A 57,671-nucleotide genomic window follows, 5' to 3' on the forward strand; every position below is an offset into this window, starting at 1 on the left:
GATGAAGCAGGAACGTATAGTGTAATAGCTACGAATTGGTTAACAGGATGTTCATCAGATCCATTATTGGCAAGTGCTACAGCAACTGTAACAGAAACTCTTCCAGCAACCTCAATGACAGTTGTTCAAAGTGAATATTTTAGTGACAACGCTACTATTACAGTAAATGTAACTGGAGGTTCAGGAACATTGATGTATTCGTTAGACGAAGGTCCACTACAGTCTTCTAATGTGTTTACAGGAGTAAGTGCAGGCGAACATTTAGTAACTGTTATTGATACAGAAGGTTGTACATTTATGACACAAATAGTTACCATAATCGACTATCCAAATTATTTCACACCGAATGGAGATGGAATCAACGATACTTGGAACATTAGTGGCTTGAATCAAGCAGATGCTAAGTTATACATTTTTGACCGCTATGGTAAATTAATAAAACAACTAAGCGCTACAGAAGATAGCGAGGGTTGGGATGGAACATACAATCAAGAATTACTTCCGTCAACAGATTACTGGTTCTCATTAGATTACACAGAAAATGGAGTCGCTAAACAGTTTAAAGCGCACTTTACGATGAAACGTTAATAAAAAAAGAGTTAGTTTAATACTAGCTCTTTTTTTATCTTTTTTAAATCTTACAAATAATATTTTGTAGTAATTTTGCCATATCTCGATACAGCTATAAAAAATGGAAAAATCAAAGAAAACAATTCTCTCTAAAATTTTAAAAATAACAGGAATAACTTTTGCAATCTCTTTGTTGACTTTTGTGATATTACCTATAATTTTTGCCGATACTATTACTGAAAAAGTAAAAGTCTTAGCCAATAAAAATTTAGAAGGAGAACTAAACTTTAACGATTCTGAATTGTCATTTTTTAAACACTTTCCTTCATTAACTTTAACCTTGCATGAGTTAAATCTTAACGGATCAAAACCATATCAAAATAAATCTTTGGTTTCTGCAAAGGAAATCGGTTTTGGAATCGATGTTTGGAGTGTTGTTTTTGGAAACCAAACTCAAATTGAAGAAATTTATATTGATAATGCTAAAATCAATATTTTGGTTAATCAAAAAGGAGAAGCTAATTATAACATTTACAAATCAAATTCAAAAGACACCACAACTTCCTCTGAAAGTGCTTCTTTAAAGTTAGAAAACATCCAAATCAGCAACAGTCAATTAGTCTATAATGATAAATCTACAAAGATTTTAATTGAAGCAAAAGGTTTCAATTATAAAGGCAAAGGCGACTTATTAGAATCGAATTTCAACTTAAAAACTTCGGCAAAAATTGACAGCTTAAGCTTTGCTTATGACAAAAAAGAATACTTGAAAAACAAGAAAGTAAAAGCCGATTTAATTACAAAAATCAATACCAACTCACTTTCTTTTATTTTTGAAAAGAATGATTTGGTGATTAACAAATTGCCTGTTGAATTTACTGGGTTGTTCGATTTCTTGAAAAACGGCTACCAGATGGATTTCAAATTAAAAACGGAAGACAGTAATCTTGACGATTTATTCACGGCTTTACCTGCTGAATATGTTTCTTGGATGACTGAAACCAAAATGAAAGGAAAAACTTCTGCGTTCTTAACTTTAAAAGGGAAATATATTGCTTCAGAGAATTTAAGTCCCGAATTAAATTTCAATATAAAAGTACGAGATGGTTATGTAAAACACACGAAAGCGCCTTATCCGGTGGAGAATATTTTCTTGAATTTCGATACAAAATTACCAAATTTAGACATCAATCAGCTTAAAGTACGATTAGACTCTTTGTACTTTGATGTTAATAAGAATAATTTAAGTGCGATTTTAATTTCGGATGGTTTTGGAAAAAAGATAACCATCGACTCAAAAGTAAAATCGAAATTAGATTTGGCTTTTTTGAGTAATGCGCTTCAAATTCCGAATTTCAAATTAGCTGGAAATTTAGATGCAGATATTGTTTCCAAAGGAAATTACAGCAAAGAAGATAAAAAATTCCCTATTACAAAAGGAAAATTTGAAATCAAAAACGGATTAATTAAAACTGCTTATTATCCGAAACCAATTCAGAATATTAATTTAAAAGCTGATTTGAATAGTCCAACAGGTAATTTCAAAGATGCCTCTTTTATACTTTCACCAGCGAATTTCACTTTTGAAGGCGAACCTTTTAACTTAAATGCTTCGTTTAAAAATTTTGATGATATTAATTACGATGTAAAAGCGAAAGGAACTTTAAACGTTGCTCGAATTTACAAAGTTTTCTCGCAAAAAGGATTGGATGTAGATGGTTTCATCAAAGCTGATTTGAGTTTGGCAGGAAAACAAAGCGATGCTTCCAACGGAAGAATTGGCAACTTAAAAAATAGCGGAACTCTTGAAGTAAAAAACATCAAAACCACAAGTGATTATTTAGCAAAACCTTTCTTAATTGAAAACGGATTATTCACATTTAATCAAGACAAGATGAATTTTTCTAATTTCAATGGAAAATATGGAACGTCAGACATTGCTATGAATGGGAATTTAGAAAACGTAATCAATTTTGTTCTTTCAGAAAATCAAATTTTAAAAGGAAGCTTCAATCTTACATCGAATTTCTTAAACATAAACGAATTTATTCCAACTACAACTTATGAAACTGACGAAGAAACTGAAAAAACAGAAGTTTCCGGAGTAGTTGAAATTCCAACCAATTTGAATGTTTCTATCCAAACTAATGCCGTAAAAACACAATACGACGACGTTACTATTGAAAATTTAAGAGGAAATATACTCATTAAAAACGGAACCTTACAACTTTCAAACGGAACACTTGGCATCATTGGAGCAACTGCAAAAATGGAAGCGATGTATAAAAACGAAGGCACACAAAAAGCCTATTTCGATTATAAAATTAATGCTTCTGAATTTGATATTAAACGCGCTTACAACGAAATTAAAATGTTCCGAGAAATCGTAACCGCTGCAGAAAGTGCTGAAGGAATTGTTGGTTTAAATTATTCGATAAAAGGTGTTTTAAACAATCAAATGGAACCCATTATGCCTTCTTTAGAAGGAAGTGGAACACTATCAGTGAAGAAAGTAAAAATGAAAGGCTTTAAATTATTAAATGTAGTTTCATCTAAAACCGAAAATCCTGACATTAAAGATCCAGATATTTCTAAAGTAGATATAAAAACTACTATCAAGAACAATATCGTAACTATTGAACGTTTCAAATTTAAAGTAGCTGGTTTTAGATTGCGTTTCGAAGGACAAACCAGTTTAGACGGAAAATTAAACTTAAAAATGCGAATTGGATTACCACCTTTAGGTATTTTAGGAATTCCAATTAAAGTTTTGGGAACACAAGAAAATCCAGATATTAAATTAGGAAGAAAATCAGAAGATTTAGAAGAAACTGAATATGTTGATGGTGTAACTCCAATTAATACAAGCGAAGGTCTACCTGGTCCAAAAACAGTCCCAAATGATAGTATTCCAAAAATTGAACCTTCAGTTCCTGTTGAAAAAGCAGATTGATAATTTGCAATTGGTATCAAATCGTTAAAAAGCTTTCCTGCTTTCTGAAAAATTCGTAATTTTACCTCAAACATGACAAGTAAAATTATGGAAACGCATTTTGAAAGCAATCCGCTGATTGACAGATTACCAAAGCATTTAAAACAATTCATTAAACCTCAAGTTTATGATGATTACACACCAATAAACCAAGCGGTTTGGCGTTATGTAATGCGCAAAAATGTGTCTTATCTTTCAAAAGTAGCGCATAATTCTTATTTAGAAGGTTTAGAAAAAACAGGTTTAGAAATCGATAACATTCCAAATATGTATGGAATGAATCGTATTTTAAAAGAAATCGGTTGGGCTGCAGTTGCCGTTGACGGATTTATTCCACCAAACGCTTTTATGGAATTTCAAGCGTATAATGTTTTAGTTATTGCTTGCGATATTCGCCAATTAGAACACATTGAATACACTCCCGCTCCCGATATTATTCACGAAGGTGCTGGCCACGCTCCTATTATTGCCAATCCGGAATATGCAGAATATTTAAGACGTTTTGGTGAAATTGGTTGTAAAGCCATTTCCTCTTCTCGTGATTATGAATTATACGAAGCCATTCGTTTGCTTTCTATTTTGAAAGAAGCAGAAGATACTCCTGAATCTGAAATCAAAAAAGCAGAAGAGCAAGTTGATTTCTTACAGAATAATATGGGCGAATTATCAGAAATGTCGCGCATAAGAAATTTACATTGGTGGACAGTTGAATATGGCTTGATTGGAACGGTGGATAACCCAAAAATTTATGGCGCTGGTTTACTTTCTTCGATTGGAGAAAGTGCTTGGTGTATGACCGATAACGTGAAGAAAATCCCGTATGATATTTCAGCGGCAGACCAAAGTTTTGACATTACAAAACCTCAACCACAATTATATGTTACTCCTGATTTTGCTAAATTAAGTTCGGTTTTAGAAGAATTTGCTAATACTATGGCTTTGAGAACAGGAGGATTATCTGGAGTTAAAAAATTAATCAGTTCAAAATCGTTAGGAACAATTGAATTGAGTACGGGAATTCAAATTTCAGGAGTTTTTACTAATGTAATTGAAAATGAAGGTAAACCGGTTTATGTTCAAACAACAGGAAAAACGGCGCTTTCGTACAGAGAAAAAGAATTAGTAGGTCACGGAACAGAATATCATGCAGAAGGTTTTGGTTCGCCAATTGGAAAACTAAAAGGCATCAACTTGGCTATTGAGGAGATGAGTCCGAGAGATTTACGTGCGTATGACATTTACGAAGGCGAACAAGTTACTTTAGAATTTGAAGGAAATATCAAAGTCACAGGAGAAATCATCACAGGTTCTCGTAATTTACAAGGTGAAATTTTATTGATTAAATTCAAAAATTGTACGGTTACTCATAACGATACTGTTCTTTTCCAACCAGAATGGGGAATTTACGATATGGCTGTAGGCAAAAAAGTAATTTCTGCTTTTTCAGGACCTGCAGATGTGAATAGTTTTGATATGATTAATCACGTACCTTCATCGCAAACCATCAAACAGAAAAAATCTGTTGAAAGAGAAGAATTAGAAAAACTTTACTTAAGTGTTCGTAATATTAGAGAAGGAAAACCTGCGACTACCACTTTAAAAGAAGCATTTGCTTCGGTTTCTGCAGGACATCCTAACGATTGGTTGTTATCAGTTGAGATCGCTGAATTAGCTAAAAAAGAAGGAAATTCGGATTTAGTGGATAAAGTTTTAAATCATTTAGAAAAAGTTAAAACCAATCGCCCAGAAGTTGCTCACTTAATTGACGGTGGATTAGAATTGATTTTTGAGAAAGAAGGGATTGTTTAAACACATAGACACAATAGATTTAACTTGGCGTTGATTTTAGTCGTTTCACTTATCATAGAAAACAATAGAGAATCACACTATTAAATCATTCAAATTTCAAAAGTAACTTTTGTTACTGAAAAGATTTTCAATCAGCTATATCTTTGTCAAAAAAAGAAACAATTATGGGTATTTTAGATTTTTTAGGATTAGGAAATAAAACCAATGAGGTGCAAGAATATGTTCAAAAAGGCGCTTTTATTTTAGATGTTAGAACGCCAGAAGAATTTAGAGACGGACACATCAAAGGTTCAAAAAATATTGCATTACAAGTTTTAAACGGAAATATCGAAACCATCAAAAAATGGAATAAACCAGTAATTGCATGTTGCCGTTCTGGAATGCGAAGCGGTCAAGCGACTTCTATTTTAAAACAACACGGAATTGATTGCATCAATGGTGGTGGTTGGCAAAGTTTAGAAAGTAAATTATAAAAGAAAGTCCCGATTAAATCGGGACTTTCTTTTTAATCGATTATTTTTAATTCTAAATCTTTATCGTTTTTTACTACATTTCCTTTGTAAGATAATGTCCAACCTAAAGAGTTTGTTACGATCAACATTTTAGAAAGCTCGCTCAATAATCTATTTTGAGCATTAGTTTTTAGCGTAGATTTTTCAATTTTTTTAGCCAAATTTGCTCTTGCAATTTTATTTATCTTATTGTAATCTTCACCTGTAAATTCGTTAAAAGTAGAAGATTCAGTGTCATAATATTTAAAATCGGGACTAATCTTTATTTCTTCTTTTGGAATATTGGTAATGGTTAACATTTTATTTTTTGCATCAATATCATACGTTACTTTGCTCAAATCAAAACCAACCGTAACATCTGCATTTATAACAACCAATGCTTTTTTGTCGAAAGACAACCCTGGAATATAAGTTTCTTTTTTGTCTTTATACGTTAAAACTTCGGCAAAATGTCCTTCGGTTACTACTAATTTTCCAACATTTTTAATTTGAACTTGAATCAAATTGGTATCGTATTCAATTGTCGTTGTATTCGATTTTTTTGTAAAAAACTGATACCCCAAAAACCCAACGATCAAAAAAATCAACAAGTAAATTAACTTTCCCGAGCGGCCAATAGCTTGCACTAATGGAATGAGCATATTTTTTATTGCGGTTTCGGTAGAACTTGTTCGTGCCATGTTTTAAATTTTACACGAAGATAGAAAAGTTCCTCGAATTATTTTTCTAAAATCACAAACTCTACTCTTCTGTTTAATTGTTTTCCTTCTTCGGTTGTATTTGGCGCAATAAACTTGGTTTCTCCGTATCCTTTTGCTACAATTCTATCTGAAGAAATACCTTTCCCAATCAAGTATTTTTGAACTGAGTTTGCTCTGTTTTTAGACAATTCCATATTAGCAACATCAGAACCAACTGCATCTGTATGACCAGCAATTTCAATTTTGATATTTTTATTGTCTTTTAATAATCCGAATAAAATATCTAACTCAGCAAATGATTCTGATAATAAATCGTATTTTCCAGAATCGAAAAATATATTATTTAAACGAATAATCGCACCTTTTTCAATTGGTGTTAAATACAAATCCACTTCCATTTCTTTGTATTCTTTTAAATTAGATAAATCAACGTTTTGAGTGATGGCGTAATAGTTTTCTTTATCTGCCATGAAACTATAATTAAATCCGTAAGGCAATACAATTGAGTAACTTCCAGTTTTTGGATCAGAAATAGCTGTTCCAATCATTTTGTTTGTTTTTAAGTTATTGTATTCGATTTTAGCACTTAAAATTTCTTTGGTTTTAGCATCGTAAACTTTTCCTTTTACTAAGACAACCGGATCTTGCTTTACAGTGTTGTCAACTTCCCAAATATCTCTTTGTCTACCAATATAGGCTTTATCTCCTTTTGCAGAAAGAAAAATACTTAACTCATAACCAGTTGAATTGATAATATTTCCTAAATTTTCTGGTTTAGACCAATTTGTCCAAGTATCATCTAATCGTTTAGTTACAAATAAATCAAAATAACCATAGCCTGGATGACCTTTACTAGCAAAATACAATGTTTTACCATCTGACGCTAAAAAAGGATTCGCTTCATCATCAAAAGTATTTACTACATTACCTAAGCTCTTAGGTTTAGAAAAGGTTCCATCCTCTTTTACAAAACTTACATAAATATCTTTTTCCCCAAGTCCTTCAGGTCGCTCTACTGTCATTAACAAGTTTTTATTATCGTTAGTAAGAAAATACCCAACGTATGAATTTGTGTTTACAAAGTCTTCAATAACTACATCTTTCGGAATTTCCCATCCCGATTGTCCTTTTTGAGCAATTGAAACGCCACCTCCATTTGGTGAAACACCATCTGATGCATATTTATTTCCCAACAATAATGTATTATTATCAGGTGAAGATGAAATAACAAAATTGTTGTCGCGATTATTTAATGGTCGACCAATATTTTTAGCTTCTGACCATTTTCCGTTTTTATCTTTTATCGAATACCAAATATCATCTTTAGGGCTTTCTATATTCAATGGGTTATCTTTTCTATCAAAATATAAGATACTCCCATCTGCTGAAATTACTGGATTTGTTTCTTCTATAGTGGAACTAGATATCGTTTCTGGTAATTTCACCATTTTCAAGTTTGGATTGAATTCTTCAACTACTTTGATTGAAAAAGGTTGTTCTGTTATTTTTAAATCTTCAACTTCAACTGTAACACCCGCATCTACAATAAATCCAAACAAAGAGCCGTAATAAGCATTTTCACCTGTCTGATATTCTAAAACATCATTAATGTAAACTTTAAAAATATTTGCTCTTTTTTCAACTTTTATTCTATTCTTTTTTCCTTTACCGCCAACATTCTTAGAAGCCGCCCATTTTTTTCCATAGTGAAACTCTTTACTATAATAGTGATAAACTTGTAGTTGCTTGTTAGCAGATAATTGCACAACTCTATAATCTGAATTATCACTATACATTCCCCAAACCAAACCATAAGTAGCATAATCATTTGGTGTTTTATCCAAAGTTATTGTAGCTTCAACATCAAAATCAACCACTTCGGTATTTTGAGTTATTGAAATGTAGCGCCACTTAGAATTAGTAGCATGCTTATTTTCTAAAATTAGTTTTCCGTCATCAACTTTTGAGTCGAATCCATCTCCATTATATGTCCATTTGTTAGTATCATCTTGAAATGTATCATTGAAAAGTGCTTTTTGAGCAAATCCAAAAGTTGTAACAAGAAAAAAAGTTAAAAGAGTAAAAGTAAATCGCATAATTGTAAAGATTAGATTGTATTAACTTTACAAATATAATTTAATCCTTTTTAGATTATATACGTAATATGCCGTATTTTATTTAAAAGGATGACGTTGTTGCCAATGAAGTTCTGGCTCTAATTGTTTGAAGATTTTACCAATAAATTTATTCACTAATTTATTATTATGATAAATGAATCCCGACATTTGAACCGGTGACGCACCTACTGAACTCTTTATTTCTAAAGCTGTTCTACCAAAAATAATCTTTTTGAATCCGTTTTCAATTCCATATTTTGTCATGTTGTACAACATATTCAAATACAGCATATTTTCTTTTTGAATGGTTTCATCATAACCCAGAAAGTAGGTTTCTAATGTAAATTCGTTAAGCAATAACGTATGAAAACCAACTAATTTATCATTCAAAAAATATCCAAAAATTTGAAAACGATTACCGCATTGTCCTTTTAAAGTTGAAAAATGATTTTTTGCTAAAAAGAACGTATTAAAAGGCGCATTTTTAGCAACATAATGATACAAATCATAAATCGTATCCTCATGCTGAACCACTTCTTCGAAAGAAAGATTTTTAACAATGATTCCATCATTTTTCTTTCGAGCTCTTTTAAATTGGTCACGATATTTTTTTGAAAGTGCCGCTATGTAATCGTCTTCTGATTTCCATTTTTCATCCAAATAGAAAATCATATTAGGTTGTGTATTGAACTCGTATACATTAGAAAAACGAAACTTCTTCAGTTCAACTGAACAATGTTCGTAAAAATCTTTAAAGGAAACTAAGTGGATATTTATCCCTTTTTTCTTGAAGTATAACGTAATCTCTTCGGCACTTTGAATTAGAATATCACTTATACATTCAAAATCAATTTCTTTCGTAAAAGCATATCCGTTTTGACCTGTAATCATATTATTTCCTAGGAAAAGCGTGTGAGAAGCAAAATTTTTAAAAATAAAATTTCGAATAGCAATTTTAAACGATTTGTCTCTTTCTCCAAAAGATTCCAATTTATTCAAATCTAAATATTGTGCTAAAGAAACACCTATTAATTCCGATTTTTCAAAAATACCAATATAAAAACACTCCATATTTACAGGAGCCGAGCGCTCAAGCACAGATAGATAAGGTGTTTGTAGAAAAACATTACTTTGAGCCACAATGTCCCAAAGTACAGGTAATTCCTTAACTGAATTGTATATTTTAAATGAAATTCTGTCCAATGTAAAAGTAAAATCGCTCCACAAATGTAGAGCGATTCCTATATAATTAAATGTTAAAATTTATTTTATTTCCAGCCACAAATAATAGCTCCCATTATTGTCATTACAACAATCCAATAACCAGAAGTTATTGCTGCGTATCTAAATGATTTTTGTTCAAACAAGCAATTTGTTGCAATTACAGGAACTGCAATGAATAAAGATGCAAAAAAACCGTGTAATGCTCCATGTCCAAAACTTCTATACATATGACCGTGTACTTGCATGTAAGCTAAAAAGGCTTCATCTTTTTCGTTTCCACTTGCTAATTGTAAAGCCCCAATTTGATGAATTACCAATGTTGGCATCATAAATGCTAACATAAAAGCAAAAACAAAAGTCAATCCAAAGATTTTTGCCATATTTCCTTGTTTGGCTTTTTCCTCGGTCATCCCGATTTCGTTCATCCAAATCGTTCCAAAAACTTTAGGATTGTACCAGACAAATCCAACTACAAAACTTGATAGAGCAGCTACTAAAACAGCTAAATAATTCATTTCCATATTGATATAGTTTATTGGTTAGTATATCAAAAATAGGAATATTTTTTTAACAATTGTTTATTCAGCTACGATTTTGCTTGCACTGCGGTATAAAAACTCATTGTAAATGTGTCTTCTTGCAAAACGACTTGGCGATTCTGCATTAACCATTTTAATGTACGTTACTTTTGGCACACTAAAATACTCGTAATTACTACCGTCTAAAAACGAAATATACAATACTCCATTATCCATATAAAAATCTTGGATATTTACAGTTGAAGTTATTTTTTGATATACTTCTTTGTTTTTTTCTTGTGTTTCAGGAGCAATACTAACCAAAAAATGGTATGCTTCAATAATATTTTTACTTCTTTCCTCAGCAGCTAAACGCTCCACTGGATCAGCAATAGTATCAGGATGATCTTCCTTCATACTATTTCTGTAAATGGTTTTTAATTCTTTCAGCGTAGCTGTTTTGGTAACATCAAGTAACTTTCTGTACTCGGCAATTTTCTTTGGATTCATAGTTATTTTAAAATAAAGGTGCAAAAGTAGTGTTTTAATATTGAATCAAGCCAAAAAACTAAAACAATAAATAAAAACATAACCATTTATTAATGAATTAATTACATAAAAAAAGCTCCACATTTCTGTGAAGCTTCTTAGTAGCGGGAACAGGACTCGAACCTGTGACCTTCGGGTTATGAGCCCGACGAGCTGCCTACTGCTCTATCCCGCGATGTACGGTTGTAATTCAATAAATTCTTAGTAGCGGGAACAGGACTCGAACCTGTGACCTTCGGGTTATGAGCCCGACGAGCTGCCTACTGCTCTATCCCGCGATTTGTGAGTGCAAAGGTACACTCTTTATTTAAAATTACAAGACTTTTTTAAAAATAATGTTTTCTTTCTACTATTTCAGGCGTTATCACTACCTTTGTACCCATAAATATATTGAAATGGAGCACAGAGCAGGTTATGTAAATATTATTGGAAATCCGAATGTAGGAAAATCAACACTTATGAATGCGTTTGTAGGAGAGCGTCTTTCTATTATCACATCGAAAGCACAAACTACAAGACACCGTATTCTAGGAATTGTAAATGGAGATGATTTTCAAGTTTTATTTTCAGATACGCCAGGAATTATTAAACCTGCGTATGAATTACAAAATTCGATGATGGATTTTGTGAAATCGGCTTTTGAAGATGCTGACATTTTAGTGTATATGGTTGAGATTGGCGAAAAAGAGTTAAAAGACGAAGCGTTTTTTAATAAAATTATCCATTCTAAAATCCCAGTTTTGTTATTATTAAACAAAATTGACAAATCGAACCAAGAACAACTAGAAGAACAAGTACAAGCTTGGAAAGAAAAAGTACCTAATGCAGAACTTTTTCCTATTTCAGCTTTAGAGAATTTTAATGTACAAACCGTTTTTGATCGAATTATCGAATTACTTCCGGTTTCTCCAGCATTTTATCCTAAAGATGCGTTAACCGATAAACCAGAACGTTTCTTTGTAAACGAAACCATTCGTGAGAAAATCTTGTTGAACTACGACAAAGAAATTCCATATGCCGTAGAAATTGAAACAGAAGAATTTATCGAAGACGATAACATTATTAGAATTCGTGCCGTAATTATGGTGGAACGCGATACGCAGAAAGGAATTATCATTGGTCACAAAGGTGCCGCTTTAAAACGTGTGGGTATTCAAGCAAGAGAAGATTTAGAAAAATTCTTTGGTAAACAAATTCACTTAGCTACTTACGTTAAAGTAAATAAAGATTGGAGAAGCAGTGCTTACCAATTAAAACGTTTTGGGTATAACCAGAAATAAGCAAAAAGAGCAAATAATAAAGATAAAAGATGCCTGATGAATGTTCATCAGGTTTTTTTATTCCAAAACCTTATACATCAAATCTTCTAATTCGTGCATTTGTGGTACACCGCGTTCTCTGTTTAATCGTGCCATAAAATAGAGCGAAAACCAAAAAACTACCATAATTCCCATTATACTGAAATCTAAAACCGTGGATTGTTTTAGCGACCAATGTGTGTAAGCCATCATAGCGAATACTAAAAACAATCCTGCAATGATAAAATGTAGAAACATAAAAAGCGTCCACAACAATTGCTCTGGACCAAATAACCCTTTTACTGTTGTCTTATCTTCATTGGCTTCTAATTCCAAATGCAAAAAAGGCGAATAGTATTTTCTTTTCTCTTTACTGAAATAGAAATACAAATGCTCATCGATTATTTTAATTTGGTAATCGGCTTTGAGTTCCGTTTTTAGCTGTTTTGCTTTTTCTAAAATTTTATCGACACTATTTTTTGATTCGACTTCAAATTTAGGACGTAGCGCAATACTTTTTTCAGGCTCCATTTCTTCTGATTTTAAAGCTAATATATACAATTTTAACAAATGTTGAACAAATTTCACACCCTAGCCCAGATAAAAACGAAAACCCCGCAAATTTTTGACCTATTTTTTCTTTTTATTTGGACAGCGACCTTAGAAGCTGACCGAATAAATTTAGAAAAAAAGAGCTAAAATTGTGGAGTTGTAGTGGATAGCTGGAAAAAGCTCCAAAAAAAATCGTACTTTTGCCGATTCAAAATAAGATTATGAATAATATTGTTGCCATTGTAGGAAGACCAAATGTTGGAAAATCCACATTTTTTAACCGTTTAATTCAGCGAAGAGAAGCTATTGTTGACTCGGTAAGCGGTGTTACACGTGATAGAAATTATGGAAAAAGTGAGTGGAACGGAAAGGAGTTTTCTGTAATTGATACTGGAGGTTATATCAAAGGTTCGGACGATATTTTTGAGGCAGAAATTCGTCGTCAAGTAGAATTAGCTATTGATGAAGCAGATGCTATTATCTTTATTGTGGATGTGGAAGAAGGTATTACACCTATGGATGACGAAGTGGCTAAATTACTTCGTAAGGTTAAAAAACCTGTTTTGTTAGTAATTAACAAAGTAGATAATGCTATGCGTGAAAAAGACGCTGTAGAATTTTACAACTTAGGATTAGGAGAATATTACACGATTTCGGGAATGAGCGGAAGCGGAACAGGAGAACTTTTAGACAAATTAGTCGAAGTATTACCTGAAATGCCAGAAGTTACCGAAGAAGTGGAACCATTACCACGTTTTTGCGTAGTTGGAAGACCGAATGCAGGAAAATCATCTTTCATCAACGCTTTAATTGGCGAAGATAGATTTGTGGTAACCGACATTGCTGGAACTACTCGTGATGCAATTGATACGAAATACAACCGTTTTGGATTTGAATTCAACTTAGTAGATACTGCCGGAATTAGACGTAAAGCGAAAGTAAAAGAAGATTTAGAATTTTACTCGGTAATGCGTTCGGTAAGAGCTATTGAACACAGTGATGTTTGTTTGTTAGTTATTGATGCGACTCGTGGATTTGAAGGTCAAGATCAAAGTATTTTTTGGTTGGCTGAGAAAAACCGTAAAGGAGTTGTCATTTTAGTAAACAAATGGGATTTGGTTGAAAAAGACACCATGTCTACACGTGATTACGAAAGAAAGATTAGAGAAGAATTACAACCATTTACAGATGTGCCTATTCTTTTTATCTCGGCTTTAACCAAACAACGTTTATTAAAAGCATTAGAAACAGCAGTTGAAGTGTTTGAAAACAGAAAACAACGTATTTCGACTTCAAAATTCAATGAGTTGATGTTGCCAATTATTGAAGCAACTCCACCTCCTGCTTTAAAGGGAAAATATGTAAAAATTAAATATTGTATGCAGTTGCCAACACCAACACCTCAGTTTGTGTTTTTTGCTAACTTACCGCAATATGTAAAAGATCCATACAAACGTTTTATTGAAAATAAATTAAGAGAACAATACAATTTTAGTGGCGTTCCAATTGATATTTATTTCAGACAGAAATAATAAAAACAAAAAAACTCGTTAGTGTTTGCTAACGAGTTTTTTGTTTAATCTATTTATATTTTTTTATTAAAAAGCTACTATTTTATATTAACTAATAATTTATTTTTTTTGAGGAAGAGAAAAGTTCTTTTAAAGAAATGAAAACCAAATAAAGTAAAACTACATTAGTACCGATGATAGCAACATTTAAAAATGTTAGGCTCAAAGGATCTAGTTGCTTAAAAACAAAAAAAGCAATCAATAAAAGGACTGAAATAATTAATGCTTTCATACTCTTAATTTTTTGTAAAGATATTGTTTAATCTTTTAATACAAAAATTAAACAAACATAATTTTTAAAAATTAATAACACAATAAAAAACTCGTTAGCAAACACTAACGAGTTTTTTTATATAAGTTTCAAGTACAAGTTCAAAGATAAAGAAGAGTTCGATTTCGCTTTGCTCAAAGTAAGCCTACTTCGTAGGAGATTCCTCTTTCATCGGAATGACAATATTGTGGGTTTAATTTTAACTACCAACTTCCGCCAGCGCCACCACCTGAAAAACCGCCGCCACCAAAGCCGCCGCCAAATCCTCCTGATGAACCACCGCCAAAGCTTCCGCCACCACCAAAACCGCCACCGCTTCTACCTAGGCTGCTTAAAATAATAATGTCGCCTAAATCTAAGCCGCCGCCACCTCTAAAATTTCCACCACCTTTATTTCCTCTGGAAGCTAAAACTAACAGAATAATAATAAAAACTACAATTAAGATGAATGGTAAAGGATTACTTGATTCTTTTCTAGAACCTTTGTATTTTCCTTTTAAAACTTCAAAAATAGCATCGGCACCTTTGTCTAAACCGTTGTAATAACTCCCAGCTTTAAATTCTGGAATAATGACATTTCGGATAAGTTCCCCATTGATTCCAGCGGTTAACCTATCTTCTACTCCATATCCTGGTGCAATCCATATTTTTCTTTCGGTTTTTGCTAAAAGAATTAGAATTCCGTTGTCTTCTTTTTCTTGACCAATCCCCCATTCTTGCCCCCATCTTGGTGTTAAAATCCCTATATCTTCTCCTTTTAAATCTTCAACTGAAATTACTACAATTTGAGTAGAAGTAGAATCAGAATAGCGAACCAATTTATTCTCTAACTCTTTTTCTTCTTGCGGATTTAAAACATCGGCATAATCGTAAACACTCGTTTGAAAACTAGGCTTTTCAGGAATGGTAAACTGCGCTTGGACAATCATTCCGCTTAAAGCTAATACAAATAAAAATAACTTTTTCATATTAACTTCTTGAGATTTCGTTAGACAATTCGTTAGTATCATCTGATTGAAATGGGAAATATTTTTTCAATCTTTCGCCTGCTCTAAGAATTCCTTCTACCAAGCCTTTCTTGAAGTTGCCTTCTTTAAAGTTAGCAATTACTGTATCTTTTGTACAATCCCAAAAATCAGATTCTACTGCTTCGTTGATTCCTTTATCGCCAATTATAGCAAATTTTTTATCGGAAACACATATGTAAAACAAAACGCCATTTCGATCTTGTGTTTCGTCCATTTTCAATTCAAAAAAAACCTCCTGAGCTCTCTCAAGAGGTGATTTTTCTGTATGTTCTTCTATGTGCACACGAATTTCTCCCGAAGTGTTTTTTTCGGCTTCAACAATAGCATGAACAATTTCTTGTTCTTCTGCTTTTGATAAGAAATCTTCGGTTTTTGACATTATTTTTTCTCTTTATTGAAATCAAATTCTACATCCACCGGTTTTTCAGCGCCTGCAACTGCATCGAAATATGGTTTCTCTTTGTAGTTTCCTAAGAAAATTGAATTAGGGAAAACCAAAATGTAATTATTGTATTTTTGAACCGATTCATTAAAACGTGTTCTTGCTGTTAAGATTTGATTTTCTGTACTAGCTAACTCATCTTGTAATTTCAAGAAGTTTTGATTTGCTTTTAAATCAGGATATTGCTCGACAGTTACCAATAATCTTGACAAAGAACTATTTAAATTTCCTTGCGCTTGATTGAATTGTGTTAATTGTTCTGGCGTCATATTCGTTGGGTCAATTTTTACAGAAGTCGCTTCAGAACGCGCTTTGATTACTGCTTCTAAAGTTGATTTTTCAAAATCAGCCGAACCTTGAACCGTTTTAACTAAATTCCCAATAAGGTCATTTCTTCTTTGGTACGAAGTTTCTACATTTCCCCATTCTTTATTTACTTCTTGATTTACACGAACGGCTCCGTTTTTGATACTAAAGAACCAAAATACAAGGATTAACAATAATCCACCACCGATAATAAAAGGCAAAAATTTTCTCATCATTTTTTTAAGTTTAAAGTTTAATTAATTGTTTATAGTTGATTTTTAATTGTGTTCAATTGAGCTTTAATTGTTTCTAATTTGCTGATAATTTCAAATTTATCTAAGGTTTTTTTCTGACCTTCTTTCAAATGTGTTTTGGCACCTTCTAATGTAAATCCGCGCTCTTTTACCAAATGATAAATCAATTGCAAATTCTTAACATCTTCTGGTGTAAACATGCGATTTCCTTTGGCGTTTTTCTTTGGTTTTAAAATATCAAATTCTTTATCCCAAAAACGAATTAAGGAGGCATTTACGTTAAAAGCTTTGGCTATTTCACCAATGCTGTAATATCTTTTGTCTGGTGCTAATTCTAAATGCATTAGTCTAATGATTGATTTTCTTGATTCGCTAATTTTGAAATCTCTATATATTCTTTTGCCGAAATACTTCCGTAATAGAAATTCAGCGGATTTACTCGTTCTCCATTTTTAAACACTTCATAATGCAAATGTGGCGCCTGACTTCTTCCTGTACTTCCCACATAACCAATAATATCTCCACGTTTTACTCTTTGACCAGGACGACACTTATATTTGCTTAAATGCGCATACAAGGTTTTGTAGCCATAACCATGTTGAATTTGAATATGGTTTCCATACCCTGATAACGAAGCATCTGCTTTATAGACAACTCCATCTCCAGTGGCGTAAATAGGTGTTCCTGTTCTAGCTGTGAAATCCATTCCGTAATGAAACTTTCTAATTTTCGTAAATGGGTCGCTTCGATAACCAAAACCTGATGCCATTTGCTTTAAATCTTCATTCTTAACCGGTTGAATTGCCGGAATTGCCGCTAACAACTTTTCTTTCTGTTTCGCCAAAGCCACGATTTCATCTAACGATTTGGATTGAATTACCAATTCTTTCGTCAAAATATCAACACGTTTTGTTGTGTTTTCCATTAACTCCGAATTATTAAATCCTTGCAAATCTTTGTATCTGTTTACACCTCCAAAACCTGCTTTTCGTTCTTCTTCTGAAATTGGAGTTGTATTAAAATATATTCTGTAAATATTATTGTCTCTATTTTCAATTGCTTCTAAAACCTCATTCATCAAATCCAGTTTCTTATTCAAAACCTTATAATTTAAAGCTAAAGCTTCAATTTCTCTCGCTTGAATTTTATCTTTTGGCGTTTCAAAATAACTGGTGTTAATCAATAGCAAAAAAATCAAGAATCCAAACAAAGCCGAAGACACCAAAAACAAGACAACATAGCCAAACTTCTTCCTTTTTCTTGTCTGAATACGCTTGTAGGCTAAATTTTCTGAATCGTAATAATATTTTACCTTCGACATAAATGAAAATATACTATTTTTGTGCCAAATTTATTGATTGACATAGGTTATACGAACAAATTTAAGAAATGTTTCATTCTAAAGCTATTTTATTTTTTAGTTGGGATATTTTTCGAAAATCTAATTCCAAATTCTTACCAAAATCAATAATTAAAATCAGAACTAAATAATTGATAATGAAATCGCAACTAAAAAATAGTTTGTGCAACAAACACAGCTAAAAAAATGCGATACCATATAATACCGATAAAAAATATATTATATATATGAAATCACAAGACATTCGTAAACAGTTTTTACAATTCTTCGAATCTAACGGACACTTAATTGTTCCTTCTGCGCCAATCGTTTTAAAAGACGACCCAACTTTGATGTTTAACAACTCGGGAATGGCCCAATTCAAAGAATATTTCTTAGGCAATGGAACTCCAAAAAGCCCAAGAATAGCCGATACGCAAAAATGTCTTCGTGTTTCAGGAAAACATAATGATTTAGAAGATGTAGGTTTTGATACTTATCATCACACCATGTTCGAAATGTTGGGCAACTGGTCTTTTGGCGATTATTTCAAAAGAGAAGCTATCAATTGGGCTTGGCAATTATTAACGGAGGTCTATAAAATTCCGAAAGAAAATTTATACGTTTCTGTTTTTGAAGGAAATCCGGATGAGAATGTTCCGTTTGATCAAGAAGCATGGGATATTTGGAAAGAATTAATTAGCGAAGACCGAATTATTTTAGGAAATAAAAAAGATAATTTCTGGGAAATGGGCGACCAAGGACCATGTGGACCTTGTTCTGAAATTCACGTTGATTTACGTACGGAAGATGAAAAAGCGTTAGTTTCTGGAAAAAGTTTAGTGAATAACGACCACCCACAAGTAGTGGAAATTTGGAACAACGTATTCATGGAATTCAACCGTAAAGCTGATGGTTCACTAGAAAAATTACCAGCACAACACGTAGATACTGGAATGGGATTTGAACGTTTGTGTATGGCATTACAAGGAAAAACATCCAACTATGACACTGATGTTTTTACACCACTTATTGAAAAAGTAGAACAAATTACAGGTTTAAAGTATACTTCTAACGAAGTTAAAAATATATCAGAAGAACAAAACAAAACCAACATTGCCATTCGTGTAATAGTTGACCACGTTCGTGCGGTTGCTTTTGCAATTGCTGATGGACAATTACCATCGAATACTGGTGCAGGTTATGTAATTCGTAGAATTTTACGTCGTGCTATTCGTTACGGATTTACGTTTTTAGGAACAAAAGAACCTTTCATTAATAAATTGGTAGAAGTGTTAGCGAATCAAATGGGCGAATTTTTCCCAGAAATCAAATCGCAACAACAATTGGTTACCAATGTAATTCGTGAAGAAGAAGCGTCTTTCTTAAGAACTTTGGAACAAGGATTACAATTATTAGAAAACGTAATGGCTGAAACCTCAGGGAAAGAAGTTTCTGGCGCAAAAGCTTTTGAATTGTACGATACTTTTGGTTTCCCAATTGACTTAACAGCCTTAATTCTTCGTGAAAAAGGATACGATTTAGATGAAGCTGGTTTCAATGTGGCGATGCAAGAACAAAAAGCGCGTTCACGTGCAGCTTCTGAAGTTTCTACGGAAGATTGGAAAGTTTTAATTCCAGGAAATGTGGAAACGTTTGTGGGTTATGATAAAACTGAAAATGAAGTAAAAATTACACGTATTCGTAAAGTAGATTCTAAAAAAGATGGTGTTTTATACCAAATTGTTTTAGACAACACGCCATTTTATCCTGAAGGTGGTGGACAAGTGGGTGATAAAGGAACGTTGGTTTCGGCAAATGAAACCATTCAAATTATTGACACGAAAAAAGAGAACAACTTAATATTACATTTCGCAAAACAACTTCCAGAAAATATTGAAGCTGGATTTGTAGCGAAAGTAAATACCGATTTAAGAACTTCGACTTCTAAAAACCACTCGGCTACGCACTTGATGCATTTGGCTTTGAGAAACATTTTAGGAACGCATGTGGAGCAAAAAGGATCGTTAGTAAATCCGAATTATTTGCGTTTTGACTTTTCTCATTTCAGTAAAGTTTCTGATGAAGAATTGCGTCAGGTGGAAGCAAGTGTAAATCAACAAATCGAAGCACAATTAAAATTAGTAGAACATAGAAATATTCCAATCAAAGAAGCATTAGATAAAGGTGCAATGGCTTTGTTTGGTGAAAAATATGGCGATAATGTTCGTATGATTGAATTTGGCGATAGCAAAGAATTATGTGGTGGAATTCACGTGAAAAACACCGCTGAAATTTGGCATTTCAAAATTGTTTCAGAAGGAGCTGTTGCTGCAGGAATTCGTCGTATAGAAGCAATTACTGGTGATGCAGTAAAAGATTTTTACACTTCGCAAGAAAACACGTTAGCGGAAATCAAAGAAGTTTTAAAAAATCCACAAGATGTTTTAAAATCAGTGGCTTCGTTACAAGATGATAATGCAAAATTGAAAAAACAACTAGAGCAATTAGTTAAAGAAAAAATAGAGGGATTAAAAAATACGCTAGTTGCTGATTTCCAAGAAATCAACGGAATCCAATTTTTAGCAAAACAAGTAGATTTATCTATGAGTTCGACTAAAGATTTGGCACAAGCTATTGGAACTTCTAAACCAAATGCATTTGTATTTTTAGCTTCGATTGAAGATAACGCCCCAAATATTCACTGCTATATTTCAAAAGAACTAGTTGCCGAAAAAGGATTAAACGCTGGAAATGTCATCAGAGAATTAGGAAAACTAATCGACGGAAATGGTGGTGGGCAGCCGTTCTTCGCATCTGGGAAAGGGAAAAATGTAGTTGGAATTAAAGAGGCGATTGAGAAAGCGGTTGAATTTTTAAAATAAAAAAATGAAATTTATAATAACTTTATTATTGGTCTTACCTTTTTTGGCACATTCACAGAGGTTTCCATCACCTCCTTCAAATAGTCAAATTAATAATCAACTAATGAGTCAACATAATCAAATGATGCAACAGCAGCAAATGATGAGAATGTTACAAAATAGAGTAGTTTCTAATGAAGAAAAATTAGTTAATGAAACAACCAAAAGGGAAAAATTCGAACAAAAACAAGAAGAATTAGATATTATACTGACCCAATTAACAGAGGAATTAGTTGAAATTGACAACAACAAGGACCTTTCTTTAGAAGAGAAAACAAAAAAAACAAATAAAATAAATAAGGAGATTGACAAGACTCTTGACAAGATTGAGAAAAATTCTGAAAAAATTAAAACTTCCGAAAAGAAAATTGAAGGATTGGAACAAAAAATCGAAGCTTCAAAAAAAGAGCTAGAAGCAGAAGAAAAAAAATAAACCCAAATCCCGCTAAGCCAAAAACTTATCGGGATTTTTTTATTCTATTACCGCAATCGCGTCTATTTCAATCAGCCATTCTTTTCTTCCTAAACTTTCCACTCCAACTAAAGTACTTGCTGGATAATTTTCATTTCCTAAAAAGGCTTTTCTAACTTTTCTAAATATTGGCAAATCTACTTCGGGATTGAAATTTACGATATAAGTATTCATTTTTACCACATCTTTAAAAGTAGCATTGCAATTTTGAAGTTGCTTTTCTAAATTTTGAAATGTGGCAATGGTTTGTGCTTCTAAATTTGCACCATCACCTATTTGTCCAGAAATGTAAAGTGTTTTAAAATTTCCTGTTTTTACTACAACCGTTTGAGTAAAACCTTCATTAGGTTCGATGTATTCTTTTTCAATCATTTGTATGGTATTAAATCTTGAGTAAAAATACTCGTTTTTTATAAAAAGTAGTTTAAATTTGAGGTCTAAACCTAAATGATTTGCAATTTACTACCAAAATACCCATTCAAAAAAGCAGCTTTCCAATTGATTACGATTCGAAAATCATGTTATTGGGTTCTTGTTTTGCGGAGAATATGGGTGAGAAATTTGACTATTTTAAGTTTCAAGCGACTACAAATCCGTTTGGCATTATTTTCAATCCGGTTTCATTAGAAAAGTTAATTCGTCGATCTGTTGAAAAAAGAAAGTTTACCGAAAACGATATTTTCTTTCATAATGACTTGTGGCATTGTTTTGAAGTTCATTCCGAATTATCAAATTCGGATAAAGATGCATTTTTAGAATCTTTAAACGATTTAATCCGTTCAACAAATAAACATTTAAGTGATTCAACTCACATCATCATTACATTAGGAACTTCGTGGGTGTATCGAAACATTGCATCTAATGAAATTGTCGCTAATTGTCATAAAGTGACGCAAAAAGAATTTACAAAAGAATTACTTTCTATTCAACAGATTGAAGAAAGTATAGAAAGCATTATTTCTTTAGTACATTCGGTTAATTCAAATTGTAAATTTATTTTTACTGTTTCTCCTGTTCGTCATATTAAAGATGGATTTGTTGAAAACACATTGAGTAAAGCGCACTTGATTGCTGCTATTCATTCGGTATTAAATCGGAAATTCTCGACTTCGCTCGAACTGACAACTCAGAACAATATCTATTTCCCAGCCTACGAAATCATGATGGATGAATTGCGCGACTATCGTTTTTATACTGAAGACATGTTACATCCAAATCAAACAGCTGTTGATTATATTTGGATTCAATTCTTTGAAAACTACATTTCGGAATCACAATTTGGTTTGATGAATGACATTTGCTCCATTCAAAAAGGATTAAAGCACCGACCTTTTAATCCAAATACCGAAAGTCATCAAAAATTTCTTCATCAGCTTGAATTAAAAATTAAAACCATTCAAAATCAGCACCCTTTTATAAAATTTTGTTAAAATACGGCAATTGTCGTATTTCCTATATTTCCTTTTTTTGTGAATTTTGATTTATCAATAATTATAAAAATTCACACTCATGAAAACTTTAAAAAATTCAACACTATTTTATTTATTTGTTTTATTAATTTCTGTTCAATTTGCAACAGCTCAAAAGTTAGTAACTGCCGCTGAAGTAACTCCTGCTTTTTTAAAAGAAACTTTTGATAATGCTTATATTGAAGTTTTAGAAGTTAAAGACACGTACATTAAAATTAAAAACACGTATAATATTTATTTGGACATTGATTCAAATAAAAGATATGTTACATTAAGTAGCGTTTACAATCTTGTTGACGGCGCTCCTAAAAGAGATGTTTTAGAATTAATAAACAAATTAAACGCCGAAGTTGCATTAATTAAAACGTACTATTCAGAAAGCACAAATACAATAACGTACTATTATTATTTTTGGACTGATGGTGGATTTACACAAAAATCATTAATAAGTGCATTGCGTCTTTACAAGACAGCTCTTGATTTATCTTTAGATAAAGATACAGCAAAACTTATAAAATAATTATTTTAGGTTTACAAATCATAGTGGGTTGAAGTAATATCAATCCACTCTTTTTTTTGCAAATACGTCAAATGTCGTATAGGAAAACGCCTTATTTTAAACGAATTTTACGTAATTAATAAACCTGAATTATGTCTAAATTATTTCTTTCCATCGAATCATTGAGTCACAAGAAAGAATTGCTTGTCATTCTTTTTAGACTATTCGTTTTACTTTGTTTACTATTAAATATTTATAATCTTATTTACGTATTACATTAATTTAAACGTACTTTAAATTTGATTTTTATACTTTTATAGTAACAATGAATTTAATAATGAAAAACACTATAACATACATAATCGTCTTACTTCTTTCTCAACTATTTACTTTTAGTTGGAGTCAAACCTATTCTAAAAAACAAATCGACTCCATCAACAACATGCCTTTTGATGATATTATTGCGAATAGTACTAAATCATTACAGCTGTTTAATAAAGTTCTAGCCGATTCAAAAAAACAAAACTATAAATTAGGAATTGCCACCAGTTATGAAAAAATGGCGCTTTGCTATTTTTACCAAAGCAAGTATGATTTGCACTCAAAATATAATTTCATTGCCATTGAAAACTTTAATCAATTAAAGCAAAATGGCAAAGTAGCTTCACTTTATGCCAGTTACGGTTATCATTTAAGAAAACGTAATTTGGATTCTGGTATCATGTACATGCAAAAAGGACTAAAAATTGGCGAAAAATTCAATACAGAATACGAACTTAGAGGTATTTATGACAACTATGGCGTTTTAAAAGAAATGAAAAAAGAGTACGATAGTGCTTTTTTATTCTATAACAAATCCTTGACTTTAAAAGAAAAAGCGAATGATAAAATTGGAATTCCATATAGTTTGAATAAGATTGGAATGCTTCAATTAACGTTAAAAGATTTTGCAAAAGCAAAACAAAATTTAGATAAAGCCTATCAAATACGACTTGAAATTGATGACAAAATTGGAATTGCAGAAAATTTAAATTTTTATGGATATTACTTTTTTGAAACTAAAAACAATCAAAAATCAATTGAATATTTCACTAAGGCATTAAATGAAAGTAAAGCCTACAATTACAATTATTTAACTCAAGATAATTATCAAAAACTTTCCGAATTATATGAATTAAATTCAGATTACAAAACCGCTTTAGACAATTTCAAAAACTATACGACTTATAAAGATAGTATCTCAAATATTAATCTTAGAATCAAACAAGCTGAATTAGACACTGAATTTGATACCGAAAGAAAAGAGAAAGAAATTCTAGAACAGAAAGCCAACTTAGCGGTTAAAAACACTTACATAGTAATCATTATTTCTCTTCTAATTTTATCCATAATCGTTGGTTATTTTGTGTTGAAAAATCAAAAAATGAAAACCCTTCAATTGCAAAAAGAAAACGAATTAAAAGATGCTTTACTGAAAATCGAAACTCAAAATCGCCTTCAGGAACAAAGACTTCAAATTTCGAGAGATTTGCATGATAACATTGGTGCGCAGCTTACGTTTATTATTTCGTCTGTAGATTCCTTAAAATATGCTTTTGCCGATGGAAATCCAAAGTTAGAAGACAAACTAAACAATATTAGTTCGTTTACTAAAGAGACTATCTATGAATTAAGAGATACGATTTGGGCCATGAACAAAGAAGAAATTACCATTGAAGATTTGAAAACAAGAATTTCAAATTTTATCGATAATGCCCAACTTTCATTAAATGGTATTCGATTTAATTTTAACTTTGATACAAAGTCGTTTCAATCTTTCACTTCTAGAGACGGAATGAACATTTATCGTTTAATACAGGAAGCAGTTAATAATGCTATCAAACATGCGAATGCTTCACACATTGATGTTTCATTTATCGAATCTGACAACAAAATAACTATTGTGGTTTCTGACAACGGAAAAGGATTTGATTTGACTACAACCGAAATTGGCAACGGACTTAATACAATGAAAAAAAGAGCTTCCGAATTAAAAGGAAATTTCAATATTGAAGCTAGCGAAAAAGGAACTAAAATTTATCTAAGCTTACCTAATCAAAACGAAGTTTAATCTGACTAATCATCAAAAAATGCAAAAAATTATCAAAACGGTTATCGTAGACGACAATACGTTCCTAATAAAAGCTATTCAGGAAAAACTTTCTTTTTTTGATGAAATTCAGATAAAATTTACAGCTTTAGATGGTTCTGATTTACTGACTAAAATAAGTAACAATCATAATATCGATGTGATTTTAATGGATATCGATATGCCTATTCTAAACGGAATTGAAGCCACTGAAATCATAAAAAACAAATATCCACACATTAAAGTCATCATGTTAACTGTTTTTGATAATGATGAGAATATTTTTAATGCTATCAAAGCTGGAGCAGATGGTTATTTACTAAAAGAAGTAGAACCAAAAACCCTTTACGAAGGTATTATTGATACTTTAAACGGAGGCGCTGCCATGAATCCTTCCATTGCATTGAAAACTCTAAAATTACTTCGTAATCCAATTGATTTAGACAATAAAAAAGAAGAAGAAATCATTAAATTATCAGCTAGAGAAATCGATGTTTTAGAGCAACTTAGCAAAGGATTGAATTATATTAATATTGCCGAAAACTTATTTTTATCTCCAGCAACGGTCAGAAAACATATTGAAAATATTTACACAAAACTTCAAGTTCACAATAAGCTAGAAGCCGTTCAAAAAGCCAAGAAGAACAATCTTATTTAAAAAAATACGTTGTTTGACGTATTGGTTCTTGATTTTAATTATTACAATTTTACCACATTATAAAATTGACAAAATGAAGGGGACTGTTGGTACTTTCATAAGAAAAAACAAAATGACCATGATTATCATAATCATAGTCATTTTATTCTTGTTGCTTAACTGCTATAATATTTTGTATTGCAATTAACTATTTACCATTTCAATTTCTAACTGCACGTTTTCCCAATCTTCTAATAATTGTTCCAACTCTTTTTTCTTTTTTTCGTAAGCGGCAAAAAAAGTAGCATCTTCAATATGTTTGTCATAATTTGAAGCCAATGCTTTATCGTCTAATTGAATATCTTTTTCTAGTTGTTGAATTTGGCTTTCAATTTTACTCAATTTATTTTGCAATGCTTTAGCTTTCTTTTGGTCTTCGTAAGAAATGTTTTTAACTGCTTTATTTGTATTTGCATTCGAAACCACCTCTTTCTTTTCAATTTCACGCATATTCATGGCGTTTTTCTGTTCTAAGAAGAAATTGATATCGCCTAAATATTCTCTGATTTTCTGATCTTTAAATTCGTACACAATATTGGACATCCCTTGCAAGAAATCACGGTCGTGAGACACCAACAACAAAGTTCCTTCAAACTGCTTTAAAGCGGCTTTTAAAACGTTTTTAGACTTAATATCCAAGTGATTGGTTGGCTCATCCATTACCAAAACATTTATTGGTTGTAAAAGCAATTTACAAAGTGCCAAACGATTTCGTTCACCACCCGAAAGTACTTTTACTTTTTTCTCTACATCATCACCACGGAATAAAAACGAACCCAACATATCGCGAACTTTTGAACGGTTCGTATCAGTTGCTGCTTCTTCCATAGTTTGTAGCAGAGTAATTTCGCCATCTAAATATTCCGCTTGATTTTGAGCGAAATATCCCAATTGTACATTATGACCTAATTTAATAGAACCTTCGTACTCAAATTCGTTTACGATTGCTTTCATAAACGTTGATTTTCCTTGACCATTTTGACCAACGAAAGCCACTTTACTTCCTCGTTCTACTAAAAGCGAAATATCTTTTAAAATGGTTTTATCACCATAGGCTTTGGTAACATGTTCTGCTTCTACAACAACTCTACCTGGCGTTTGCGAAACAGGAAACGATATATTCATTACCGAATTGTCATCTTCATCGACTTCAATTCGTTCTACTTTATCTAATTTTTTAATCAAAGATTGCGCCATGGAAGCTTTTGATGCTTTGGCACGAAACTTTTCAATTAACTTTTCAGTCTCTTCAATTTTCTTAGCTTGATTTTTTTGCGTTGCCAATTGCTTTTCGCGAATTTCCTGACGTAACACTAAATATTCAGAATACGGTTTGTTGAAATCGTAAGCTTTACCTAATGAAATTTCAATGGTACGATTCGTAACATTATCCAAAAACATTTTATCGTGCGAAACGATTACAACTACGCCTGGGAAATTTCGTAAAAAACCTTCTAACCAAATGATACTTTCAATATCCAAGTGGTTTGTTGGCTCATCTAAAAGTAAAATATCGTTTGATTGCAATAATAATTTTGCCAATTCGATACGCATTCTCCATCCTCCTGAAAAAGTATCGGTTTGATTGTCGAAGTCTTCCCTTTTAAATCCAAGACCTAATAGAATTTTCTCAGTATCACCTACATAATTATAACCACCAAGAACTTCATAATGATGGGTTACATCACTCAATTCCTCAATCAAATCAGAATATTCTTGACTTTCATAATCGGTTCTCGTTACTAATTGGTGATTGATTTCATCGATTCGGAATTCGGCACGTTTAATTTCTTCAAAAGCTTGGTATGCTTCTTCTAAAACGGTTCTTCCTTTTACAAAATCGATATCCTGACGAAGAAATCCCATTTTCACTTCTTTCTCTGTCGCTATTTGACCAGAATCTGGAGCAAAATCTTTGGCTAAAATTTTCAACATGGTTGATTTTCCAGCACCATTTTTTCCGACAAGTCCAACTCTATCGCCAGAACCCAATCTAAAAGTTACTTCTTCAAAAAGATACGTTCCACCAAATGAAACCGATAAATTATGTATGTTTAGCATTTAATAAGTTTAACTGTTTAATTGTTTATGTGTTTAAAAGTTACTATCTAATAAACTCAAAATTCATCAAACAAATTGTTATATGTAATAATTGTTACACATCAGAAAGTTAGTTATTGTACCTTTGTGTAAAATATTTTGCAAATGTTAAAAAAAGGATCCAAATTAAATAGTATTTTAACAGGAAGTTGTCCAACTTGCAATGAAGAAAGCATGTATTTAGACAAAAATCCTTACAATGTTCTAAATGTGTACAAAATGCACGAAAATTGTAGCCATTGTGGAACCAAATATAAAATTGAGCCTTCATTTTTTTATGGTGCTATGTATGTGAGTTATGCCTTAGGAATTGCATTTGGTGTAGCGGCTTTTATCATCACCTATTTCTTTGTTGGAGAAAAGAATTTGGTAAACAATTTTATTGCTATTATTATTACTCTAGTTGTTTTTATGCCCGTAATCATGAGACTATCAAGAAACATATGGATTAATATGTTTATGAGTTACGACAAAGATTGGAAACAACATAAAGGCGAAAAGAAAGCTACACTTAGATAAACAAAAAACCGAAACAAATTAGTTTCGGTTTTTTTTATAACATCTTATAATATCAATTTCTTTTTCCAAAGGAATATCGTTTTCAATATGTTGAAATAATTGATTGGCTAAATATGGACCAAGCATTACGCCGCGCGTTCCTAAACCATTTAAAACATGCAGTTGTTTAAACTCAGGATGTGTTCCAACTAATGGTCTTCTGTCTTTAACTGTAGGTCGTACGCCACCAAAGTGTTCAACAATTTCAAAATCACAAGAAATAATTTCTTTTAACTTGTCAACCAATTCTTGTTTTCCTTGCTCAGTTGGAGTATTTGTTTTGTCTTTCCAATCGTAAGTAGCTCCTACTTTATACAAATCATTACCAATCGGAAGTATAAATACACTTGACTTTATCACAACATCTAAATCTAAATTTAGAGCTTTGATAATTAATAATTCTCCTTTTGTACCATCTAATGGCAAATCATTAAAATAAGGATTAGCGTGTAATCCAAAACCTTCAGCAAAGATGATGTGCTTGGCTTGTATGTTTTTATATTGGATACCATTATCTAAAAATTCAATTTCAGTATAATTGAAACCTTCATTTGAAAAACTATTTAGTGATTTTAAATAATTAGAATAGGCTTCAATCAAAGTTGAAATTTCTAAATAACCGGTATGATTCACTTTTCCATAGTGAAATGGAGATTGAATGCTTTCATAAGAACTTGTAACTAATTTAGCATCTAAAAAAGGAGCTAAATTTGGTTTATCAGCAGCTTGGAACCAATTGTTTTGTTCTTCAACTGAGTACAATTTACGAAGTATGGGTAATTCAAAATCGAAAACGACATTCAATTTGGATTGAATTTCATGGTATAAAGGAAAAGCAAAATCAATTTGTTCCTTTGCTTTCCATACTTCACTGAAACGCTTTAACACCACAGGATTATATAATCCTCCGGCAACACGTGATGAAGGTTGCGAATTATTATCAAAAACAAAAATTGATTTATTGTTTTGCAAAGCTATTTCCGCAAATGAAATTCCGGCTAAACCATTTCCAACGATTATAAAATCTATCATGGTGTAAAATTAAAAAACTCTTACCAATGGTAAGAGTTTTTTTAAATGAAATTGGAGAAATATTATTAATAATTCCACATATCTTGTTCGAAGTCACGAATCTTTTCTTTTACACGATCTGATTCTAACAATTGCATTTGAGAGTTTTCTTTCATGTAATCAGCAATTTTACGATCACCATAAACATTCTCTTCTAAATAAATCATACCATTAAAACGACGAGCGTTTAACAAATGATCAAAAGAAAAAGGCATTGCAGAATTTCTATTATTGAAAGCTTTTGCTTCATGTAATATATCTCTTGTTGAAGGGAAATAAACCCAAAACAAATCAATATATTCCAATTCAGCATCATTATTCTTCTTAGAGAAAACATCAGGAACTACTGGACAAATACCTAATAATCTGTATTTTAACTCACCTTGTCTTTTATCGAAATACCAATATCCAACAATACGATAAGCACTTACATCATAAGCTTCAATCTCAGTTTTTCTAATAAACTCCTCATCGATTTTCTTGGTACCTTTACGGTAAGCTTCCATATCCTCATTCATTTGTTCACGACCTACATCAGTAGTATCAACAGTATATAATGAAGACTCGATATCTTTTAAAGTTTTCTTAGTTGTGAAATAACTTGAGTCATAAACTTCAGTTATTTTACCTTCTTTAATTCCATTAATTAATACATTATAAAGAGGTCTTCTATCAGGTGAAGACATAACATCACCTTCAACTGGGAAATAAAGTGGAAAGTTTACTCTCTCATCAAGATCAACAAATTCCCAAATACGTTTTCCCATTAAGATATCTCTATCATGAACATAGCCGTAAGGCAACGGTTTATCATTGTCAGCACTTAATTCAGCTTCAGTTTTTTTCCCGATTTGATCAGGTGTCTTAGCATTTAATAAGTTTGACTGAGCAAAAGTAGTAGCACTTAAACCTAATACTAAAATTGCAATACTATTTCTCCAATTCATTTTATTCATTTTTTATTTGGTTTAAAAAGATAAACTCAAATTAATTTAAATTATTGTATTTCGTAAGTACAAATTGATACTTTCTTAGCCATTTGATCAATACCAGTAAAACTAGCTTTGATTTCAGAAATAACTACAACATCACCTTTTTGTGCTTTTGCAATTGCAGATCTAGCTCTAGAATCCATTCTATTACCACTTACTACAATTGTAGGTTGTCCAGGAACTTTAACGTTAAATTGAGTAACGTTTACTGTTACAGGGAAATCGAAATCTTCCATAACAGCAGTAATAGAACAAACTTCTAAGTTAGATTTTGGTCCTTTATTCTTTTCAGAACCACCAACTTTTCCAGTTGGAGCAGGTAAACCTTTAATTCTAAATACTTGAGAACTAGACATTGATTTACCGTCAGGCATTGTAGCATTTACGTTAATTTTAACTTCACTACCTGAACCTGGTTTTAACATGAATTTACCATCACCTACTTTAGACATTCCAGGAGCACTAGCATTTACTTTGTTAGAAGCAATACCAGGAACCGAAATAGAAATAGGGTTAGGAACTCCACGGTAAACAACATTCATTTTATCAGCAGAAATAATTGCTTGGTTAGGACGAGGTACAACAACGTACTTACCTTCGAATTTTAATGGAATTTCTTTTCCATCTTCTAAGAAACCAAATTCTCCAGAGATATTTTGTTCACCGATACCACCAGCTGTCATAGAGATAACTGCTTGACCGTTTTCAATTTTTCCAGGACCTTTGAATGATGTAGGTACTGTATTAGCATCATAACGACCTAAAACAACTTTACCTGTAACTTGCTCACCAGCGAAATATGCATTTTTATCTAATACAACAATTGCTTGGAAGTTTTTCATAGATGCAGCAGATTGTAATGCATTACCTAAGAATAAATTGTAAGCTCCAGCTTCAGTATTTTTAACGTCATTTTGCATAGCAGTAATGAATGTTAATGTAGATACTGCAGGGAAACCTTTAGTTTTATAATCTAAAAACTTTTGTTTTACACCTTCTCTGTTTGTGATATCAGCAGTTGAGAATTTTTTCTCAATTTCTTTGATAAAAGGAATATACTTTACGTCATTACCTAATACTTTTTTAACATCAGCAACATACTTGTCAATTTTAGAAACAATTTCTGTTCCTCTTGGGCTATATCCATCACCAGCAAACCATTTTTCGTCGATAGTAGACTTGTCCATAGATTCGAAAGGTAATTTACCAGTTTCATCTGGCTCAATACCTTCAGTAACTTCAGCTTTAACCGTCTCTAAGAAAGCAACAAAATCTTTAGAGATTTTTGCAACTTCTTTAGCTTTTCTAGATGGTTCAGCATATTTAGCTGGCTCATCAGTTGCTTTAGTATCTAATGCAGATAATAAAGTAGCGTTAGATTGCTCAGTTAATTTATTAGATTCTGAAAACTTGTCATTAAAATTACCAAAAGCTGTTAATACTTCTTTTGACATGTTTAATGCCAACATTGCGATGAAAACCAAGTACATTAGGTTAATCATCTTCTGTCTAGGGGTTAATTTTCCTCCTGCCATTTTTTCTTTAAATTAGTTTTAATTAATAATTCTTTAATTTGATAAAACTAATTATCTGTTACTCATAGCAGTAAGCATACCTCCGTAAACAGCATTTAAAGATGCAATGTTTGAAGTCATTGATTGCATTTGCTCTTTTAATTTAGCTGCGTTATCAGCAATTTCTTGATTTGCAGTAGCATTTCTAGAAGCGCTATCTAATTGTAATTTGTATAAGTTATTTAAAGCTTCCATTTGAGCTGCAGCTGTAGACATTTCTTCAGCATATTTCTTTTGACCAGCCATTGCATCAACAGTTGGAGAAATTGATTTAGCAGCACCTTCGAAATTTTTAATACTGTTTCCTAAGCTTGCCATTAATTCTCCATCAATTTTAGCTTCTTTCAACATATTATCTAATTTTTGAGATAATAAACCTTGAGCGTCAGCTGGATTTTCTTTTTTATCTTTTGCTTTAGCTTCACCACCAGCTAATTCAGGGTATACTAAAGACCAATCTAATTCATGTTCTACTGGTTCAAATGCTGATAATGCGAAAATTAATGCTTCAGTTAATAAACCGATTACAAGCATTGGTCCTGCACCTGGCCAGTGCATTAATTTGAATAATGCTCCAACGATTACTACTGCCGCTCCCATTCCGTAAAGGAATCCCATCATTTTTTTGCTTAATAATGCCATAATAAATAAATTTTTAGTTAGTTAAGTTAATTATATAATAAAATTGGTTAAATACTATTTAGGACTGTTTCCTGTTGATGCTGTACCCATGTAATCTTGTACAGTTCTGAATCCGATGTAACTTCTTGCAGAATCAGCGTATTCATAATCACGAGTAGAAACTTGACAGAAGTAAGCAACATCTTTCCAAGAACCACCACGAACAACTTTTCTTTGGTTTTTCTTATCAGCAACATGTGGATTCATTGTAGAAACAAACTCATAAGCTTCAGCATAGTAAGAAGACTCTGTCCACTCTGAAACGTTACCCGCCATGTTATATAAGTTAAAATCATTTGGCTCGTATGATTTAGCTTCAACAGTGTACAAAGCACCATCAGCAGCATAATCTCCACGATTTGGTTTGAAGTTAGCCATAAAACAACCTCTGTCATTTTTAGCATAAGGACCTCCCCAAGGGTAAGTAGCACCTTCAATTCCGCCTCTAGCAGCATATTCCCATTCTGCTTCTGTAGGTAAACGGAATGAGTTTACTTGATCTCTTCCTTTTTTCTTTTTAATAAATGCATTTTTATACATTGTTCTCCAAGCACAAAATGCTTTTGCTTGATTCCAAGAAACACCTACTACAGGATATTCTCCGTAAGCTTGATGCCAGAAATAATCATTATGCATTGGCTCATTATAAGAATAAGCAAAATCTTTTATCCAAGCAGTTGTATCTGGGTAAATTTCAATAGGCGGCGCATCTTCGTAGAAATTTTTACGACCTTTTTTCTTAACAGCTTTATTTAAGTCTACTTGATTGTATTTGAATTTTAACTTAGAAGCATCAATAGTTTTTAAACCATTGTATGATTCAGACTCAGGTAAGTACATTGAGTCCATAACTTCCACATAAAATTCATCTGGATATTTACTAGGTTCTTTGATAACCTTTATTTTTTTATTTAATTTTCTTCCAGCATAAATATCATCATCAGTTCCTACACTGTAATAATTTTCATACATATACTTGTCGTATGGAGTCATTTTCGCAGGATCAACGTCTGCAAAGGCAAAATCACCAATGCTTCCACCTTTTCCTCCACCAGTACCAGGCTTTTGACCTTGTTCATCTGCAAGAATAGCTAGACGAGTTCTGATAGTTGAATCTTTCACCCATTCAACAAACTGACGGTACTCGCTGTTGGTAATTTCCGTTTCATCCATATAGAATGAACGAACCGTAACTGTCTTAGTAGGCGCGTCTTGAATGTTAGCTAAATCATCATCGGCTTTACCCATAATAAAAGCTCCTCCAGGGATTAACGTCATTCCGTAAGGTTTCTCGGGATGCCATTTCCTCCCTTTAACTCCTACTAATTCTCCTTTATCGCCTTTACCACAACTGATAAATAATGACAAAATTGCTGAAAATGCAACAAACTTCTTCATATAAACTTGGGTTAAATGTAATTTCTATTTAAGGGCGTAAACCTATTCAATAATTTTGAAAAAAACAACATTTTTTTAAAAAACGTGCAAAAAATATTGAATTTTGGCATTACACCTGCGTTAACATTGCTTTAACACTTTGAAAAATAACAACTTTTACAAAATATTCCTTCTTTGGGCTTTCCACCATCTTTCTGGAATTTCCTGCTCGCAAGCTGCTAAATAATCTTCATGTGTGCAAGGTAATAACGTATTTCTTTTTAATTTATTATTAACATTTGTTAAAAATGGTATTTCTATCCACCATCTTTCGGTTTTATTACTCTTATAAAAGATTAATTCTTCATCTTCTATTGGAACAATATACTTAATGTAATGCTCTTTTGTTCCAAATGGATACTCATTTGAGCGAAAACAAAAACCTTCAATAAAATACCACAGCATCTGAGCTGTTAAAACAACTTCGTGACCATTTGGATTAAAATTAAAAATTCCAAACGAAGTCACTTTATCACTAATTCCAGCATATCGTGTCAAAGCACATATTTCTTTCCCAGTAAACCCATTTGGATTAAACTCTTCAAAATTACCAGAATAAGAAGATTGCACTGAATTCATATCGATACTCACTAAATCAGCATCTCTAAAAACAGGTTCTGCAACCGCTATATTATTTGAAACTTCACCTAAACGATAAGCTTCAAAGTATAATTTTTCAATTAAATCTATTTCTTCTTGCGAATTAAAATATGTTTGAAAACCTAAGTTGCTGAAATTAAATAGATTATTCGGTTCTTCAACTATTATTTTTGATAAATAAGCATCCTTATCTAATTTATTTTCTTTTGAAAAGTCAAATTGGTTATCTACCGAAACTAAATTCACCATCTGATCTAAATTATCATAAGCTCGATACATTGGATAAGTCAAATCCTGAGTTCCGCCAATAACAACTGGAATAATTTGTTTCTTGATTAGCTCTGTCATCAAACTTTTTACCACAAAATAAGTGTCTTCAATGCTGGCTCCTGCCTCAATAGTTCCTAAATCTACAATTGAAGTATTCCAATTCCCTGGAAACATTCCATAGAATTTTTTTCTAAAAGCATCAAAAGAATAATCCTCATTTTCTTTATCATTACCTCTATGTTCATTAACCGTAAAAATAGCAATAGAAACACCTTCTAAAACAGGAAAATCGGTTTGTGTATGAAATACTACTTTTTTACCCAATGATTGACTGGATAAGGTTTGAAGATAGTTTTCAAAAGATTCGCTTATCGGTTGTAGAAAATCGAATACCATTTACTATTTCTTTTTTGCTGTTGTTTTTTTTGCAGGTGCTTTTTTAGTCGCAGTCTTTTTAGCTGGAGCTTTCTTTTCAATCATTTCCTGAACTTGCGCTAATGTTAATTTTGCAGCATCAACATCTTTGCTTAATTCAATTTTGATTTTTCCTTTTGTAATTACCGAACGACCCCAACGTGCTTTTTCTACTTTAATCCCTTCTTCTTTCCAATCGTGAAGTACTTTATCAATATCTTTTTGTTGTTTTTCTTCGATTAACTCATTCAAATCTGACTGAGATAAATTATCAAAATTATATTTTTTATTTACATTGATAAACATTCCGTTCCATTTGATAAATGGCCCAAAACGACCAACACCTTTTTGAATTGGTAAATTATCATAAGTTCCAATTGGCGCATCAGCTTGCACTTTTTCATCAATTAAACCTTGAGCCGTTTCCATGGTTACATCCATTGGATCAACGCCTTTTGGCAATGAAATAAATTGGGTTCCAAATTTAACATAAGGTCCAAAGCGACCATTATTTACTTCAATTTCTTCTCCTTTGTATGTTCCTAATTGTTTTGGAAGTAAGAATAAATTCAATACTTCTTCCAACGTGATGTTTCCAATATTTTGATCTTGACGTAAACTTGCAAATTGCTTGTTTTCTTCATCAATATCGCCAATCTGAGCCATTGCTCCATATTTTCCTAAACGAACTGAAACTTGTTTGCCTGAAACAGGATGCACTCCTAAAATACGTTCACCGCTTTCTCTATCCGCATTTTTTTCAACATCAACTACATTTGGATGGAAATGCTTATAAAAATCGTTCATCATTTTAGCCCAATCCACTTTCCCTTCTGCAATTTCATCAAAATCTTGTTCCACTTTCGCAGTGAAGTTATAATCTAAAATAGTTCCAAAGTTTTTTACTAAGAAATCATTTACAATAATTCCGATATCAGTTGGAACTAATTTTCCTTTGTCTGAACCTACATTTTCGGTTAAAACTTGCGCTTTTACTTCGCTATTTTTTAAAACTATTTGCGTGTATTTTCTTTCTTGACCTTCAAAACTTCCTTTTTCAACATAGGTTCTAGCAATAATCGTAGAAATAGTTGGTGCATAAGTGGATGGACGACCGATTCCTAATTCTTCTAACTTCTTCACCAAAGATGCCTCTGTGTAACGACTTGGCGGACGCGAAAAACGTTCCGTAGCCGTGATGTAATTATTTATAAGCTTTTCATTAACTTTTAAAGCAGGCAACATTCCTTCTTGTTCTTCATCATCGTCATCGTTTCCTTCTAAATACACTTTTAAGAAACCTTCAAATTTGATAACTTCTCCAGTTGCTGTAAAGGTTTCTGAATGATTACTCGCTTCGATTTTTACGTTGGTTCTTTCTAATTCGGCATCGCTCATTTGAGAAGCTAACGTTCTTTTCCAAATTAAATCATACAAACGCGATTGGTCTCTATCAATATCAACTGTGTGACGCGACATATCCGTTGGACGGATTGCCTCGTGTGCTTCTTGTGCTCCTTTTGATTTGGTATTAAAATTTCTTGGTTTCGAAAATTCCTTTCCGTAGTAACTTGTAATTTCAGCTTGAGCTGCTGCCATTGCTTCTTGCGATAAGTTTACACTATCCGTTCTCATATAAGTTATAAGTCCGGCTTCGTACAAACGTTGTGCAATTTGCATGGTAATTCCAACAGGCAAATACAATTTTCTCGCTGCTTCTTGTTGCAACGTAGAAGTTGTAAAAGGCGCTGCTGGTGATTTTTTTGTTGGTTTGGTTTCTAAATCTCCTACTTTGTAAGATGAACCTATATTTTTAGTTAAGAAATCTTCTGCTTCTTTTTTAGTAGCGAAGTTCTTTGGTAATTTTGCTTTAAATGTTTTTCCAGCTTCATTTGTAAATTCTGCTGTAATGCTATACGATGCTTCTGGGTTGAAATTTTGAATTTCTCTTTCGCGTTCTACAATCAAACGAACAGAAACCGATTGTACACGACCAGCCGATAATCCTCCTTTAACTTTTTTCCAAAGTACAGGAGATAATTCGTAACCTACTAATCTGTCTAAAACTCTACGCGCTTGTTGTGCGTTTACTAAGTTGTAATCAATTCCTCTCGGATTTTCGATTGCTTTTTGAATAGCCGTTTTCGTAATTTCGTGAAAAACGATACGTTTTGTTTTTTCAGGCTTTAAATTTAATTCTTCAGATAAGTGCCAAGAAATTGCTTCTCCCTCACGGTCCTCATCGGAAGCTAACCAAACCATTTCGGCATTTTTAGCTAATCCTTTTAATTTGGTCACTAATGCTTTTTTATCGGCAGAAACTTCATATTTCGGTTTAAAACCATTTTCTACATCTACACCAATTTCTCTCGAAGGCAAGTCGGCAATATGGCCGTAACTCGACTCTACTTGATACTCACTTCCCAGAAATTTCTCGATGGTTTTTGCCTTAGCTGGTGACTCAACGATTACTAAATTCTTTGCCATTTCACATTTTTTTGAATCGCAAAAGTATAGGTTTTTTTTAAATTTTAACATCCCGAGTATTTTTTTACCTACAATTAACCAAAATATAGGTCAAATTGCTCCTATATATATAGGTGTAAAAACCACGAAAAACGGCTACTTAGAATTAGAACAAAAAATAATTTAAAAATTTCATGTTAAACCTTTTCTGCCATCTTGTCAGATTTTATAATTTAGTATTATCTTTGCAATCCGATTATTCGGATTGATTTAAAGGAAATCTTTATATGGAAAAGGAAATTGACGAGAAAAAACAAGGTCAGAGTTTAGTGCTTGACCAAAAAGAAGGAAATACAAAAAAACTTTTTATAGAGAGTTATGGTTGCCAAATGAATTTTTCGGACAGCGAAATTGTGGCGTCTATTCTTTATGAAAACGGATATAATACAACTCAAAACTTAGAAGATGCCGATTTAGTTTTGGTTAACACTTGTTCTATTCGCGATAAAGCGGAACAAACGATTCGTAAACGTTTAGAAAAATACAACGCTGTAAAGAAAATCAATCCAACCATGAAAGTTGGGGTTTTAGGTTGTATGGCGGAACGTTTGAAAAGTCAGTTTTTAGAGGAAGAAAAAATTGTAGACATGGTGGTTGGACCCGATGCTTACAAAGATTTACCAAATTTATTAGCAGAAGTTGAAGAAGGAAGAGATGCCATCAACGTAATTCTTTCAAAAGAAGAAACGTATGGCGATATTTCTCCTGTTCGTTTAAATAGTAATGGCGTTAATGCTTTCGTTTCAATTACAAGAGGTTGCGATAACATGTGTACGTTTTGCGTTGTTCCTTTTACACGTGGCCGTGAGCGTAGTCGTGAACCACAAAGTATTATTGACGAAATTCAAGATTTATACGATAGAGGTTTCAAAGAAGTAACCTTGTTAGGACAAAATGTAGACAGTTACCTTTGGTATGGTGGTGGTTTGAAAAAAGACTACGACAAAGCCACTGAAATGCAAAAAGCTACGGCTATGGATTTTGCGCAATTGTTAGACAAATGTGCGATGTTGTTTCCAAAAATGCGTTTTAGATTTTCGACTTCGAATCCGCAAGATATGCATGAAGAAGTATTGCACGTTATTGCAAAACATCATAATATCTGCAACTACATTCACTTACCGGTTCAAAGTGGAAGCACTAGAATTCTAAAAGAAATGAATCGTCAACACACGCGTGAAGAATACATGGTGTTGATTGATAAAATATATTCAATTATTCCAGATATTTCATTGTCTCAAGATATGATTGCTGGTTTCCCAACAGAAACAGAAGAAGATCATCAAGATACTCTGAGTTTGATGGAATATGTAAAATATGATTTCGGATTTATGTTTGCGTATTCAGAACGTCCTGGAACTTTAGCTGCCAGAAAAATGGAAGACGACGTACCAGAAGAAGTCAAAAAACGTAGGTTAACCGAAATTGTAGATTTGCAACAAAAACACGGATTAGAAAGAACGCAACGTTTTATTGGACAAGAAGTAGAAGTATTGATTGAAAAAGAATCTAAACGTTCTGATGCGCATTGGAGTGGAAGAAATTCTCAAAATACAGTAGTGGTTTTCCCAAAAGAAAATTACAAAGTAGGCGAATTCGTAATGGTAAAAATCACAGACTGTACAGCCGCAACTTTAATTGGAGAAGCGGTTGGTTATTCTGAAATAATGAATTAATTTTTTTGTTTCAAGTTTCAAGTTTAAAAGTTCCAAGTTAACTTTCTAAACCTGAAACCTGAAACCTGAAACAAACTATATGGAATCAGTACAAGCTATAAAACAACGATTTGAAATTATTGGGAACGACCCAAAACTCAATCGTGCCGTGGAGAAAGCCATTCAGGTAGCTCCAACGGATATTTCGGTATTGGTAACAGGTGAAAGTGGTGTTGGAAAAGAAAGTATTCCAAAAATTATTCACTCGCTTTCGCACAGAAAACATGGGAAATATATTGCAGTAAACTGTGGTGCAATTCCTGAAGGAACGATTGACAGTGAACTTTTTGGTCACGAAAAAGGTTCGTTTACTGGAGCAACCAACACACGTGAAGGTTACTTTGAAGTAGCCGATGGCGGAACTATATTTTTAGATGAAGTTGGTGAATTACCTTTAACCACTCAAGTGCGTTTATTACGTGTTTTAGAAAATGGTGAATTCATCAAAGTGGGTTCTTCACAAGTGCAAAAAACAAATGTTCGTATTGTAGCTGCTACCAACGTAAACATGTTTGATGCCATTGAAAAAGGAAAGTTTCGTGAAGATTTATTTTATCGTTTGAGCACGGTAGACATTATGTTGCCACCACTTCGCGAACGTAAAGATGACATTCATTTGTTATTTAGAAAATTTGCTGCTGATTTTGCGCATAAATACAAAATGCCTCCTATAAAATTAGATGACGACGCCATTCAATTGTTGATTAAATACAGATGGAGTGGAAATATTCGTCAGTTACGAAATGTTGCTGAGCAAATCTCTGTTTTAGAAACGAAGCGCGAGATTTCTTTGCAAACGCTTCACTCCTATTTACCACAGGAAAATGCAAATTTACCTTCGGTAATTGGAACTAAAAAATCGGAAAGTGATTTTAGTAACGAAAGAGAAATTTTGTACAAAGTTCTTTTTGATATGAAAAGTGATTTGAACGATTTGAAAAAGCTCACTCTAGAATTAATGCAGAACGGAAGTTCAAAAGTACAAGAAGCGAATAAAGGATTAATTCAGAAAATTTACGGTAAACCCGAAGAAAATGCTATTTTTGAAGAAGAACCAAGAGTGGAAATGCTTCCGAATCAAAATAATCTGATGCAAGAAGAATTTGAAGACGAAGACGATGATCAAAATTATTTATTTGCAGAAACCGTTGATGAAGAAGAAACATTGAGTTTAGAAGCGAAAGAAATTGAATTAATCAAAAAATCGTTAGAACGCAATAAAGGGAAAAGAAAAGCTGCGGCTGATGAATTAGGCATTTCAGAACGAACACTTTATAGAAAAATCAAACAATACGATTTATAATGAGATATTTAATAATTGTTTTTAGCATCACTATTTCACTACTTGTAAACAGTTGTGGAGTTTATAATTTTACAGGTGCAAAGCCCGTAGATGCTAAAACATTTCAAGTAAATTACTTTCAAAACAATGCACCTTTAGTGGAGCCTGGAATTGAAAGAACCTTTACGATTGAACTTCAAGAGATAATACAAAATCAAACAAATCTAAATTTAGTTTCTCAAGGTGGCGAATTACTATACGAAGGTGAAATTGTAGATTACCGCATTACGCCAATGACTGCAACTGCAGATCAAAGAGCAGCACAAAACAGATTGACTATTTCTGTAAACGTAAGATTTAGCAATAGAAATAAAGAAGACGATAATTTTGAAAAACGTTTTTCATTCTTCTATGATTTTGATGCCAATCAGCAATTAGTAGGTTCGCAATTAACAACGGCATTAGACGTAATTTTCGAGAGAATCACGCAAGATATTTTCAACGAATCATTAGCCAAATGGTAATTAATTTGTAAATTTTGAACATATCCGATTTAACATATCTTTTAAATAAGCCTGAAACCATTAACGAAAAGCAAACCATTGCTTTAGAGAATGTAGTTTTACAGTTTCCGTATTTTCAGTCGGCTCGCGCTCTACATTTAAAAGGATTGTTCAATCAGGAAAGTTTTAGATACAATTACGAATTAAAAAAAACAGCTGCTTACACTACTGATAGAACGATTTTATTTGAATTTATAACTTCGGATAATTTTACTGCAATCCAACAAGAGAAGATTGATGAAATTCAAAGATCTTTAATGGATATTGAAGTACATCACATGGAAGAAGTAATTGTACTACCTCAAATAGAAACTATTGCTATTGAAGAAGAAAAAGTTGAACTTGAAGTAATAGAAAAAACTTCAGAGGAAAAATTAGAAATTGGCAAACCGATACCATTTACACCATCTGAAAGACATTCCTTTCAAGAATGGTTACAATTGACAAAATTCAGTCCAATTGAGCGTGAAATCGAAGAAAAAAATACTCAAAACGACCCTGAAAAGCAAAAAAAATTAGATATAATCGATAAATTTATTGAAGCCAATCCAAAAATTGCTCCAGTAAAAGAAACGACCAAACCACCTGCAAATATTAGCAAAAGTACTGAAGAGCCTACACACTTAATGACTGAAACATTAGCCAAAGTGTATTTGGAACAAAAAAAATATACAAAAGCGATACAAGCTTATGAAATATTAATTTTGAAATATCCAGAAAAAAGTAGTTTCTTTGCAGACCGAATAAACGAAATCAAAAATTTACAACAAAATAATAATTAATTATGGGATTCACAGGTTTTTTAATTGCGATAACAATTGTTTGTTTTTTATTAATCTTAGCTATTATGGTTCAAAACCCTAAAGGTGGAGGTTTATCTTCTTCATTTGGTGGTTCCCAACAATTAGGTGGAGTTCAAAAAACAACAGACTTTTTAGATAAAAGTACTTGGACGTTAGGAGGAATTTTAATTGCATTAATTTTACTTTCTAGTTTAAGTTTTAATGGAGCTGCATCTGGTTCTAAAGTATTAGGTGAAGATGAAACAACTGTTCCTACTACAACAGTTCCTACAACTCCAGAAGCTACTAAACAAGCTGCTCCTGCTGCTACACCAGCGCCAGTTGCAACTGATTCTGCAAAATAAGAATTGACAATATATATAAAATGCCAGCATGTCAGTGCTGGCATTTTTTTTACCGAAAAATTGTCAGAAAATCGCTTTGGCACAATTTCTGAAAAACAACAAGCAACAAATTAATTTTAATAAATAAAACATACAACCATGTCCTTAAACATTAAACCTATTTCAGATCGTGTAGTAATTGCTCCTTTGGCAGCAGAAACTACAACAGCTTCAGGAATTATCATTCCAGACACTGCAAAAGAAAAACCACAAAAAGGTACTGTAGTAGCCGTGGGAAATGGCAAAAAAGACTATACTATGACTGTTAAAGTTGGAGATACAGTTTTATACGGAAAATATTCAGGAACAGAATTCAAATATGAAGGTAAAGATTACCTGATTATGAGAGAAGATGAAATTTATGCTATTCTTTAATCTTAGATTAAATAACAACATTTTAACGTTAAACATTCAAACAAAAAAATAAAATGGCAAAAGATATAAAATTCGATATTGAAGCTCGCGACGGTTTAAAACGTGGCGTTGATGCATTAGCAAATGCAGTAAAAGTAACTTTAGGACCTAAAGGAAGAAATGTAATTATTTCAAAATCATTTGGCGGACCAACGGTAACTAAAGACGGTGTTTCTGTTGCAAAAGAAATCGAATTACAAGACCCATTAGAAAATATGGGAGCTCAAATGGTTAAAGAAGTAGCTTCAAAAACTAATGATTTAGCGGGAGACGGAACAACAACTGCTACGGTTTTAGCACAAGCTATCGTAAAAGAAGGTTTGAAAAACGTTGCTGCTGGAGCAAATCCGATGGATTTAAAAAGAGGAATTGACAAAGCAGTTGAAACTATTGTAGCAGAATTAAGCAAACAATCAGTAGCTGTGGGTGATTCATCAGAAAAAATCAAACAAGTAGCTTCTATTTCGGCTAACAATGATGAAACTATTGGTGATTTAATCGCGGTAGCTTTTTCAAAAGTTGGAAAAGAAGGCGTTATCACTGTTGAAGAAGCAAAAGGAACGGATACTTATGTAGATGTTGTAGAAGGAATGCAGTTTGATAGAGGGTATTTATCTCCTTACTTTGTAACTGATGCTGATAAAATGGTTGCCGAATTAAGCAATCCATACGTTTTATTATACGATAAGAAAATATCAAATTTACAAGAATTGTTACCGGTTTTAGAACCAGTAGCACAATCTGGAAGACCATTGTTAATCATTGCTGAAGATGTTGACGGACAAGCGTTAGCAACTTTAGTAGTTAATAAATTACGTGGTGGTTTAAAAATTGCTGCTGTAAAAGCCCCAGGTTTTGGAGACAGAAGAAAAGCTATGTTAGAAGACATCGCTATCTTAACTGGAGGAACTGTAATTGCTGAAGAAAGTGGGTATTCATTAGAAAATACAACTTTAGACATGCTTGGAACAGCAGAAAACATTACGATTGATAAAGATAATACTACAATTGTAAACGGTTCTGGAGATGCTGAAAATATCAAAGCTAGAGTCAACCAAATTAAATCACAAATTGAAACAACTACTTCAGATTACGATAGAGAAAAACTACAAGAGCGTTTAGCTAAATTAGCTGGTGGTGTTGCTGTTTTATATGTTGGTGCGGCTTCTGAAGTAGAAATGAAAGAGAAAAAAGACCGTGTTGACGATGCTTTACACGCAACTCGTGCAGCAGTTGAAGAAGGAATTGTTGCTGGTGGTGGTGTTGCTTTAGTAAGAGCAAAAGCTGCATTAGCAAACTTAAAAGCTGAAAACGCAGACGAAGCAACCGGAATTCAAATCATCAATAAAGCAGTTGAATCTCCTTTGAGAACTATTGTTGAAAATGCTGGTGGTGAAGGTTCTGTAGTAATTGCAAAAGTTACCGAAGGTAAAGACGATTTCGGATTCAATGCAAAAACAGGAGAATATGTTCAAATGTTAGCTGCTGGAATTATTGATCCTAAAAAAGTAACACGTGTAGCTTTAGAAAATGCAGCTTCTGTAGCTGGAATGATTTTAACTACTGAATGTGCTTTAATAGACATCAAAGAAGAATCATCAAGTATGCCAATGGGCGGAGGAATGCCAGGCATGATGTAATTCGAAGTAAAAAGTACGAAATATATAAACCCCGATTTGAAATTTCAAATCGGGGTTTATTTTTATTTTCTCCAATCGAAATTAGTTACATAAGTTAGTCTTACTGTTGGATTACTTTCCTGAAATGTGTTCGTAAAATTCCAAATATTTTGATGAATGTAACTCAATTGCATTTGATGATTTTTATCAAAATTATACCCAACTCCACCAATCAATCGGTTCTGATTTAGAAACGTTTTTCCTGCATTGGAACCAATATTCACAAAAACCTCATCGCCAAACAACGCAAATAATTTAGTTGCATCTTCCCTTTTTATCAAAGGATAATTGAATAAAAGCATATATCGCATTCGGTTTCTATAATCGTAATGATCTATTTCTAAATCACCATTCGATTGTGCTTTAGCAACTCCAACATATCGAAATTCATCTCGTAATCGGTGTGTGATTTTTAATTGTCCACTGTTGTGAACAAACGTTCCTTGAATCCAAAAATGATTTTCAGGAATGCTAATTTTATTCATCGCCGGATTTCCATAAGAATAGGTATTGTAATGACTAAATCCAACACTTCCCATAAACTTTTTAGTAAATTGATAATCTACCGAAGGACGAATAAAATATTGCTGTTTTTCAGAAAATCCGTTAGCATATCGCATTGTGGCTTCAAACGAAAATGAAAACTTTTCTGTAATCATATTCTTTCCAAAATAATGCAACCAAATATCGTTATTACTTTCTTTTACTTGTGCATAACTAATATTCACAGTAAATAAGCTCGCTATTCCGATAAAGAACAGCAAGCGCATTTTTATATTTTTCATCCTTATTCTGCAATTAGATTTTTTCTTGAAGCTTTTGGGTGCAAAGATAAGGGTTTATGATTTTCTAAACCAATGATAGTTACTGTTCCTCCATCATCATGTGCTTCATAATCATGTTTAAAATGCTCCAAATTTTCCATTACCGAATGGTCTACTAATTTTGTTTTTTTCAAACAAATACTTACTTGATATCCAGGCGGAATTTCTTCTAATTTTCTTTTGATTCCCAAATAATTAGAAAAAATAGCGGCTTTATTAATTTCAACTTTGTACTCATTATCCACAAAGGAAACAACTGTAGGCGCTTTAAAGAAAGAGGAAATTGGCGTGCCATTAACAACATGAATAATCATTTTAACCAACATTCCTGCGGCAATTCCAAGTAATAAATCTTCAAATAAAGTTACCAAAACAGTAACTGTGAAAATGAACAATTGTTCTTTTCCAATGTGCAACATATGCATGAATTCTTTTGGATGTGCCAATTTAATTCCCACACTAATTAACATGGCCGCTAATGCTGCGTTAGGAATCATTTCTAGTAACGGAGCAGCTAATAAAACAAAAAGTAAAATGAAAAATCCGTGAAAGAAATTTGCCCAACGTGTTTTAGCACCATTATTAACATTAGAAGAACTACGAGCTACTTCAGAAATCATTGGCAAACCACCTAAAACAGCAGCTAGCGTATTTCCAATTCCAACTGCGATTAAATCTTTATTTGTGTTGGATTTTCTTTTGAACGGATCTAACAAATCGATAGCTTTTACGGTTAGTAACGATTCTAACGTACCAACCAAAGCAAACATAATTACATATTTAATGAATAATCCGGTTTGATTAATTCCTGAAAAATCGACATTCCAGTTGATATTATCTACTAAATTTCCGATTTTTACTAAAGCGTACGGTGGTTCTGTGTGTGCAAAATCCATAAATAATTCACATGGAATTGCAAATAACAACACAACCAAAGGCGCAGGAATCATCTTAATAGATTTGTTTTTGATGAATGGCCAGCCCAACATAATTGCCAAACTCACCACTCCAATAATCGAAGCTTTTGTATCTAAATTGATGATGAATTTGGGAATGTTTAATAACAATTCAATTGGCCCCATTCCTTTAGCTAAAGCAGGATTATCATTCAATAAAACCGGAATTTGTTTAGCAATAATAATAATACCAATAGCAGCCAACATCCCGTGAATAGTTGAAAGCGGGAAGAAATCGGCTAACTTACCTAATTTCAAAACACCGAAAAGGATTTGAATTATTCCGGCAACAACCATCGCGCCAAGGGCTAATTTCCAACCTAAATCGTTATTTCCTTGACCAAACTCGGCAACAGCACCTGCAACAATAACAATTAAACCGGCAGCTGGTCCTTTAATCGTTAAGCGAGAACCCATGAAAAACGAAACTACTAAACCACCAATAATTGCAGTAATTAATCCCATGATTGGAGGGAAATCTGAAGCTTTTGCAATTCCTAAACTTAAAGGTAAAGCTAATAAAAACACTATAAAACCAGAAATTGCATCCGATTTAAAATTCTCTTTTAAACCTGCCAATCCATCAGCAGGTATATATTTTTTTATTTTTGAAGTCATTTCAACTAATTTTATGATGATTTGTAAGGCAACTCATGGTAAGTTTTTACATGAGGACCAAGAAATAAACGTGCATAAATTCGGATTCCAGCAATACCTGAAACCACAAAACTTGATGCTACAAAAAAGGCAAGTATAACTTGATTACTACCGATGTGACTAAAAATCAAATCTTCGCCAATAAAGGTTGAAGTAATTGGAAATCCGGTAATTCCAAGTGTTGCCAATAAGAAAAAGAAAGCAAATTTTGGATGTTCATAAACATGTCCTAAATATTGACTAATTAAAATGCGCATTTCTATTTTTTTCAGCTGAAGCAAAGCAATATAACCTATGCCTCCAGCAAGAATAATTCCTGCTAAATAAAAGGCAATTTCGCTTACACTAACTTTGTCGTTGAACACAATGGCTAAAGCAATCCAAAAATGATTTAACACGATTAATATCCATGCTAAAAACGGACTTTTTCTTTCTGAAAAGGATTTAAAAACAAATACCAATCCAATAAACGCAAAAACTTCTGGCAAAACCGAAATAAGTTGTTGTGGCAAATCTACTTTGAATTTATAAGCTAAAAAGCCCAATACAAAAAGCGGAATAAAAAAGTAATACACTCTTTTTATATTTAAGAAATCTAATAATTTTCCGATTGTTTTTAAAGGTTTCCAAAGCACTAAATTCAAGAAACCTTCCAAGTTAAATTCCTTTAAAGCAAGAATATACAAAGTGTTTTCAATTCGTTTTGGAAAAAAGAAATTAGGTTTTTTACTTTTTGGTTGAAAATTGTAAAATTGGTCTCGAATCAAATAACTCACCACAGATGGCGAAACTAATAATTGATACGTTCTTAAAAAGGCATTTCCTGCAAAGTGAATTAGTGCCAAAGTTTCAAATCCTAATGCTATTTCTATGAAAATAATTCCAATTTGTGATATAGAACTATAAGCTACCTGACTTTTTACTGAAGATTGTACTTTCGCCATAAATGAAGCTGCAATACTAGTTGTAAATCCCATTAAACCAATAGCAATTCGCATAGTGGTTTGATGTTCCCAAAATGGATAGGTTCGTAACATCAGGAAAACTCCTAAATGCACAGATAATGAACCATAAAAAATTGCACTCGAAGGTGTTGGTCCTTCCATTGCTCTTGGCAACCACGATGAAAACGGAATTTGAGCCGATTTTGCCGCAGCAGCACAAGCCAAACATAGTGCTATAAAAACACCTATAAATGAATGACTTTGCAAATGCTCGTTAACCAATTCATAATTATTCAACTTCATGAACGTAATATTTTCATGAAATAAATGATGGCTTGCCCACATGGTAAGTAGTAATCCAACATCGCCAATTCTGTAAATTGAAAACACTTTAAATGCATTTTTTACTGGCAAATAACGTTCTCTATAAAATGCGATTAATAAAAATGATGAAATTCCGATGATTTCCCAACCAATAAATAAGGTTTCGAAATTACCTGCTAAAATGGCCAAATTATAACCAAAAAAGAAAAACAAAACAGTATTAAAAAAACGTTTGTATCCTTTTTCTCTGTGCAAATAATAACGACTATAAGTTGTTATCATTGAGGTTAATAAAGCACCCACAAACAAGTAAACAGCGCCAATTTTATCAAAATAGAAATCGATAAAAAACTCATAATGATCTGTCTTCAAAAGCGTTATTTCTTTTAAATTCAAATCTTCTGAACCGTTAATAATCCAAAAAACGATAAATAATATCAATCCCAAAAATTGAATAAAAACCGTTCCGAAAGCAATTCCAGATATTAATTTTTCGTTTTTCTCTGGTAAAAAGATACTTACGACAAACCCTAAAAAAGGTACTAATAAAAAATATTGAAGTATATGTTCCATGATATTAAGCGTTTGTTAGAATTCCAACCGGAAGATTTTCCTTTGTTTTTTCAGCTAATGCTAACTCATTTTCAATATGACTAGCTTTTTGAATTGGATGATATTCGATAAATTCTTCTTGTTCAAAAACAAAAATTTGCTTCGTTTCTGGATGAACAACCGCTAATCGTAACCACTCGTTTTTATACCATTCATAAGTAGCTGGATTTTTAGAAATCGCATTTTTAACTACTTCTGGATAATGCTCAACAACCGCTAATAATCGAATTGGATCATGAACTTCTATCATTTGACTGGGCAAACCTGGGCGCAAATCGCCATCAATACCATTGGCAACACCAATTAATCCCATTACATTATGAGGTAATTTTGAACCTGCGCCTAATTTTTGATTGTCTACTCTCGAAAAATAATATTCCAAATTAATTCCTCCAGCAACTGGCGCTACTTGACCCAGAATTACGGCTAAATAATCACCCGAAGCATCAATTTGATAATCATACGAATTTAAAAAAGAACGTCTATCTAAAAACAATTGTTTCGACAAACTTCTTCTTCCTACAACACACATGGCGTTTGTAGCATGATTTAATTCTGGTCGAGGTTCAAATAAAGAAAAAGCTCTTTTTTTAACGTTTTCATGAATTTTTTCTATTGTTTCGGTTGAATCAATCGTATCAAATCTTCTGGAACGTTCTTTTGCGTTATTTGCTAAAGCTATATCAAAGGTGATTACATTTTCATGATGTAACTTTTTATTTACATCGTTCAAAATATCTTCATCATAAAATGCGATTTCGTCACGCGTGGTATCGTGTAAAGCTGGTAAAAATTGAGTTTCTGATGGAATATTAATTCCTCTTTCTTTCAAAATAGCTCTCACACTTGGATGATTAGCCGCATAGGATGCTACTTTTGCATTTACCGAACTTGGTCTTCCACAACAAGCCCCACAATCATAACCCGCATAATGTGTGTTATTTACACTTGTTGCGCCATGACCAACTACATAAATAATTGGAGCGAAATTTTGTACCAAGCCAATGCTTTTTAGTAATCCTTCTACCCTATTTGCCATTTCTTCAATGGTAAACCCAACTTGCAAATCGTCAACTTTTTCATTGTTATTGTTTTCAATAACCAATTTTGATTTTTTATGCAAATGCTTAAAAGAAGCTGTAGTTGCAGGTGACATCGAAGGTTTGAAAATATTCAAAAACAACTTGAATGCCGAAGAAAACCCTAAAGTTTGACTAATTATCCAACCAAATAATAATGAATGAGATTGCTTGTGATAATGCAAATCTTTAGCCTGTTTTTTCTTTCTATGTTCTTCTTTAATTAAATATTTAGGTGTTACAGGTGCAGGACATAATTTTGTGTGAAATTTTCCCCCAACAGGCTGAAAGTAGAATTCAAAATTAAAAAAAGCTGCTGTTCCAAAAGTTACTGCTTGTTTATCGATATGTTCTACATGTCTTCTAAACGAACATTCTCTATCGTCCATACAAAACATTCCTTGAAAACTTGGTTCTTCTGAAGTATAAATCTCTTTTACTTCTTTTACTCCAGATAAAACTTCATCGTAAAAACTAAATTCAAAAGCTTGTTGCCAAAGTGATAAAACTTCGTATAATTCATTATATTTTACAGCATCAAACAAATGATATTCTTCTGCTCTGACCTTAAGACCTAGTGGCGACCAGTTACTATTGAATTTTTTATCTAAAACATCAATCTCTAATAGTAATTCAAATTGTACTAGTTCTTCAAAAGTAATGGGTTTGCTGTCTAAAAGTGAACTTGGGTTGGATTCAATAGTAGCAATCATACCACTCCAACCTGGATGCGAAAATTGCTGATCAAACAAATAATATTCGTACAACTCTTCTTTTCCAACTACAATTTCTAACAACTGTGTTATTGAAACCTTATTGAATAGTAATTCTTTTACTCTTTTTGAGGTAAAAATTCCAGTTGCTGTATTTTTTTCTAAAGCAATTATTGAGTTAAGAAAACCGTTTTCGTTTTCAGGAAAATTCCACATAGCAATTCCTTGGTCTAAATAGCTACACAAAACTCTAAACAATAAACTATGAGTTGATTTTTCAAGATTTATAGCATATTCTTTTTTCCAATTGGCGCGTAAATTTCCTATTCTTGACTGAACGGATTCATCATAAGGTTGGTGTAATAATTTATGTTTCCAAGATTCTACATTTTCAATTCCTTTATTTTTCGAAATGATATAGTCTAAAACGTTTTCCTTAATCTCATTTTTAGCAAATCTGCTTCTAAACTCTACCAAAGAAAGATAGGTCTTATAACCAAAAATTGCATTAGCTTTTGCTAAAGCTTCGTGAAACTCTTTATGTTGAAATGCGTGTAATGTATTGTGATGCACAAAGTCTTTCAACGGGTTTTGTGCTGGTAAATAATGGGTTAAGTGATGAAGCACTTTGTGTTCATCAAAACCAACATTTTGTGTTTTCATTTTATAATGAAATTGAATTAATACAAATGAATCATTGATTTCAAAAGGCTTGAAATCTTAAAAAATAATTATCGTATTAAGACAAATGGAATTTCCAATTACAATATAAATCGTAAAGTGGAATTATTTTTTTTGAGTAAAAATTAGAAAATTCTTGAAATTGAACTTTCTTTTCTTTAAGTGTTAAATTGAAATTATAGGTAGTGTTTTCAAATCCAAACCATTCAATATCGGTTTCAATTTCAGGTTCTAATTCAATTATAATAATTTCACCTTCTTCAAAACTTGAATGTGTAACCTTGGTAATTTCTTTGTTTTTATGCTCTTGTGAAAACTTAGAATACGAAAATTCTGGAATCGAATTTAAATTTTGACCAATACCAAAAACCCACATTGATATTGCGAGTAATGGAAAAATAAAAAATAGTCGTTTACTATTGCTCAAAATTGGTTTCACTTTCTACCTAAAAGAAAGTACAAATGTATAGTATATTTTGATTCAGCAATTTAAATTACAAATAATTTTAACAAAAAATCCGATTAGAAATTTCTAATCGGATTTTTTGTTACTCTATTCTTTCGTAGTTACAACAACCATGAAGTTTATCATAATCTTCATCTTTTGATTTTACAAATTCGGTGTCGTGACCCACAGCAGCAATTGCTTTTGCTACATCTTTAGCAGAACATTTTGTTTCATCAATAATCAAATGAATATCTCCATGATCAGCGTGCCATTCTGCACTTTTTACTCCTTTTACAGAAAAAGCAGCCTTTTCAACACGTTTTTCACACATTTCACAATTTCCTGCTACTTTGAATTCCACTTTTTTGTTTTTGCTTTTCTTTTCTTGAGCTACCATTGTTAGCGAAAAAAGACTCGATAAAATTATTACTACTATTTTTTTCATTTTATTTTCAGTTTAATTAATGATTATGTTGTTCGCCTTCGATGTGAATGTGGTCATCTTGGTCTTTTTTCTTTTCTTTAATTTTAAATCGCAATCCAGCATAATACATGGCACCAAAAGTGGGTCCGTATATCATACTACTATCAAAATAAGTACCAAAAGGGTTTTCATTTTGAACAATTCCGTTCATTTGTTTGTAATTCGTCATATTTTCTCCTCCAACATACACTTCAAAAGTACTTGAAAACGTTCTAGTAATTTGAGCATTCAACGTTCCGAAAGCTGGTGCATATTCATCCAAACGATATTGTGCTGGATTGGATTGCGTATAAGGTAAACGTTGTTCGCCTAACCAATTATATGTTACATCAAACTTCCATTGTTGCCCTTTGTCTTTGATATGTGTTTCGTAGGCTAAATTTCCGAAAACTCTATGTTTTGCTTGCAATGCCTTTTCCAATTGTCCTCTTGTGAATTGCGTTTGCACATCGTAATATTTATAAGCCGTTTTAAACGTCAAATGTGTCATCAAATCAATAGAAAATTCCGCTTGAAATGAATTCGCAAAACTGTTTCCATCTAAATTATAAAACAACACTTCTTGTGGCGAATGATCCACATCAACCACCGCTTGATTTTGAAAATCTGTTCTGTAGTAATCTAAAATTACCTCAGCATCTTTTCCTGCTAATTTGAATTTTTGGATAAAACTTAAACCGTAATTCCATGCGATTTCAGGATTTAATCCATATAATTTTCCATCCGTATTCAAGATTGAAAAACTTCTGTTTGAAGCAAACAATTGTTGGTTTTCAGCAAAAATATTAGCTGCACGTTTTCCTCTTCCAGCTGAAGCTCTAATTACAGCTTCTTTCCAAGGATTATAACGAATATGTAATCTTGGCGTGATAAAAGTTCCTAAACGATTGTGATTATCAATTCTTGCACCAGCTACCAAACTGAAATTATCGGTATTATCAAAAGTATATTCAAAAAAAGCACCAACTGAATTATCAATTCTTGAAAAATCGCGATTAAAATTCACAGCTACGAATTCGTTATAATCATCGTAAGTGAAATTTAAACCTGTTGTGAATTTATGCTTTGTGTTATTAATAATCGAATTGAATAATAAATTCGAATAAAAACTTTTTTGATGAATATCATACTGACTTAAACCAAAATACGAATCCTGTTTGTGTGATTGAAACGAGTTCTGAAATCCAAAACTTTGATAGGGCATATCTGGAAACACATAACCTGTTTTATTTGAAATTTCAATTTTCTCGGTGTTGATTTCACTTCCCCAAGCGTTTGTAGTTAATCTGTCAGTATCTGGATTGAAACTCATTTCACCAGCTTGTTTTTCATCGTTCATGTAGCGAACATTTAAAAAACTCACAATACCATTTTCGGCATCATTATATTGCCAACGGTTTAAAATATTAACTTGTTTCCCGATTGGACCATCTAAAAATCCATCGTCGTTCATATCATTTTTTCCTACACGTGTATTTCCGTGTAAAAACAATGTCGAACTCAATTTATCTGAAAATTTATTATTGAAATGCGTATTGATTTCATAACGTTCATCTTGCGAAGCATACGCATTTAAGAAAAACGGAATGTCGTTAGAAGGTTTCAAAACTTCATAATTGATTTGGCCTGAAATACTTTCGTAACCATTAATTACGCTTCCTGCTCCTTTAGTAATTTGAATACTTTCTACCCAAGTTCCTGGCACAAAAGACAATCCGTAAGCTTGCGAAGCGCCACGAACCGAAGGAATATTTTCTTCCGCAATTAAAATGTATGGACTGGTTAAACCTAACATCTTAATTTGACGATTTCCTGTTACGGCATCCGAAAAATTAACATCGATTGATGGATTAGTACTAAAGCTTTCCGATAGATTACAACAAGCCGCTTTAAGCAACTCTTTTTGCCCCATTACTTGGATATTTTGAACTTTGTATAAGGAATGTTCGGTTCCTTTTTTGGTTTTGGTAATCGTTACTTCTTTCAAAGCATTGACTTCTTTTAAAACCACAGAGATTGTGCTTGAAGTAATTTCTATTTTTTTAGTTTCAAATCCAATGTAGCTCACTACTAAAAAAGTAGTTTCGGGAGATTTTTTTATAGAGAAATTTCCGTTTCCATCTGTTGTGGTTCCAATTGCGGTATTGAACCAAAACACATTTGCGCCTAATAAAGGTTGATTATTTTCGTCTGTTACTATTCCTTTTATGGTTTCTTGTGAATAAATAAATTGAGAAACAAAGAATAGCAAAAACGCTATTTTTTTAAACATAATAAGATTATTTATTGTTATTAATTCTTTGATTTACAGAATAAAAAACAATAAATTATGCGTAAAAAACTAATTGACAGTAGAGTTTGTAGAGTGGCGGTGCATGAGAATCGCAGTAAAAAGCCACTTCATTTGATGTTGTAACAACTGAATTAAATACCACTAAGTTTGGTTTCCAATCAGTACTAAAAACCGCTTGTTCTAAATCAAGTTGCAAAGTTTTAACCAATATATCATCAGTCTTCTTTTCAACTTTGATTAATTTGTTTGAACAACAAGAATCGTGAGAATCTTCTTTTGCACAACATGATTTTACATCTTCAACACAAGGTTCGTCTTCTTGATATTGAAAAGAAACCGATGCAATTTCATCTTTACAATAATGCACAGCAAAACTCAGTCCTAAATTGGCAAGCAATACTAAGGAAGCTAATACAATACTAATGTGTTTTCTGAAATTCATCGGAGCAAAAGTAGGAAATTGAATTTTAATTTACGTTAATTTTAGTCTAAATTTCAACGACTTGCCCTAAAAACGGAACTTGAGAATCAAAACCGTATTGTTCTTGAACTTTTAATCGCAATTCATCTGCAGCTTCATTTTCGCCATGAACTAAGAATACTTTTTTTGGTTTAGTTTCCAATTCAGATAACCAATTCAGCAAATCTTTTTGGTCGCCATGTGCGGATAAACTTTCTATTAGCATAATATTCGCCAAAACAGGATAATATTTTCCGTAAATTTTAATTTCTTGAGCGCCTTCTAGTAATTTTCGTCCGCGAGTTCCTTCTGCTTGATAACCTACTAGTGTTACGGTTGTTTCTGGTTTATCAATTAAATGTTCTAAATAAGACAAAACCCTTCCGCCGGTAATCATACCGCTTGCTGCAATAACTACTTTTGGTTGCTTATCGTAAACGGCATTCATGCTGTCTTTGTAATCAGAAATTAGTGTAAAAACTTTGCACATTTCATCGCAATCTTCAAAAGAAAGTTTATGCCAGGTGCGATTATCTTTAAAAACATCTAAAACGCTAATTCCCATTGGAGTATCTATAACATAAGGCATATTTGGAATACGCTCTTCTTTTTTCAATTGCCAAATCAAATACATCATGGTTTGTACTCTTTCTACAGCAAAACTAGGAATTACAACCGTTCCGCCTTTGTTGAATGTATTGTTTACGATGGTTTCCAATTCAAGCAAAGCATTAGTTTGTGGATGAAGGCGATTTCCGTACGTACTTTCTAAAAAAACATAATCGGCTTTTTGAGGTTTGTTAGGTGGAAACATCAACACATCATCATCTTGACCAATATCTCCTGAAAAGACTAACACTTTTCCGTCGATGGTTAATTCAATCGAACAAGCGCCTAAAATGTGACTCGCATAAAAGAATTTGAAAGAAACATCATCATCGAGTTTCACATCCAAATCTTTTTCCACAACTCTAAACTTCGGAATTACAGCATCTACTTCGGCTTCAGTATACAAAGGTTCGGCTGGGTCGTGTTTTGAGAAATGTTCTTCATTGGCTTTTTTGGCTTCTTCTTCCTGAATTTTAGCACTATCATACAAAATCAATCGCGAAATTTCTTTTGTAGGTCGTGTGCAGAAAATTTTTCCATTAAAACCTTCATTTACCAATTTAGGCAACCAACCACAATGATCTAAATGTCCGTGAGTAAGCAATACAAAATCAATCGTTTCAGGTAAAATAGACAAAGGTTCGCGATTTAATTCGCGAAGTGATTTTATTCCTTGAAACATGCCACAATCAATCAAAATTCGAAGATTATTGTGTTCGATTAACGTTTTTGAACCCGTTACAGTACCTGCTCCGCCTAAAAAATGAATTTTCATGATTTTTGCTTTAATTTGTTAATTGATTCGCTTCTTTTAAAACATTTTTGATTCGATTATGACTTAACTCGATGGTTTTCAAATAATCGGGATGTTGAATTAAATCCTTTATGGTAATACAATCTAAAATCAACAATTGGTCTTTTTCTGCTTTGGTTAAAGTGGTTAAACAAGTTACAGGATAAACTCGAAAACGATCAACCAAATCTTTGATTCCGTTTTTTTGAGGATAATCCCAACTCAACATACTCAAACCCGAACATTCTCCAAACTGAATTGCATCTGTGGTAAACTTGTTGTTGGTTACAATGATACATTTTGAAATACTTCGCTTCGCCGAAAACAAATCGTACTTTTTATCTTTCAAATCATTAAATCGAGAGAGGATATACATCGGAACTTTTACATCACTTTTTGCATCTTGCCCTGAATGAAATTTGCATTCAATCATGGAAACTATATCGTTTTTGAGAAGCAAAACATCAATTTCATGAGAAATACATTTCCC

At 32.4% G+C, this 57,671-nt stretch carries 51 protein-coding genes and 2 tRNA genes (1 of these 53 running past the window's edge); 20 read left to right on the forward strand and 33 right to left on the reverse strand.

Going from position 1 to position 57,671, the window contains the following annotated elements:
- The 4 genes from AAEO58_RS00005 to AAEO58_RS00020 all read left to right on the forward strand — a co-directional run.
- On the forward strand, positions 1–588 hold a 588-nt coding region (locus tag AAEO58_RS00005; RefSeq protein WP_341680914.1), incomplete at its 5' end, for a T9SS type B sorting domain-containing protein.
- Positions 589–691: 103 nt separating this feature from the next.
- A complete protein-coding gene (locus AAEO58_RS00010; protein WP_341680916.1) occupies positions 692–3,523 on the forward strand; it encodes an AsmA family protein in 2,832 nt (943 codons plus the stop codon).
- Between the two features lie 87 nt (positions 3,524–3,610).
- On the forward strand, positions 3,611–5,371 hold the full coding sequence (locus tag AAEO58_RS00015) for an aromatic amino acid hydroxylase (protein ID WP_341682332.1): 1,761 nt from the start codon (positions 3,611–3,613) through the stop codon (positions 5,369–5,371).
- Between the two features lie 164 nt (positions 5,372–5,535).
- Complete coding sequence (locus AAEO58_RS00020) at positions 5,536–5,844, forward strand: rhodanese-like domain-containing protein (RefSeq protein WP_341680917.1); 309 nt, start codon at positions 5,536–5,538, stop codon at positions 5,842–5,844.
- Between the two features lie 32 nt (positions 5,845–5,876).
- Here the strand turns inward: AAEO58_RS00020 and AAEO58_RS00025 are convergent, their stop codons facing one another.
- The 7 genes from AAEO58_RS00025 to AAEO58_RS00055 form a co-directional block, all read right to left on the reverse strand.
- A complete protein-coding gene (locus tag AAEO58_RS00025; RefSeq protein ID WP_133609422.1) occupies positions 5,877–6,524 on the reverse strand; it encodes a DUF4230 domain-containing protein in 648 nt (215 codons plus the stop codon).
- A 77-nt stretch (positions 6,525–6,601) separates the two neighbouring features.
- On the reverse strand, positions 6,602–8,680 hold the full coding sequence (locus tag AAEO58_RS00030) for an OmpA family protein (protein ID WP_341680919.1): 2,079 nt from the start codon (positions 8,678–8,680) through the stop codon (positions 6,602–6,604).
- A gap of 78 nt (positions 8,681–8,758) precedes the next feature.
- Entirely contained in the window at positions 8,759–9,904 is a 1,146-nt protein-coding gene (locus AAEO58_RS00035; protein ID WP_341680921.1) for a peptidogalycan biosysnthesis protein, read from the reverse strand.
- A gap of 65 nt (positions 9,905–9,969) precedes the next feature.
- A complete protein-coding gene (locus AAEO58_RS00040) occupies positions 9,970–10,446 on the reverse strand; it encodes a DUF1761 domain-containing protein (protein WP_341680922.1) in 477 nt (158 codons plus the stop codon).
- 57 nt (positions 10,447–10,503) lie between these two features.
- Positions 10,504–10,953, reverse strand: coding sequence for a KTSC domain-containing protein (locus AAEO58_RS00045; RefSeq protein WP_026724150.1), 450 nt, complete (start codon positions 10,951–10,953; stop codon positions 10,504–10,506).
- 141 nt (positions 10,954–11,094) lie between these two features.
- Positions 11,095–11,167 (reverse strand) — tRNA-Met (locus AAEO58_RS00050).
- Between the two features lie 30 nt (positions 11,168–11,197).
- Positions 11,198–11,270 (reverse strand) — tRNA-Met (locus AAEO58_RS00055).
- A 117-nt stretch (positions 11,271–11,387) separates the two neighbouring features.
- Here AAEO58_RS00055 and era point away from each other — a divergent pair.
- Positions 11,388–12,272 (forward strand): GTPase Era, encoded by an 885-nt coding sequence (era, locus tag AAEO58_RS00060; RefSeq protein ID WP_133608057.1) that lies wholly within the window; start codon positions 11,388–11,390, stop codon positions 12,270–12,272.
- 57 nt (positions 12,273–12,329) lie between these two features.
- On the opposite strand, the gene AAEO58_RS00065 is transcribed toward era, so the two are convergent.
- Positions 12,330–12,851: a hypothetical protein gene (locus tag AAEO58_RS00065; RefSeq protein ID WP_341680928.1), complete on the reverse strand. Its 522-nt coding sequence runs from the start codon at positions 12,849–12,851 to the stop codon at positions 12,330–12,332.
- 212 nt (positions 12,852–13,063) lie between these two features.
- On the opposite strand from AAEO58_RS00065, the gene der reads away from it, so the two are divergent.
- Positions 13,064–14,374 carry a ribosome biogenesis GTPase Der gene (der, locus tag AAEO58_RS00070; RefSeq protein WP_341680929.1) on the forward strand — a complete coding sequence of 437 codons (1,311 nt, stop codon included), beginning with the start codon at positions 13,064–13,066 and terminating at the stop codon, positions 14,372–14,374.
- A gap of 91 nt (positions 14,375–14,465) precedes the next feature.
- Here the strand turns inward: der and AAEO58_RS00075 are convergent, their stop codons facing one another.
- The 6 genes from AAEO58_RS00075 to AAEO58_RS00100 all read right to left on the reverse strand — a co-directional run bounded on the left by AAEO58_RS00075 (position 14,466) and on the right by AAEO58_RS00100 (position 18,035).
- Positions 14,466–14,645 carry a hypothetical protein gene (locus tag AAEO58_RS00075; RefSeq protein WP_341680931.1) on the reverse strand — a complete coding sequence of 60 codons (180 nt, stop codon included), beginning with the start codon at positions 14,643–14,645 and terminating at the stop codon, positions 14,466–14,468.
- A 242-nt stretch (positions 14,646–14,887) separates the two neighbouring features.
- Positions 14,888–15,652 carry a TPM domain-containing protein gene (locus tag AAEO58_RS00080; protein WP_341680933.1) on the reverse strand — a complete coding sequence of 255 codons (765 nt, stop codon included), beginning with the start codon at positions 15,650–15,652 and terminating at the stop codon, positions 14,888–14,890.
- Between the two features lies 1 nt (position 15,653).
- Positions 15,654–16,091, reverse strand: a complete 438-nt coding sequence (locus tag AAEO58_RS00085; protein WP_341680935.1) for a TPM domain-containing protein — start codon at positions 16,089–16,091, stop codon at positions 15,654–15,656.
- The gene (locus tag AAEO58_RS00090; RefSeq protein WP_133609426.1) at positions 16,091–16,693 is read right to left on the reverse strand and encodes a LemA family protein; all 603 of its coding nucleotides are present in this window, start codon (positions 16,691–16,693) and stop codon (positions 16,091–16,093) included. The genes AAEO58_RS00085 and AAEO58_RS00090 overlap by 1 nt, the downstream gene beginning before the upstream one ends.
- Positions 16,694–16,725: 32 nt before the next feature.
- Complete coding sequence (locus tag AAEO58_RS00095; protein ID WP_133608073.1) at positions 16,726–17,058, reverse strand: MerR family transcriptional regulator; 333 nt, start codon at positions 17,056–17,058, stop codon at positions 16,726–16,728.
- Entirely contained in the window at positions 17,058–18,035 is a 978-nt protein-coding gene (locus tag AAEO58_RS00100) for a M23 family metallopeptidase (protein WP_341680937.1), read from the reverse strand. Before AAEO58_RS00100 ends, AAEO58_RS00095 begins: the two co-directional genes overlap by 1 nt.
- Before the next feature lie 266 nt (positions 18,036–18,301).
- Here AAEO58_RS00100 and alaS point away from each other — a divergent pair, with 266 nt between their 5' ends.
- Positions 18,302–20,938 (forward strand): alanine--tRNA ligase, encoded by a 2,637-nt coding sequence (gene alaS, locus AAEO58_RS00105; protein ID WP_341680939.1) that lies wholly within the window; start codon positions 18,302–18,304, stop codon positions 20,936–20,938.
- Positions 20,939–20,942: 4 nt separating this feature from the next.
- The gene (locus AAEO58_RS00110; protein ID WP_341680941.1) at positions 20,943–21,410 is read left to right on the forward strand and encodes a hypothetical protein; all 468 of its coding nucleotides are present in this window, start codon (positions 20,943–20,945) and stop codon (positions 21,408–21,410) included.
- Positions 21,411–21,449: 39 nt separating this feature from the next.
- Here the strand turns inward: AAEO58_RS00110 and AAEO58_RS00115 are convergent, their stop codons facing one another.
- Entirely contained in the window at positions 21,450–21,821 is a 372-nt protein-coding gene (locus AAEO58_RS00115; protein WP_341680943.1) for a RidA family protein, read from the reverse strand.
- Positions 21,822–21,901: 80 nt separating this feature from the next.
- Between AAEO58_RS00115 and AAEO58_RS00120 the strand changes: the two genes are divergently transcribed.
- The 4 genes from AAEO58_RS00120 to AAEO58_RS00135 all read left to right on the forward strand — a co-directional run bounded on the left by AAEO58_RS00120 (position 21,902) and on the right by AAEO58_RS00135 (position 26,203).
- Positions 21,902–22,879: a GSCFA domain-containing protein gene (locus AAEO58_RS00120; protein ID WP_341680945.1), complete on the forward strand. Its 978-nt coding sequence runs from the start codon at positions 21,902–21,904 to the stop codon at positions 22,877–22,879.
- A 79-nt stretch (positions 22,880–22,958) separates the two neighbouring features.
- On the forward strand, positions 22,959–23,438 hold the full coding sequence (locus AAEO58_RS00125) for a YbjN domain-containing protein (RefSeq protein ID WP_341680946.1): 480 nt from the start codon (positions 22,959–22,961) through the stop codon (positions 23,436–23,438).
- A gap of 316 nt (positions 23,439–23,754) precedes the next feature.
- Entirely contained in the window at positions 23,755–25,527 is a 1,773-nt protein-coding gene (locus AAEO58_RS00130; protein WP_341680948.1) for a tetratricopeptide repeat-containing sensor histidine kinase, read from the forward strand.
- A gap of 19 nt (positions 25,528–25,546) precedes the next feature.
- Positions 25,547–26,203: a response regulator transcription factor gene (locus AAEO58_RS00135; RefSeq protein ID WP_341680949.1), complete on the forward strand. Its 657-nt coding sequence runs from the start codon at positions 25,547–25,549 to the stop codon at positions 26,201–26,203.
- Positions 26,204–26,386: 183 nt separating this feature from the next.
- On the opposite strand, the gene AAEO58_RS00140 is transcribed toward AAEO58_RS00135, so the two are convergent.
- On the reverse strand, positions 26,387–28,303 hold the full coding sequence (locus AAEO58_RS00140; RefSeq protein ID WP_341680950.1) for an ABC-F family ATP-binding cassette domain-containing protein: 1,917 nt from the start codon (positions 28,301–28,303) through the stop codon (positions 26,387–26,389).
- A 144-nt stretch (positions 28,304–28,447) separates the two neighbouring features.
- Here AAEO58_RS00140 and AAEO58_RS00145 point away from each other — a divergent pair, with 144 nt between their 5' ends.
- A complete protein-coding gene (locus AAEO58_RS00145; RefSeq protein WP_341680952.1) occupies positions 28,448–28,861 on the forward strand; it encodes a DUF983 domain-containing protein in 414 nt (137 codons plus the stop codon).
- Positions 28,862–28,879: 18 nt separating this feature from the next.
- Here AAEO58_RS00145 and AAEO58_RS00150 read toward each other — a convergent pair whose 3' ends face one another.
- The 7 genes from AAEO58_RS00150 to topA all read right to left on the reverse strand — a co-directional run bounded on the left by AAEO58_RS00150 (position 28,880) and on the right by topA (position 38,426).
- Positions 28,880–29,932, reverse strand: a complete 1,053-nt coding sequence (locus AAEO58_RS00150; RefSeq protein WP_341680954.1) for an NAD(P)/FAD-dependent oxidoreductase — start codon at positions 29,930–29,932, stop codon at positions 28,880–28,882.
- Between the two features lie 65 nt (positions 29,933–29,997).
- Complete coding sequence (gene porN / locus AAEO58_RS00155; protein ID WP_162845054.1) at positions 29,998–30,918, reverse strand: type IX secretion system ring subunit PorN/GldN; 921 nt, start codon at positions 30,916–30,918, stop codon at positions 29,998–30,000.
- Positions 30,919–30,968: 50 nt separating this feature from the next.
- Complete coding sequence (gene porM, locus AAEO58_RS00160; RefSeq protein WP_341680956.1) at positions 30,969–32,498, reverse strand: type IX secretion system motor protein PorM/GldM; 1,530 nt, start codon at positions 32,496–32,498, stop codon at positions 30,969–30,971.
- A 51-nt stretch (positions 32,499–32,549) separates the two neighbouring features.
- On the reverse strand, positions 32,550–33,179 hold the full coding sequence (porL, locus tag AAEO58_RS00165; protein WP_133608104.1) for a type IX secretion system motor protein PorL/GldL: 630 nt from the start codon (positions 33,177–33,179) through the stop codon (positions 32,550–32,552).
- Positions 33,180–33,233: 54 nt separating this feature from the next.
- A complete protein-coding gene (porK, locus tag AAEO58_RS00170) occupies positions 33,234–34,616 on the reverse strand; it encodes a T9SS ring complex lipoprotein PorK/GldK (protein WP_341680958.1) in 1,383 nt (460 codons plus the stop codon).
- Between the two features lie 156 nt (positions 34,617–34,772).
- Positions 34,773–35,921, reverse strand: coding sequence for a formimidoylglutamase (locus AAEO58_RS00175; RefSeq protein ID WP_341680960.1), 1,149 nt, complete (start codon positions 35,919–35,921; stop codon positions 34,773–34,775).
- 3 nt (positions 35,922–35,924) lie between these two features.
- A complete protein-coding gene (topA, locus tag AAEO58_RS00180) occupies positions 35,925–38,426 on the reverse strand; it encodes a type I DNA topoisomerase (protein WP_341680962.1) in 2,502 nt (833 codons plus the stop codon).
- Positions 38,427–38,692: 266 nt separating this feature from the next.
- Here topA and miaB point away from each other — a divergent pair, with 266 nt between their 5' ends.
- The 7 genes from miaB (at position 38,693) to groL (ending at position 45,265) form a co-directional block, all read left to right on the forward strand.
- Positions 38,693–40,141, forward strand: a complete 1,449-nt coding sequence (gene miaB / locus AAEO58_RS00185; protein WP_341680964.1) for a tRNA (N6-isopentenyl adenosine(37)-C2)-methylthiotransferase MiaB — start codon at positions 38,693–38,695, stop codon at positions 40,139–40,141.
- Between the two features lie 79 nt (positions 40,142–40,220).
- A complete protein-coding gene (locus tag AAEO58_RS00190) occupies positions 40,221–41,483 on the forward strand; it encodes a sigma-54 interaction domain-containing protein (protein WP_341680966.1) in 1,263 nt (420 codons plus the stop codon).
- Positions 41,483–41,986, forward strand: a complete 504-nt coding sequence (locus AAEO58_RS00195; protein ID WP_133608116.1) for an LptE family protein — start codon at positions 41,483–41,485, stop codon at positions 41,984–41,986. The genes AAEO58_RS00190 and AAEO58_RS00195 overlap by 1 nt, the downstream gene beginning before the upstream one ends.
- A gap of 14 nt (positions 41,987–42,000) precedes the next feature.
- Positions 42,001–42,807, forward strand: a complete 807-nt coding sequence (locus tag AAEO58_RS00200; protein WP_341680970.1) for a tetratricopeptide repeat protein — start codon at positions 42,001–42,003, stop codon at positions 42,805–42,807.
- Positions 42,807–43,172, forward strand: a complete 366-nt coding sequence (gene secG / locus AAEO58_RS00205) for a preprotein translocase subunit SecG (RefSeq protein WP_133608120.1) — start codon at positions 42,807–42,809, stop codon at positions 43,170–43,172. Before AAEO58_RS00200 ends, secG begins: the two co-directional genes overlap by 1 nt.
- A gap of 138 nt (positions 43,173–43,310) precedes the next feature.
- Complete coding sequence (locus AAEO58_RS00210) at positions 43,311–43,586, forward strand: co-chaperone GroES (protein WP_008256449.1); 276 nt, start codon at positions 43,311–43,313, stop codon at positions 43,584–43,586.
- Positions 43,587–43,639: 53 nt separating this feature from the next.
- Positions 43,640–45,265: a chaperonin GroEL gene (gene groL, locus AAEO58_RS00215; protein WP_341680975.1), complete on the forward strand. Its 1,626-nt coding sequence runs from the start codon at positions 43,640–43,642 to the stop codon at positions 45,263–45,265.
- A gap of 62 nt (positions 45,266–45,327) precedes the next feature.
- Here the strand turns inward: groL and AAEO58_RS00220 are convergent, their stop codons facing one another.
- The 10 genes from AAEO58_RS00220 to AAEO58_RS00265 form a co-directional block, all read right to left on the reverse strand.
- Positions 45,328–46,089 (reverse strand): DUF2490 domain-containing protein, encoded by a 762-nt coding sequence (locus tag AAEO58_RS00220; protein WP_341680977.1) that lies wholly within the window; start codon positions 46,087–46,089, stop codon positions 45,328–45,330.
- Between the two features lie 2 nt (positions 46,090–46,091).
- On the reverse strand, positions 46,092–47,702 hold the full coding sequence (locus AAEO58_RS00225; protein WP_341680979.1) for a SulP family inorganic anion transporter: 1,611 nt from the start codon (positions 47,700–47,702) through the stop codon (positions 46,092–46,094).
- 11 nt (positions 47,703–47,713) lie between these two features.
- A complete protein-coding gene (locus AAEO58_RS00230; RefSeq protein ID WP_341680980.1) occupies positions 47,714–49,582 on the reverse strand; it encodes a proton-conducting transporter transmembrane domain-containing protein in 1,869 nt (622 codons plus the stop codon).
- A gap of 4 nt (positions 49,583–49,586) precedes the next feature.
- Positions 49,587–52,076 (reverse strand): YbcC family protein, encoded by a 2,490-nt coding sequence (locus tag AAEO58_RS00235; RefSeq protein WP_341680982.1) that lies wholly within the window; start codon positions 52,074–52,076, stop codon positions 49,587–49,589.
- Between the two features lie 76 nt (positions 52,077–52,152).
- Positions 52,153–52,470, reverse strand: coding sequence for a hypothetical protein (locus AAEO58_RS00240; RefSeq protein ID WP_262319015.1), 318 nt, complete (start codon positions 52,468–52,470; stop codon positions 52,153–52,155).
- A 172-nt stretch (positions 52,471–52,642) separates the two neighbouring features.
- Positions 52,643–52,987: a heavy-metal-associated domain-containing protein gene (locus AAEO58_RS00245; RefSeq protein ID WP_341680986.1), complete on the reverse strand. Its 345-nt coding sequence runs from the start codon at positions 52,985–52,987 to the stop codon at positions 52,643–52,645.
- Between the two features lie 16 nt (positions 52,988–53,003).
- Entirely contained in the window at positions 53,004–55,298 is a 2,295-nt protein-coding gene (locus tag AAEO58_RS00250) for a TonB-dependent receptor (RefSeq protein WP_341680988.1), read from the reverse strand.
- Between the two features lie 55 nt (positions 55,299–55,353).
- The gene (locus AAEO58_RS00255; RefSeq protein ID WP_264368189.1) at positions 55,354–55,761 is read right to left on the reverse strand and encodes an HYC_CC_PP family protein; all 408 of its coding nucleotides are present in this window, start codon (positions 55,759–55,761) and stop codon (positions 55,354–55,356) included.
- 46 nt (positions 55,762–55,807) lie between these two features.
- A complete protein-coding gene (locus tag AAEO58_RS00260; RefSeq protein WP_341680993.1) occupies positions 55,808–57,163 on the reverse strand; it encodes an MBL fold metallo-hydrolase in 1,356 nt (451 codons plus the stop codon).
- A gap of 10 nt (positions 57,164–57,173) precedes the next feature.
- A protein-coding gene (locus AAEO58_RS00265; protein WP_341680996.1) for a restriction endonuclease crosses the window boundary here: on the reverse strand, positions 57,174–57,671 show its 3' portion. Its footprint extends 327 nt past the window's final position; only the last 498 of its 825 coding nucleotides appear in the window; the start codon falls outside the window, past its right edge; it ends in the stop codon at positions 57,174–57,176.

Source organism: Flavobacterium helocola (genome assembly GCF_038289885.1).
GTDB classification, from domain to species: Bacteria; Bacteroidota; Bacteroidia; order Flavobacteriales; family Flavobacteriaceae; genus Flavobacterium; species Flavobacterium cheniae.

Bases quoted from the DNA above. Each gene is read 5' to 3' on its own strand.
- alaS (WP_341680939.1), top strand. From the start codon at position 18,302: ATGAAATCACAAGACATTCGTAAACAGTTTTTACAATTCTTCGAATCT.
- AAEO58_RS00210 (WP_008256449.1), top strand. From the start codon at position 43,311: ATGTCCTTAAACATTAAACCTATTTCAGATCGTGTAGTAATTGCTCCT.
- AAEO58_RS00040 (WP_341680922.1), bottom strand. From the start codon at position 10,446: ATGGAAATGAATTATTTAGCTGTTTTAGTAGCTGCTCTATCAAGTTTT.
- porL (WP_133608104.1), bottom strand. From the start codon at position 33,179: ATGGCATTATTAAGCAAAAAAATGATGGGATTCCTTTACGGAATGGGA.
- AAEO58_RS00145 (WP_341680952.1), top strand. From the start codon at position 28,448: ATGTTAAAAAAAGGATCCAAATTAAATAGTATTTTAACAGGAAGTTGT.
- AAEO58_RS00100 (WP_341680937.1), bottom strand. From the start codon at position 18,035: ATGTCGAAGGTAAAATATTATTACGATTCAGAAAATTTAGCCTACAAG.
- AAEO58_RS00175 (WP_341680960.1), bottom strand. From the start codon at position 35,921: ATGGTATTCGATTTTCTACAACCGATAAGCGAATCTTTTGAAAACTAT.
- AAEO58_RS00230 (WP_341680980.1), bottom strand. From the start codon at position 49,582: ATGGAACATATACTTCAATATTTTTTATTAGTACCTTTTTTAGGGTTT.
- porN (WP_162845054.1), bottom strand. From the start codon at position 30,918: ATGAATTGGAGAAATAGTATTGCAATTTTAGTATTAGGTTTAAGTGCT.
- miaB (WP_341680964.1), top strand. From the start codon at position 38,693: ATGGAAAAGGAAATTGACGAGAAAAAACAAGGTCAGAGTTTAGTGCTT.
- AAEO58_RS00045 (WP_026724150.1), bottom strand. From the start codon at position 10,953: ATGAATCCAAAGAAAATTGCCGAGTACAGAAAGTTACTTGATGTTACC.
- AAEO58_RS00085 (WP_341680935.1), bottom strand. From the start codon at position 16,091: ATGTCAAAAACCGAAGATTTCTTATCAAAAGCAGAAGAACAAGAAATT.
- AAEO58_RS00130 (WP_341680948.1), top strand. From the start codon at position 23,755: ATGAAAAACACTATAACATACATAATCGTCTTACTTCTTTCTCAACTA.
- AAEO58_RS00225 (WP_341680979.1), bottom strand. From the start codon at position 47,702: ATGACTTCAAAAATAAAAAAATATATACCTGCTGATGGATTGGCAGGT.
- era (WP_133608057.1), top strand. From the start codon at position 11,388: ATGGAGCACAGAGCAGGTTATGTAAATATTATTGGAAATCCGAATGTA.
- AAEO58_RS00030 (WP_341680919.1), bottom strand. From the start codon at position 8,680: ATGCGATTTACTTTTACTCTTTTAACTTTTTTTCTTGTTACAACTTTT.
- porM (WP_341680956.1), bottom strand. From the start codon at position 32,498: ATGGCAGGAGGAAAATTAACCCCTAGACAGAAGATGATTAACCTAATG.
- der (WP_341680929.1), top strand. From the start codon at position 13,064: ATGAATAATATTGTTGCCATTGTAGGAAGACCAAATGTTGGAAAATCC.
- AAEO58_RS00260 (WP_341680993.1), bottom strand. From the start codon at position 57,163: ATGAAAATTCATTTTTTAGGCGGAGCAGGTACTGTAACGGGTTCAAAA.
- AAEO58_RS00245 (WP_341680986.1), bottom strand. From the start codon at position 52,987: ATGAAAAAAATAGTAGTAATAATTTTATCGAGTCTTTTTTCGCTAACA.
- AAEO58_RS00090 (WP_133609426.1), bottom strand. From the start codon at position 16,693: ATGAGAAAATTTTTGCCTTTTATTATCGGTGGTGGATTATTGTTAATC.
- AAEO58_RS00220 (WP_341680977.1), bottom strand. From the start codon at position 46,089: ATGAAAAATATAAAAATGCGCTTGCTGTTCTTTATCGGAATAGCGAGC.
- AAEO58_RS00195 (WP_133608116.1), top strand. From the start codon at position 41,483: ATGAGATATTTAATAATTGTTTTTAGCATCACTATTTCACTACTTGTA.
- AAEO58_RS00190 (WP_341680966.1), top strand. From the start codon at position 40,221: ATGGAATCAGTACAAGCTATAAAACAACGATTTGAAATTATTGGGAAC.
- AAEO58_RS00075 (WP_341680931.1), bottom strand. From the start codon at position 14,645: ATGAAAGCATTAATTATTTCAGTCCTTTTATTGATTGCTTTTTTTGTT.
- AAEO58_RS00025 (WP_133609422.1), bottom strand. From the start codon at position 6,524: ATGCTCATTCCATTAGTGCAAGCTATTGGCCGCTCGGGAAAGTTAATT.
- AAEO58_RS00150 (WP_341680954.1), bottom strand. From the start codon at position 29,932: ATGATAGATTTTATAATCGTTGGAAATGGTTTAGCCGGAATTTCATTT.
- porK (WP_341680958.1), bottom strand. From the start codon at position 34,616: ATGAAGAAGTTTGTTGCATTTTCAGCAATTTTGTCATTATTTATCAGT.
- AAEO58_RS00010 (WP_341680916.1), top strand. From the start codon at position 692: ATGGAAAAATCAAAGAAAACAATTCTCTCTAAAATTTTAAAAATAACA.
- groL (WP_341680975.1), top strand. From the start codon at position 43,640: ATGGCAAAAGATATAAAATTCGATATTGAAGCTCGCGACGGTTTAAAA.
- AAEO58_RS00140 (WP_341680950.1), bottom strand. From the start codon at position 28,303: ATGCTAAACATACATAATTTATCGGTTTCATTTGGTGGAACGTATCTT.
- AAEO58_RS00080 (WP_341680933.1), bottom strand. From the start codon at position 15,652: ATGAAAAAGTTATTTTTATTTGTATTAGCTTTAAGCGGAATGATTGTC.
- AAEO58_RS00255 (WP_264368189.1), bottom strand. From the start codon at position 55,761: ATGAATTTCAGAAAACACATTAGTATTGTATTAGCTTCCTTAGTATTG.
- AAEO58_RS00020 (WP_341680917.1), top strand. From the start codon at position 5,536: ATGGGTATTTTAGATTTTTTAGGATTAGGAAATAAAACCAATGAGGTG.
- topA (WP_341680962.1), bottom strand. From the start codon at position 38,426: ATGGCAAAGAATTTAGTAATCGTTGAGTCACCAGCTAAGGCAAAAACC.
- AAEO58_RS00235 (WP_341680982.1), bottom strand. From the start codon at position 52,076: ATGAAAACACAAAATGTTGGTTTTGATGAACACAAAGTGCTTCATCAC.
- AAEO58_RS00115 (WP_341680943.1), bottom strand. From the start codon at position 21,821: ATGATTGAAAAAGAATACATCGAACCTAATGAAGGTTTTACTCAAACG.
- AAEO58_RS00250 (WP_341680988.1), bottom strand. From the start codon at position 55,298: ATGTTTAAAAAAATAGCGTTTTTGCTATTCTTTGTTTCTCAATTTATT.
- AAEO58_RS00125 (WP_341680946.1), top strand. From the start codon at position 22,959: ATGAAAACTTTAAAAAATTCAACACTATTTTATTTATTTGTTTTATTA.
- AAEO58_RS00135 (WP_341680949.1), top strand. From the start codon at position 25,547: ATGCAAAAAATTATCAAAACGGTTATCGTAGACGACAATACGTTCCTA.
- AAEO58_RS00095 (WP_133608073.1), bottom strand. From the start codon at position 17,058: ATGCATTTAGAATTAGCACCAGACAAAAGATATTACAGCATTGGTGAA.
- AAEO58_RS00015 (WP_341682332.1), top strand. From the start codon at position 3,611: ATGGAAACGCATTTTGAAAGCAATCCGCTGATTGACAGATTACCAAAG.
- AAEO58_RS00240 (WP_262319015.1), bottom strand. From the start codon at position 52,470: ATGTGGGTTTTTGGTATTGGTCAAAATTTAAATTCGATTCCAGAATTT.
- AAEO58_RS00110 (WP_341680941.1), top strand. From the start codon at position 20,943: ATGAAATTTATAATAACTTTATTATTGGTCTTACCTTTTTTGGCACAT.